56 protein-coding genes, 1 tRNA gene and 1 pseudogene (1 of these 58 only partly in view) are annotated in these 55,763 nt (G+C 64.8%); 5 read left to right on the top strand and 53 right to left on the bottom strand.

Features of this window, described 5'->3' with window-relative positions; all coding sequences use genetic code 11:
- The first annotated feature begins 114 nt into the window (after window positions 1–114).
- Complete coding sequence (locus AC1DEL_RS09450; RefSeq protein WP_092292465.1) at window positions 115–1,377, top strand: acyl-CoA dehydrogenase family protein; 1,263 nt, start codon at window positions 115–117, stop codon at window positions 1,375–1,377.
- A 204-nt stretch (window positions 1,378–1,581) separates the two neighbouring features.
- A complete protein-coding gene (locus AC1DEL_RS09445; protein ID WP_092292463.1) occupies window positions 1,582–2,274 on the top strand; it encodes a glutathione binding-like protein in 693 nt (230 codons plus the stop codon).
- A 22-nt stretch (window positions 2,275–2,296) separates the two neighbouring features.
- On the opposite strand, the gene AC1DEL_RS09440 is transcribed toward AC1DEL_RS09445, so the two are convergent.
- The gene (locus AC1DEL_RS09440) at window positions 2,297–2,950 is read right to left on the bottom strand and encodes a hypothetical protein (RefSeq protein WP_477110250.1); all 654 of its coding nucleotides are present in this window, start codon (window positions 2,948–2,950) and stop codon (window positions 2,297–2,299) included.
- 288 nt (window positions 2,951–3,238) lie between these two features.
- Here AC1DEL_RS09440 and AC1DEL_RS09435 point away from each other — a divergent pair.
- A pseudogene (locus tag AC1DEL_RS09435) lies at window positions 3,239–3,379 on the top strand (helix-turn-helix domain-containing protein); the annotation flags it as partial.
- Between the two features lie 57 nt (window positions 3,380–3,436).
- Window positions 3,437–3,619: a hypothetical protein gene (locus AC1DEL_RS09430; RefSeq protein ID WP_369823399.1), complete on the top strand. Its 183-nt coding sequence runs from the start codon at window positions 3,437–3,439 to the stop codon at window positions 3,617–3,619.
- Between the two features lie 3 nt (window positions 3,620–3,622).
- Here the strand turns inward: AC1DEL_RS09430 and ureG are convergent, their stop codons facing one another.
- The 45 genes from ureG to AC1DEL_RS09205 all read right to left on the bottom strand — a co-directional run bounded on the left by ureG (window position 3,623) and on the right by AC1DEL_RS09205 (window position 47,661).
- Window positions 3,623–4,246 carry an urease accessory protein UreG gene (gene ureG / locus AC1DEL_RS09425; protein WP_092292457.1) on the bottom strand — a complete coding sequence of 208 codons (624 nt, stop codon included), beginning with the start codon at window positions 4,244–4,246 and terminating at the stop codon, window positions 3,623–3,625.
- Between the two features lie 13 nt (window positions 4,247–4,259).
- The gene (locus AC1DEL_RS09420; RefSeq protein WP_477110251.1) at window positions 4,260–4,952 is read right to left on the bottom strand and encodes an urease accessory protein UreF; all 693 of its coding nucleotides are present in this window, start codon (window positions 4,950–4,952) and stop codon (window positions 4,260–4,262) included.
- An 18-nt stretch (window positions 4,953–4,970) separates the two neighbouring features.
- Window positions 4,971–5,591 (bottom strand): urease accessory protein UreE, encoded by a 621-nt coding sequence (gene ureE / locus AC1DEL_RS09415; RefSeq protein ID WP_441591999.1) that lies wholly within the window; start codon window positions 5,589–5,591, stop codon window positions 4,971–4,973.
- Between the two features lie 12 nt (window positions 5,592–5,603).
- Window positions 5,604–7,322 carry an urease subunit alpha gene (gene ureC / locus AC1DEL_RS09410; protein WP_441643841.1) on the bottom strand — a complete coding sequence of 573 codons (1,719 nt, stop codon included), beginning with the start codon at window positions 7,320–7,322 and terminating at the stop codon, window positions 5,604–5,606.
- Window positions 7,322–7,627 (bottom strand): urease subunit beta, encoded by a 306-nt coding sequence (locus AC1DEL_RS09405; RefSeq protein ID WP_441591996.1) that lies wholly within the window; start codon window positions 7,625–7,627, stop codon window positions 7,322–7,324. Before AC1DEL_RS09405 ends, ureC begins: the two co-directional genes overlap by 1 nt.
- A gap of 31 nt (window positions 7,628–7,658) precedes the next feature.
- Window positions 7,659–8,297, bottom strand: a complete 639-nt coding sequence (locus tag AC1DEL_RS09400) for a HupE/UreJ family protein (protein ID WP_477125583.1) — start codon at window positions 8,295–8,297, stop codon at window positions 7,659–7,661.
- 28 nt (window positions 8,298–8,325) lie between these two features.
- Window positions 8,326–8,628, bottom strand: a complete 303-nt coding sequence (locus AC1DEL_RS09395) for an urease subunit gamma (RefSeq protein WP_441643842.1) — start codon at window positions 8,626–8,628, stop codon at window positions 8,326–8,328.
- Between the two features lie 33 nt (window positions 8,629–8,661).
- Complete coding sequence (locus AC1DEL_RS09390) at window positions 8,662–9,531, bottom strand: urease accessory protein UreD (protein WP_441591993.1); 870 nt, start codon at window positions 9,529–9,531, stop codon at window positions 8,662–8,664.
- A gap of 9 nt (window positions 9,532–9,540) precedes the next feature.
- Entirely contained in the window at window positions 9,541–10,233 is a 693-nt protein-coding gene (gene urtE, locus AC1DEL_RS09385; protein WP_092292439.1) for an urea ABC transporter ATP-binding subunit UrtE, read from the bottom strand.
- 2 nt (window positions 10,234–10,235) lie between these two features.
- Window positions 10,236–11,105: an urea ABC transporter ATP-binding protein UrtD gene (gene urtD / locus AC1DEL_RS09380; protein ID WP_092292437.1), complete on the bottom strand. Its 870-nt coding sequence runs from the start codon at window positions 11,103–11,105 to the stop codon at window positions 10,236–10,238.
- Window positions 11,102–12,319 (bottom strand): urea ABC transporter permease subunit UrtC, encoded by a 1,218-nt coding sequence (gene urtC / locus AC1DEL_RS09375; RefSeq protein ID WP_477105054.1) that lies wholly within the window; start codon window positions 12,317–12,319, stop codon window positions 11,102–11,104. Before urtC ends, urtD begins: the two co-directional genes overlap by 4 nt.
- 1 nt (window position 12,320) lies before the next feature.
- Window positions 12,321–13,964: an urea ABC transporter permease subunit UrtB gene (gene urtB / locus AC1DEL_RS09370; protein ID WP_477125584.1), complete on the bottom strand. Its 1,644-nt coding sequence runs from the start codon at window positions 13,962–13,964 to the stop codon at window positions 12,321–12,323.
- 117 nt (window positions 13,965–14,081) lie between these two features.
- Window positions 14,082–15,344: an urea ABC transporter substrate-binding protein gene (gene urtA, locus AC1DEL_RS09365; protein ID WP_092292431.1), complete on the bottom strand. Its 1,263-nt coding sequence runs from the start codon at window positions 15,342–15,344 to the stop codon at window positions 14,082–14,084.
- A 313-nt stretch (window positions 15,345–15,657) separates the two neighbouring features.
- Window positions 15,658–16,005: a cytochrome o ubiquinol oxidase subunit IV gene (gene cyoD, locus AC1DEL_RS09360; protein ID WP_092292429.1), complete on the bottom strand. Its 348-nt coding sequence runs from the start codon at window positions 16,003–16,005 to the stop codon at window positions 15,658–15,660.
- Window positions 16,005–16,655, bottom strand: coding sequence for a cytochrome o ubiquinol oxidase subunit III (cyoC, locus tag AC1DEL_RS09355; protein WP_092292427.1), 651 nt, complete (start codon window positions 16,653–16,655; stop codon window positions 16,005–16,007). The genes cyoD and cyoC overlap by 1 nt, the downstream gene beginning before the upstream one ends.
- 5 nt (window positions 16,656–16,660) lie before the next feature.
- Window positions 16,661–18,634, bottom strand: coding sequence for a cytochrome o ubiquinol oxidase subunit I (gene cyoB / locus AC1DEL_RS09350; protein WP_092293285.1), 1,974 nt, complete (start codon window positions 18,632–18,634; stop codon window positions 16,661–16,663).
- 8 nt (window positions 18,635–18,642) lie between these two features.
- Window positions 18,643–19,611, bottom strand: coding sequence for a ubiquinol oxidase subunit II (gene cyoA, locus AC1DEL_RS09345; protein ID WP_092292425.1), 969 nt, complete (start codon window positions 19,609–19,611; stop codon window positions 18,643–18,645).
- A 615-nt stretch (window positions 19,612–20,226) separates the two neighbouring features.
- Window positions 20,227–20,700 carry a MaoC family dehydratase gene (locus AC1DEL_RS09340; protein WP_092292423.1) on the bottom strand — a complete coding sequence of 158 codons (474 nt, stop codon included), beginning with the start codon at window positions 20,698–20,700 and terminating at the stop codon, window positions 20,227–20,229.
- Between the two features lie 40 nt (window positions 20,701–20,740).
- Window positions 20,741–21,190: a MaoC family dehydratase gene (locus AC1DEL_RS09335; protein WP_092292421.1), complete on the bottom strand. Its 450-nt coding sequence runs from the start codon at window positions 21,188–21,190 to the stop codon at window positions 20,741–20,743.
- A gap of 79 nt (window positions 21,191–21,269) precedes the next feature.
- Entirely contained in the window at window positions 21,270–22,388 is a 1,119-nt protein-coding gene (locus AC1DEL_RS09330) for an acyl-CoA dehydrogenase family protein (protein ID WP_441643845.1), read from the bottom strand.
- Between the two features lie 13 nt (window positions 22,389–22,401).
- Entirely contained in the window at window positions 22,402–23,604 is a 1,203-nt protein-coding gene (locus AC1DEL_RS09325; RefSeq protein WP_092292417.1) for an acyl-CoA dehydrogenase family protein, read from the bottom strand.
- Window positions 23,605–23,700: 96 nt separating this feature from the next.
- On the bottom strand, window positions 23,701–24,171 hold the full coding sequence (locus AC1DEL_RS09320) for a DUF1178 family protein (RefSeq protein ID WP_477106842.1): 471 nt from the start codon (window positions 24,169–24,171) through the stop codon (window positions 23,701–23,703).
- Window positions 24,172–24,376: 205 nt separating this feature from the next.
- Window positions 24,377–25,018, bottom strand: a complete 642-nt coding sequence (locus AC1DEL_RS09315) for an NUDIX domain-containing protein (protein ID WP_477125585.1) — start codon at window positions 25,016–25,018, stop codon at window positions 24,377–24,379.
- A 44-nt stretch (window positions 25,019–25,062) separates the two neighbouring features.
- The gene (locus AC1DEL_RS09310; protein ID WP_092292411.1) at window positions 25,063–25,377 is read right to left on the bottom strand and encodes a DUF2818 family protein; all 315 of its coding nucleotides are present in this window, start codon (window positions 25,375–25,377) and stop codon (window positions 25,063–25,065) included.
- Between the two features lie 28 nt (window positions 25,378–25,405).
- Window positions 25,406–26,881, bottom strand: coding sequence for an NADH-quinone oxidoreductase subunit NuoN (nuoN, locus tag AC1DEL_RS09305; protein ID WP_092292409.1), 1,476 nt, complete (start codon window positions 26,879–26,881; stop codon window positions 25,406–25,408).
- A 21-nt stretch (window positions 26,882–26,902) separates the two neighbouring features.
- A complete protein-coding gene (locus tag AC1DEL_RS09300; protein WP_441591982.1) occupies window positions 26,903–28,369 on the bottom strand; it encodes an NADH-quinone oxidoreductase subunit M in 1,467 nt (488 codons plus the stop codon).
- A 27-nt stretch (window positions 28,370–28,396) separates the two neighbouring features.
- Window positions 28,397–30,484 carry an NADH-quinone oxidoreductase subunit L gene (gene nuoL, locus AC1DEL_RS09295; protein WP_477125586.1) on the bottom strand — a complete coding sequence of 696 codons (2,088 nt, stop codon included), beginning with the start codon at window positions 30,482–30,484 and terminating at the stop codon, window positions 28,397–28,399.
- Window positions 30,485–30,539: 55 nt separating this feature from the next.
- Complete coding sequence (nuoK, locus tag AC1DEL_RS09290; protein ID WP_029050842.1) at window positions 30,540–30,845, bottom strand: NADH-quinone oxidoreductase subunit NuoK; 306 nt, start codon at window positions 30,843–30,845, stop codon at window positions 30,540–30,542.
- Between the two features lie 17 nt (window positions 30,846–30,862).
- The gene (locus AC1DEL_RS09285) at window positions 30,863–31,504 is read right to left on the bottom strand and encodes an NADH-quinone oxidoreductase subunit J (protein ID WP_092292403.1); all 642 of its coding nucleotides are present in this window, start codon (window positions 31,502–31,504) and stop codon (window positions 30,863–30,865) included.
- A gap of 171 nt (window positions 31,505–31,675) precedes the next feature.
- Entirely contained in the window at window positions 31,676–32,164 is a 489-nt protein-coding gene (nuoI, locus tag AC1DEL_RS09280; RefSeq protein WP_177219886.1) for an NADH-quinone oxidoreductase subunit NuoI, read from the bottom strand.
- Between the two features lie 74 nt (window positions 32,165–32,238).
- On the bottom strand, window positions 32,239–33,303 hold the full coding sequence (nuoH, locus tag AC1DEL_RS09275; protein WP_092292399.1) for an NADH-quinone oxidoreductase subunit NuoH: 1,065 nt from the start codon (window positions 33,301–33,303) through the stop codon (window positions 32,239–32,241).
- Window positions 33,304–33,321: 18 nt separating this feature from the next.
- Window positions 33,322–35,694 (bottom strand): NADH-quinone oxidoreductase subunit NuoG, encoded by a 2,373-nt coding sequence (nuoG, locus tag AC1DEL_RS09270; RefSeq protein WP_477125587.1) that lies wholly within the window; start codon window positions 35,692–35,694, stop codon window positions 33,322–33,324.
- Between the two features lie 12 nt (window positions 35,695–35,706).
- Window positions 35,707–37,002, bottom strand: a complete 1,296-nt coding sequence (gene nuoF, locus AC1DEL_RS09265; protein ID WP_092292395.1) for an NADH-quinone oxidoreductase subunit NuoF — start codon at window positions 37,000–37,002, stop codon at window positions 35,707–35,709.
- A gap of 1 nt (window position 37,003) precedes the next feature.
- Window positions 37,004–37,501, bottom strand: a complete 498-nt coding sequence (gene nuoE, locus AC1DEL_RS09260) for an NADH-quinone oxidoreductase subunit NuoE (protein ID WP_092293283.1) — start codon at window positions 37,499–37,501, stop codon at window positions 37,004–37,006.
- A gap of 225 nt (window positions 37,502–37,726) precedes the next feature.
- A complete protein-coding gene (locus AC1DEL_RS09255; protein ID WP_092292393.1) occupies window positions 37,727–38,980 on the bottom strand; it encodes an NADH-quinone oxidoreductase subunit D in 1,254 nt (417 codons plus the stop codon).
- A 10-nt stretch (window positions 38,981–38,990) separates the two neighbouring features.
- Entirely contained in the window at window positions 38,991–39,593 is a 603-nt protein-coding gene (locus AC1DEL_RS09250; protein ID WP_092292391.1) for an NADH-quinone oxidoreductase subunit C, read from the bottom strand.
- Between the two features lies 1 nt (window position 39,594).
- Window positions 39,595–40,077: a NuoB/complex I 20 kDa subunit family protein gene (locus AC1DEL_RS09245; protein WP_008643342.1), complete on the bottom strand. Its 483-nt coding sequence runs from the start codon at window positions 40,075–40,077 to the stop codon at window positions 39,595–39,597.
- A gap of 6 nt (window positions 40,078–40,083) precedes the next feature.
- The gene (locus AC1DEL_RS09240) at window positions 40,084–40,443 is read right to left on the bottom strand and encodes an NADH-quinone oxidoreductase subunit A (RefSeq protein ID WP_092292389.1); all 360 of its coding nucleotides are present in this window, start codon (window positions 40,441–40,443) and stop codon (window positions 40,084–40,086) included.
- 173 nt (window positions 40,444–40,616) lie between these two features.
- Window positions 40,617–40,701, bottom strand: a tRNA-Leu gene (locus tag AC1DEL_RS09235).
- Window positions 40,702–40,890: 189 nt separating this feature from the next.
- Window positions 40,891–41,256: a preprotein translocase subunit SecG gene (gene secG / locus AC1DEL_RS09230; protein WP_477125588.1), complete on the bottom strand. Its 366-nt coding sequence runs from the start codon at window positions 41,254–41,256 to the stop codon at window positions 40,891–40,893.
- Window positions 41,257–41,305: 49 nt separating this feature from the next.
- The gene (tpiA, locus tag AC1DEL_RS09225; protein WP_092292385.1) at window positions 41,306–42,043 is read right to left on the bottom strand and encodes a triose-phosphate isomerase; all 738 of its coding nucleotides are present in this window, start codon (window positions 42,041–42,043) and stop codon (window positions 41,306–41,308) included.
- Between the two features lie 130 nt (window positions 42,044–42,173).
- Window positions 42,174–43,178 carry an NAD(P)H-quinone oxidoreductase gene (locus AC1DEL_RS09220; protein WP_477125589.1) on the bottom strand — a complete coding sequence of 335 codons (1,005 nt, stop codon included), beginning with the start codon at window positions 43,176–43,178 and terminating at the stop codon, window positions 42,174–42,176.
- Window positions 43,179–43,327: 149 nt separating this feature from the next.
- Window positions 43,328–45,490, bottom strand: a complete 2,163-nt coding sequence (pnp, locus tag AC1DEL_RS09215) for a polyribonucleotide nucleotidyltransferase (RefSeq protein WP_092292381.1) — start codon at window positions 45,488–45,490, stop codon at window positions 43,328–43,330.
- A gap of 442 nt (window positions 45,491–45,932) precedes the next feature.
- A complete protein-coding gene (gene rpsO, locus AC1DEL_RS09210; protein ID WP_092292379.1) occupies window positions 45,933–46,196 on the bottom strand; it encodes a 30S ribosomal protein S15 in 264 nt (87 codons plus the stop codon).
- A 172-nt stretch (window positions 46,197–46,368) separates the two neighbouring features.
- Entirely contained in the window at window positions 46,369–47,661 is a 1,293-nt protein-coding gene (locus AC1DEL_RS09205; protein WP_441591969.1) for a branched-chain amino acid ABC transporter substrate-binding protein, read from the bottom strand.
- Window positions 47,662–47,816: 155 nt separating this feature from the next.
- On the opposite strand from AC1DEL_RS09205, the gene AC1DEL_RS09200 reads away from it, so the two are divergent.
- Window positions 47,817–48,353, top strand: a complete 537-nt coding sequence (locus tag AC1DEL_RS09200) for a hypothetical protein (protein ID WP_092292375.1) — start codon at window positions 47,817–47,819, stop codon at window positions 48,351–48,353.
- Window positions 48,354–48,480: 127 nt separating this feature from the next.
- Here the strand turns inward: AC1DEL_RS09200 and AC1DEL_RS09195 are convergent, their stop codons facing one another.
- The 7 genes from AC1DEL_RS09195 to AC1DEL_RS09165 all read right to left on the bottom strand — a co-directional run.
- Entirely contained in the window at window positions 48,481–50,019 is a 1,539-nt protein-coding gene (locus AC1DEL_RS09195) for a 2-isopropylmalate synthase (RefSeq protein WP_092292373.1), read from the bottom strand.
- Between the two features lie 317 nt (window positions 50,020–50,336).
- Window positions 50,337–50,840, bottom strand: a complete 504-nt coding sequence (lysM, locus tag AC1DEL_RS09190; protein WP_092292371.1) for a peptidoglycan-binding protein LysM — start codon at window positions 50,838–50,840, stop codon at window positions 50,337–50,339.
- A gap of 120 nt (window positions 50,841–50,960) precedes the next feature.
- Window positions 50,961–51,866, bottom strand: coding sequence for a CDP-diacylglycerol--serine O-phosphatidyltransferase (gene pssA, locus AC1DEL_RS09185; protein ID WP_144201580.1), 906 nt, complete (start codon window positions 51,864–51,866; stop codon window positions 50,961–50,963).
- A gap of 34 nt (window positions 51,867–51,900) precedes the next feature.
- Window positions 51,901–52,563, bottom strand: coding sequence for a phosphatidylserine decarboxylase (locus AC1DEL_RS09180; protein ID WP_092292367.1), 663 nt, complete (start codon window positions 52,561–52,563; stop codon window positions 51,901–51,903).
- Between the two features lie 263 nt (window positions 52,564–52,826).
- On the bottom strand, window positions 52,827–53,843 hold the full coding sequence (gene ilvC / locus AC1DEL_RS09175; protein WP_092292365.1) for a ketol-acid reductoisomerase: 1,017 nt from the start codon (window positions 53,841–53,843) through the stop codon (window positions 52,827–52,829).
- A gap of 128 nt (window positions 53,844–53,971) precedes the next feature.
- Complete coding sequence (ilvN, locus tag AC1DEL_RS09170) at window positions 53,972–54,463, bottom strand: acetolactate synthase small subunit (RefSeq protein WP_008643328.1); 492 nt, start codon at window positions 54,461–54,463, stop codon at window positions 53,972–53,974.
- Window positions 54,463–55,763, bottom strand: partial view of an acetolactate synthase 3 catalytic subunit gene (locus tag AC1DEL_RS09165; RefSeq protein WP_092292363.1) — the 3' portion only. 463 nt of this gene lie beyond the right edge of the window; 1,301 of the gene's 1,764 nt are visible here — the last part of the coding sequence; its start codon lies beyond the right edge, outside the window — the gene reads right to left on this strand; its stop codon occupies window positions 54,463–54,465. Before AC1DEL_RS09165 ends, ilvN begins: the two co-directional genes overlap by 1 nt.

The following is a 55,763-nucleotide window of genomic DNA, read 5'->3' as shown; positions in this document are numbered from 1 at the left end:
CAATCCAGAAAATTCATTTTTCTTATTACGCGCAGTCCGCTAGAGTAGGCCCCAGTCGGCATCCTTCCCAAGCGATGCCTGCCGTCACACCCCCGAATGTAGCGAGGAGACCCCATGCAATTCGAGTACACGCCCAAGGTCAAGGACATGCAGGCCCGGCTGCTGGCCTTTTTCGACAAGCATATCTATCCGAACGAAAAGCGCTTCTACGCCGAGATCCAGGCCAACCGCGAAGCCGGCAACGCCTGGATTCCCACCAAGGTGGTCGAGGAACTGAAGCCGCTGGCACGCGAAGCCGGGCTGTGGAACCTGTTCCTGCCGCGCTCGAAGCGGGCGCCGGAGGGGCTGTCGAACCTCGAATACGCACCGATGTGCGAGATCATGGGCCGCGCGCCCTGGTCGCCCGAGGTGTTCAACTGCGCTGCGCCGGACACCGGCAACATGGAAACGCTGGAGCGCTACGCCACCGAGGAACTCAAGGACCAGTGGCTGGAACCGCTGCTGCGCGGCGAGATCCGCTCGGCCTTCCTGATGACGGAGCCGGACGTGGCCTCCTCGGACGCCACCAATATCAGCTGCCGCATCGAGCGCGACGGCGACCATTACGTGATCAACGGCACCAAGTGGTGGTCGTCGGGCGCCGGCGACCCCCGCTGCAAGGTCTACATCGTGATGGGCAAGACCAATCCCGATGCCGGCCGCCACGAGCAGCAGTCGATGGTCGTCGTGCCGGCGGACACCCCGGGCATCACGATCAAGCGCTTCCTGCCCGTGTTCGGCTATGACGATGCGCCGCACGGCCATATGGAGATCGAACTCAAGAACGTGCGCGTGCCGGCCGCCAACATCCTGCTGGGTGAAGGGCGCGGCTTCGAGATCGCCCAGGGCCGCCTCGGCCCGGGCCGGATCCACCACTGCATGCGCAGCATCGGCGTGGCCGAGCGCGCGCTGGAACTGATGTGCAAGCGCAGCCTGGACCGCGTGGCCTTCGGCAAGCAGATCGCCCGCCAGGGTGTGACGCAGGAGCGCATCGCCGAAGCCCGTTGTGACATCGAGATGGCCCGCCTGCTGACGCTGAAGGCCGCCTACATGATGGATACCGTAGGCAACAAGGTAGCCAAGGCCGAGATCGCCATGATCAAGGTGGTGGCGCCGAATGTGGCGCTGCGCGTGATCGACTGGGCGATCCAGGTGCATGGCGCCGCGGGTGTCTCGGGCGACTTCCCGCTGGCCAACTGGTGGGCGCACCAGCGCACGCTGCGCCTGGCCGATGGTCCGGACGAGGTGCACCGCAACGCCATCGCCAAGCTGGAACTGGCCAAGCACATGAGCCTGAACCCGGACAGCATCCAGATGCCGGTGACGCGCGGCTCCTGAGCCTCGCTGGTAGTCGTAATTCCCCGAAACGCGCGGCCTGTCGGTCGCGCGTTTTTTCATGGGAGCCGCCGCGATGACCGCACCGCCAGCAGGCTTATTTCTTCTGTGCTCTAATCGCTCGGACCCTGGCGACGCTGGTCGCCGGGCCCCTTCCCCATCGGAATTTTCCGAAAGTTTCCGAAGCAGCCAGGAGAGCGCTCCCTCATGATCGACGTCTACACCTGGGCCACGCCCAACGGTCACAAGGTCCACATCATGCTCGAGGAATGCGGCCTCGAGTACAAGGTTCATCCGATCAACATCGGCGCCGGCGACCAGTTCGGCGAGGCCTTCCTCAAGATCAGCCCGAACAACAAGATCCCGGCCATCGTCGACAGTGACGGGCCGGACGGCCAGCCCATCTCGCTATTCGAATCGGGCGCCATCCTGCTGTACCTGGCCGGCAAGACCGGCAAGTTCCTGCCGGAGGACGTGCGCGGCAAGTACGAGGCCCTGCAGTGGCTGATGTTCCAGATGGGTGGCGTGGGGCCGATGCTGGGCCAGGCGCATCACTTCCGCATCTACGCGCCGGAGAAGATCGAGTACGCGGTGAACCGCTACACCAACGAGGCCAAGCGGCTCTACGGCGTGATCGACAAGCAGTTGTCGCAGCACGCCTGGCTGGCCGGCGACAGCTACAGCGTGGCGGACATCGCCACCTTCCCGTGGCTGCGCAGCTGGCAGAACCAGGGCGTGGAGCTGGACGACTACCCGCACCTGAAGCGCTGGTTCAACGAGATTGCCGAGCGCCCCGCCGTGAAGCGCGGCGTGGAAGTGCTCGCCAAGGAGCGCAAGCCTATGCGGACCGACGCGGAGCGCGAGATCCTGTTCGGCGCCACGCAGTACCAGCGCCGCTGATCGCCTGCATCCCGGTCAGCCTTCAGGCCGCCCGGGGCAGCGCGACCACGGGTTCGGCTTCCAAGATTGGCGAGCGCGCGCAGCACAGCAGACCCGCGCCGGGCACCATGGCGTCGATGCAGTAGTCGTCGTGACGGTCCGGCGCGAAAGCCATGCCCGGCTGCAGGTAGACGGTGCGCACACCGGCCGTGCCGCGCGTGGCGCGCCATTGCAGGCACAACGTGCCGCGATAGCAGGTGGCCCACATCGTGTCATGCGCGTGCAGCCGCTGGGCCCAGTCGGGCTCGCCGGGCTCGATCACGACAAAACTCGGCGTGCCGGGCCGGCTGCCGGCCTGCGGCACGGTGCGCACCAGCACGCTGTCCAGCACGGCCTGGAGCATGACCGGCTGCCCCGGCTGGGGCGTGAAGACATCGCCTCCGGCCAGCGCGGCCAGTTCCTGCCCGGAGGACAGCACGCGCAGGCCGCCGCGCAGGCAGGCCCACCATTCGGACGGGGCGGAAACAATGCCGGATTGCACGTCGCCGGCACGCAGGAACACGTGGTGGCAGGCGTGGCCGAGCCCGGCCGTTGCCGGAATGACACATAACTGTAAACCGACGCTCAGGTCCGGAGAGTCCGGCAGGGGCGGCGTTGCACCGCACAACCCGGCGTCGAAAAACGAAAAAATCTGCATGGCATTCCCCAAAACGGAGCCTGGGACGCAGGGGTCCCACGGAATGCGCAATGGCGGCAGGCCCGATGCGGCGCGGATCTCCCGCCCGACGACCTCCCCCCTCACTGCGCGACTGCCCCGTTTCGGTACGGCTTAGGTGCCGTCCGGTAATACCATCGCTCCGTACCCGTTTTGGGCACATCCCTTATGATGCGGATCTGGTACCGATAGAACGACGAACTATAGGTTGTCGTGACGCTTGGGTCAAACCCTTAGGCTCTGAGCGACTTAAAATCCACAAAGCAGCATATGACAGGCGACCCTCTCAAGCTGTTCGGGCGACATCTGACCTGGTTGCGCAAGCAGCGCGGCTGGTCACAAGAAGCCCTGTCGCTGGAAAGCGGTCTGGCAAGATCGTACCTCAGCGGCATCGAACGCGGCACACGTAATGTGGCTCTTTATAACATATGTACTCTAGCTGACACACTCGGCGTGGCTCCGCCCGAGATGTTGGACTTCTCGCGCCACGAAACCGCCGCCGCGCCCGTGGAGGCGCCGCGCTCGCCGTATCAGGCCGACACCTCGCCGGCCGTGCAGGCAACGATGCGCTACATGGCCGAACTGAGCGATTTCGAGCGCGACGTGGTGGCCGGCGTGGCCCGCGCGCTGGCCCGCAAGCAGCCGCGCTGAGCCTTATACCGTCAGCAGGCCCTGGCGTTCGATGAAGGCGATGATCTGATCGAGCCCCTGCCCGGCCTTGACACTCCCCATCACGAACGGCCGCTCCCCGCGCATCTTGCGGGCATCGGCTTCCATGATCTCGAGTGAGGCCCCCACGTACGGCGCGAGGTCAGTCTTGTTGATCACCAGCAGGTCAGACTTCGTGATCCCCGGCCCGCCCTTGCGCGGGATTTTCTCCCCGCCGGCCACGTCGATCACGTAGATCGTCAGGTCGGACAATTCCGGGCTGAAGGTGGCGGCCAGGTTGTCGCCGCCAGACTCGATGAAGACGATGTCGGCATCGGGAAACTTCGCCAGCATACGGTCCACGGCCTCGAGGTTGATCGAGGCGTCCTCGCGGATCGCCGTGTGCGGGCAGCCGCCCGTCTCCACCCCCATGATCCGCTCCGCCGGCAGCGCGCCGGAGATCGTCAGCAGGCGCTGGTCTTCCTTCGTATAGATGTCATTGGTAATGGCGACCAGGTCGTAGCGGTCGCGCATGGCCTTGCAGAGCATTTCCAGCAGCGTGGTCTTGCCGGAGCCCACGGGGCCGCCCACGCCAACGCGCAGGGGCGGATTTTTCTTGGTTCGGGTCATGTTTGTGGCTGGGTCAGGAACGGAACAGCCGGGAGTACTGCGTCTCGTGGCGTGCGGAGAGCAGGCCCAGCATCGGGGAAAAAGTGGACAGGCGGGGCGGATCGGCGTCGGCGCGCTGCGCCGCTTCGTCGACCACGGCCAGCACGGCCGGGTGCAGCCCGCGCAGGATGTGCTGGCCGGCCACCTGGCCGAGCGGCACCGCCTTGAGCGCGGCGGCGACCTGGTTTTCGGCCCAGTTGAAGGCATAGGCCGCGAGACCGTCGCGCGCATCCACGCCAAGCGCCACGCAGGCGGCCGTGAACGCGGTGGGCAGGCAGATCGGCGCCAGTTCGGACAAGTCCGATGCCATGGCGGCCTCGCCCCACCCCATCTGGCCGATCAGTTTCGACAGCGACCAGCCCATCTGCTCGGTTTCAAGCCGAAGCTCCGCCGTCTCGCGCGTGGCGTGAAACCAGTCGTTCCAACGTCGTACAGCAGCCAGGTCGCGCGCCTGCCAGGCACGATGAAGCAGCAGCCAGACCGGCGCCTCGCAGTGCGCCTGCACATGCGTGAGGTTGTCCCGGATCCACCGCTCGGCGCTGGCCGCATCGCTAACCAGCCCGCAGTCGATGGCCGCCTCAAGCCCCTGCGAATAGCTGAAACCGCCAATCGGCAACGCCGGCGACGCCAGATGCAACAGCGAAATCAGTTGGGGGAGCGCGGTCATGGGACGGTTGGGACGGATTCAGTGCTTGTGGCCGCAGTGCTCGTCATGGACGTGACCATGGTCGTGACTGTGGTCGTGCCCGTGGTCATGGCTGTGGCCGTGGTCATGCCCGTGCGAATGCCCATGGTGATCCTGGAACACCGCCTGCGCCGCTGCGTAGTCTTCGGCGAAGGTCGCGTCGTGGCCGTGTTTGTGGCCGCCGCCGTAGGCGCCGGCTTCGGGTTCGAAGGGCAGTTCGGCGCGGGTGGCCTGCACGCCGAGGCGGGCCAGCATGTCGGCCAGCACGGCATCGAATTCGAGGCGGAGGTAATCGCGGCCGACTTCCACCGGGGTGTGGCGGTTGCCCAGGTGGTAGGCGGCGCGCATCAGGGCCAGCGGGTCGGCCGCCGTCACTTGCAGCACGGACTCGGGGGCCGCCTGCACTTCGACGAAAGTACCGTCCTCGGCTACCAGCAGGTCGCCGCCGCGCAGCACGGTGCCGCGCGGCAGGAACAGCGCTGCTTCCGCCCCGTTGTCGAGCACGGCGCGCAGGCGGCTCTTGCTACGCTCGCCGAACGGCAGCACGAGCTTCGGGGCGCGGCGCACCAGCACCGGCGCGATGCCGTGCGGGGCGGGGAGGTGTTTGTCGATCTTGATCACAATCCGGGGCCGTCAGAACAGGAAATAGCGCTGCGCCATGGGCAGCACGGTGGCGGGTTCGCACATCAGCAGTTGGCCGTCGGCCACCACCTGGTAGGTTTCCGGGTCCACGGTGACGTTCGGTTGCCAGTCATTGTGGACCATATCGCGCTTGCTCACCGTGCGCGTGCCGCGCACCGCCGCCAGCGTCTTGGCCAGCCCGTAGCGCCCGCCCACGTCCGCCGCCAGCGCCGCCTGCGACACGAAGGTCAGCGACGAGCGCGGCAGCGCCCCGCCCGCCGAGGCGAACATCGGCCGATAGTGCACCGGCTGGGGCGTGGGGATCGACGCGTTGGGGTCGCCCATCGCCGCCGCCGCGATCATCCCGCCCTTCAGGATCAGGCTCGGCTTCACGCCGAAGAAGGCCGGCTTCCACAGCACCAGGTCCGCCCATTTGCCGACCTCGATCGAGCCCACCTCGTGCGCGATGCCATGCGTCAGCGCCGGGTTGATCGTGTACTTGGCGATGTAGCGCTTCACGCGGAAGTTGTCGTGGCCGCCGCGCGCGTCGTGCGGATCGCCGGGCAGCTTGCCGCGCTGCGCCGCCATCTTGTGCGCGGTCTGCCAGGTGCGGATGATGACCTCGCCCACGCGCCCCATGGCCTGCGAATCGCTCGAAATCATCGAGAACGCGCCCAGGTCGTGCAGGATGTCCTCGGCCGCGATGGTCTCGCGGCGGATGCGCGACTCCGCGAAGGCGATATCCTCGGCAATCGCCGGATCCAGGTGATGGCAGACCATCAGCATGTCCAGGTGCTCGTCCAGCGTGTTCACGGTGTACGGGCGCGTGGGATTGGTCGACGACGGCAGCACGTTGGCCTCGCCGCAGACCTTGATGATGTCCGGCGCGTGGCCGCCGCCGGCGCCCTCGGTATGGTAGGTGTGGATCGTGCGGCCCTTGAAGGCGGCGATGGTGGCCTCGACGAAGCCGCCCTCGTTGAGCGTGTCCGTGTGGATGGCCACCTGGGTGTCGGTGGCGTCGGCCACGGTCAGGCAGGTGTCGATGGCCTGCGGCGTGGTGCCCCAGTCCTCGTGCAGCTTCAGGCCGATGGCGCCCGCCTCGACCTGCTCGGTCAGCGGCCCGGGCTGGCTGGCGTTGCCCTTGCCCAGGAAGCCGATATTCATCGGGTAGGCATCGGCCGCCTGGAGCATGCGCTCCATGTACCACGGCCCCGGCGTGACGGTGGTGGCGAAGGTGCCCGTGGCCGGGCCGGTGCCGCCGCCGATCATCGTCGTCACGCCGCTCATCAGCGCTTCCTCGATCTGCTGCGGGCAGATGAAGTGGATGTGGCTGTCGATGCCGCCGGCGGTGACGATCATGCCCTCGCCCGCGATGACCTCCGTCCCCGGTCCCACGACGATGGTCACGCCGGGCTGGATGTCCGGGTTGCCGGCCTTGCCGATCGACGCAATGCGGCCGTGCTTGAGGCCGATGTCGGCCTTGACGATGCCCCAGTGGTCCACGATCAGCGCATTGGTGATGACGGTGTCGACGCAGTCCTTGGCCATGCGCTGGCTCTGACCCATGCCGTCGCGGATCACCTTGCCGCCGCCGAACTTCACTTCCTCGCCGTAGATCGTGTAGTCACGTTCGACTTCGATCACCAGCCCGGTGTCGGCCAGCCGCAGGCGGTCGCCGGTGGTGGGGCCGAACATCTCGGCATAGGCCTGCCTGGAAATTTTCACGCTCATTACAGCGCTCCCATGATCTTGCCGTTGAAGCCGTAGACGATGCGGTCGCCGTCGAGCGCCACCAGTTGCACCGTGCGCGACTGGCCGGGCTCGAAGCGCACCGCCGTGCCTGCCGCGATGTCGAGCCGGAAGCCGCGCGCGGCCTCGCGGTCGAAGTCGAGCGCGGCGTTGGTTTCGTAGAAGTGGAAGTGCGAACCCACCTGCACGGGGCGGTCGCCGGTGTTGGCCACCGTGACGCTCACCGTGGCGCGACCCGCGTTCAGTTCGATTTCGCCGTCGAGCGGCATCAGTTCACCGGGAATCATCGCAAGGCTCCTTGATCGTGACGTCCGCCGCTCAGGCGACCAGCAGGCCGGCGCCGTACAGCGCCACGCCAGCCCCGGCCACGCGGGCGAGCCAGCCCGCATGGCGGCGCAGGAACAGGCCCGCACCGATGCCCAGGCCGTGCAGCGCCATCGTCGCCACGGCGAAGCCGGCCACATAGGCCAGCACCGCCGGCATCGCCCCGGCCGTGGCCGGCAGCTCGGCGCCGTGCGCGTAGCCGTGGAACAGCGCGAAGCCGCCGACGATGGCCATCCCGGCCATGGCCGACAGCCGCGCCCGCACGGCCACCAGCAGGCCGATCACCAGCAGCGACACCGCGATCATCGGCTCCACGGCCGGCAGCGTCACGCCGGCAAGGCCCAGCGCCGCGCCCACCAGCATCATGGCGACGAAGGCCAGCGGCAGGCGCAGCAGGTCGGCCTTGGCCGGCGCGCCTTGCCCGAAGGCGCCGCGCGAATTCGTGGCGAGCGCGCTCCACACGCCCACGGCCGCCATCGCCAGCAGGTGGTCGGCGCCGGTGAACGGGTGCAGCACGCCGGCCCAGAGGCTGGCGCCCACGGTGCCGGCGTCATGACCGGGGTGGGCGAAGGCGGAGGCGGAGGCCAGGGTCAGCACGGCGCCGGTGGCGGCGCGATGGAGGAATCGGTGCATGGTTGCTCTCTTGTTGTGGAATTGGGTGTCAGACGATGGGATGGTGCACGGTGACGAGCTTGGTGCCGTCCGGGAAGGTGGCCTCGACCTGGATCTCGGGGATCAGTTCGGCCACGCCGTCCATGACGTCCTCGCGGGTCAGCACGGTGGTGCCCTCGTGCATCAGGTCGGCCACGGTGCGGCCGTCGCGCGCGCCTTCCATGATCGCGGCGGTGATCAGGGCCACCGCCTCGGGGTAGTTGAGCTTGAGCCCGCGTGCGCGGCGGCGCTCGGCCAGCAGGGCGGCGGTGAAGATCAGCAGCTTGTCCTTCTCGCGCGGCGTCAGTTCCATCGTTCTGTTCCTCGTTCTTTGCTTGTCTTGTTGTCAGGTGGCCCAGAGGCGCAGCGGCCGCGCCGCCACGCCATGGATCGGCGCGCGCAGCGTGGACCAGGCGCCGGTCATCACGCGCCGCACGGCTTCCATGTCGCGCCCGAGCACGCGCAGCAGCAGCATGGACTGCCCTGCAGACCCGGCGAGGCAGGTCACGCCGGCGCGCAGGTCCGGGACATAGGGTAATTGTTCAGCCAGGGTTTCGGCCAGCGCCGGCGTGGCGCCCTGCCCCACCGCCCAGAGCGTGCCGAGGATGTGCAGGCCGTCCATGCCCGCCACGGCGGGGCGCAGCGGCGAGGTGGCATCGACCTGCGATTGCTCGATCCACAGCGCGCGGTCGGGGCCGGCCACGCGGGTGTCCAGCCACAGCGCGCCGCTCGACCAGCGTTCGCCCGAGGCCTGCCGGCCCAGTACCACGGCATCCCAGCCGATGGCGCTGCCGGTGGGCGCCACGACGACGTCCGTGGCGATGCGGGCGCGTGCATCGTCGAACACGATGTTCTCTTGCGGCAGCCAGTCCAGCCGGGCGCCGTCGGCCACCTCGATGCGCACCTGCTGGGCGGCCTCGCGGCCGAGCGACTTGTACCATTTGGTGGCGCCCGGCGTGGCCAGCACGGCATGGGCGCCGGCTTCCACGGCGATGTCGATGTCGAGCCGGTCGCCACCAGCCACACCGGCGGGCGGATGCAGCACCACCACGTGGCAGATGCCGCCCTCGGGATACAGCGGCTTCTGCACCAGCAGCGGCCCCTGATGGCGGCGTTCGACCAAGGCCGTGCGGCCCGCGCGCGCGGCAAAGCGCAGGCGCAGGCTGGCATGCCAGGCAGGCATGGCGAGTTGGGAGGGGAAATCGGGGTGACGCATGGGCGAAGATTACACCGCGATCAGCTCCCGCACACCATCCTGTTCCATCGTGGCGCCCTCGCCCCGGGCCACCACCTCGCCCCGGCTCATCACGACGTAGTGATCGGCCAGATGGCGGGCGAATTCGTAGTACTGCTCCACCAGCAGCACCGTCATGCCGAACTCGTCCACCAGCAGGCGCAGCGCGCGGCCGATGTCCTGGATGATGGACGGCTGGATGCCTTCGGTGGGCTCGTCGAGGATCAGCAACTGCGGCTCGCTCATCAGCGCCCGGCCGATGGCCAGTTGCTGCTGCTGGCCGCCGGAGAGATCGCCGCCGCGGCGCGAACGCATGGTGCGCAGCACCGGGAAGAGCTGGTAGATCCGGTCCGGCACGCCGTTCGGGCGCGCGCGGCTGGCGGCGCCGATCAGCAGGTTTTCCTCGACGGTCAGGCGCGGGAAGATCTCGCGGCCCTGCGGCACGTAGGCGAGCCCGGCCGAGACGCGCTCGTACGGGGCCTTCTTCTCGAGGGCCTTGCCCTCCCAGCTGATGTGGCCGCTGCGTGTGGGCACCACGCCCATCAGGCATTTGAGCAGCGTGCTCTTGCCCACGCCGTTGCGGCCGAGCAGCGTGGTCAGCTTGCCCTGCGGCACCTCGAACGAGATGTCGCGCAGGATGTGGCTGCCGCCGTAGAACTGGTTCAGTGCATTGACCTGCAGCATGGTTACCTTCCCAGATAGGACTCGATCACGCGCTCGTCGCGCTTCACGGCGTCTAGCGTGCCTTCGGCCAGCAGGCTGCCTTCGGCCAGCACCGAAACCTTGCCGGACTCGCCGGCCAGCGCCGCCACGAATTCCATGTCGTGCTCCACGACCATCATCGAGCAACTGCCGCGCAGGCTGTTCAGCAGGCCGGCCAGTTGCATCGTCTCTTCGTCCGTCATGCCGGCCACGGGTTCATCGAGCAGCAGCAGTTGCGGTTGCTGCATCAGCAACATGCCGATTTCGAGCCGCTGCTTCTGGCCGTGGGACAGCAGGCCGGCCGGGCGATACGCCTCGTCTTCGAGCCCGGTCAGCGCCAGCGTTTCCTCGATGCGGCGATGGCCCTCGCCGGTCAGCCGCGCGCGCAGCGACGACCACCAGCGCTTGTCCGCCTTCATCGCCAGTTCCAGGTTCTCCCAGACCTCGTGCTGCTCGAAGACCGTGGGCTTCTGGAACTTGCGGCCGATGCCTACCTGCGCGATGCGCGGCTCGGTCATCCGCATCAGATCGATGGACTGCCCGAGGAAGACGCGCCCGCTGACGTTGGCGTTGCGCGGGCCGGTCTTGCCGGTGATGACGTCCATCATCGTGGTCTTGCCGGCGCCGTTCGGGCCGATCACGCAGCGCAGCTCGCCGTGATCGATGGACAGCGATAGCTTGTTCAGGGCGCGGAAGCCGTCGAACTGCACGGTCAGGTCCTCCAGGTAGAGGATGGGGCCGTGCGAGGTGTCGATGACGCCGGGCTCCAGGACGCGGCCCAGGCCGGTGGCGTCGCCGCTCTCCGCCTGATCCGCGCCGTGTTTTGCACCTTGTTGCGAAGTGGCCGCGTTCATGCTTCGCTCCCTTGTTGCGGGGTCACGGCGGCCGGGTTCACCGGCTCGCCCGTGGCCGCCTGGATCTTCTGGGCGGCCGTGCGCTTGCCACGCAGGCGGCGCCACAGGCCCACCACGCCATCGGGCAGATACAGCGTCACGAGCACGAACATCGCGCCGAGCAGGAACAACCAGTATTCGGCGAAGTAGGCCGTGAACATGGTCTTGGCGCCGTTGACCAGGAAGGCGCCGACGATCGGCCCGATCAGCGTACCGCGGCCGCCCACGGCCACCCAGACCGCCATCTCGATGGAGTTGGCTGGCGACATCTCGCCCGGGTTGATGATGCCCACCTGCGGCACGTAAAGCGCGCCGGCAATCCCGCACAGCACGGCCGAGAAGGTCCAGACGAACAGCTTGTAGCCGAGCGGGTTGTAGCCGGAGAACATCACGCGCATCTCGGCATCCCGCACGGCGGTGACCACCCGGCCCAGCTTGGACGTGACGATATAGCGGCACGCCACGAACCCGGCCAGCAGCGCCAGGAAGGTCAGCACGAACAGCGCGGCGCGGGTTTCCGGCGCGGCCACGGCGTAGCCGGCGATGCGCTTGAAGTCCGTGAAGCCGTTGTTGCCGCCGAAGCCGGTCTCGTTGCGGAAGAACAGCAGCATCGCCGCGTAGGTCATGGCCTGCGTGATGATCGACAGGTACACGCCCTTGATGCGCGAGCGGAAGGCGAAGAAGCCGAACAGCCACGCCAGCACGCCCGGCACCAGCACGACCAGCAGCATCGCATACGGCAGGTGCTCGGTACCGTGCCAGAACCAGGGCAGCTCCTTCCAGTCGAGGAACACCATGAAGTCGGGCAGGTCGCTCTTGTACACGCCTTCGCGGCCGATCGACCGCATCAGGTACATGCCCATCGCATAGCCGCCCAGCGCGAAGAACAGGCCGTGGCCGAGGCTCAGGATGCCGCAGTAGCCCCACACCAGGTCCAGCGCAATGGCCGCCAGCGCGAAGCACATGATCTTGCCGATCAGCGTCAGCGCGTAGGCCGACAGGTGCAGCGGGTGGCCCTCCGGAATCACCAGCGCGCAGATCGGCACGCCGACCGCGACCACCAGCGTGAGGATGACCAGCGCCAGCCACACCTTGCGCGAGAAGAGCGGCTGGCGCTCGGGAACCGAGAGGCGGAACGGCGCCCCGTTCGAGGATTTCGATTGAAAGCTACGCATCTCATGCCTCCGCGCTGCGCCCTTTGAGCGCGAACAGGCCCTGCGGGCGTTTCTGGATAAACAGCACGATCAGCACCAGGACGAAGATCTTGGCCAGCACCGCGCCGTAGAACGGCTCGATGAACTTGTTGATGAGGCCGAGCCCGAAGGCGCCGACGATGGTGCCGGCCAGCTGGCCCACGCCGCCGAGCACCACCACCATGAACGAATCGATGATGTAGGCCTGCCCGAGGTCCGGCCCTACGTTGCCGATCTGGGACAGCGCGCAGCCGCCCAGCCCGGCGATGCCGGCACCGAAGGCGAAGGCGTAGCTATCCACCTTCCACGTGCGCACGCCCACACAGGCCGCCATGGTGCGGTTCTGCGTGGTGGCGCGCACGAACAGGCCGAGCCGCGTGCGATTCAGCACCGCCCACGCCACGGCCACCACGGCCAGCGCGAAGGCGATGATGACGATGCGGTTGTACGGAATCACGAGGCCGGCCATCGCCGTGACGCCGCCGCTCATCCAGTTGGGATTGGCCACTTCCACGTTCTGGGCGCCGAAGAGCGTGCGCACGGCCTGCATCAGCAGCAGGCTGATACCGAAGGTGGCCAGCAGCGTCTCGAGCGGGCGGCCGTACAGGTGGCGCAGCACGATCCGCTCGATGGCGAAGCCGACGACACCCGCTGCCAGGAACGACGCCGGCAGCGCCGCCAGCAGGTACCAATCGAACGCATTCGGCGCATAGGCGCGGAACAGCGTCTGCACCACGTAGGTGGCGTAGGCGCCGATCATCAGGAACTCGCCGTGCGCCATGTTGATGACGCCGATCAGCCCGTAGGTGATGGCCAGTCCCAGCGCAGCCAGCAGCAGCACGCTGCCGAGGCTCAGGCCGGCGAACAGGTTGCCGAGCAGCTCGGCGCGGCCTTGCTCGCCACGCATCTTGTCGATGGCCTGCTGGGCGGCGGCGCGCACGTCGGCGTCGGGCTCCTTGAACTTGCCCGCTTCATCGCGCTCCACCAGCGGCGTCAGCTTCTGGCGGATCTGCGGATTGCTGTCCTGGCCGAGGATGCGGATGGCTTCCAGCCGCGCGTCGCGCGTGGCGTCGGTGCCCTGCGCCAGTACGGTGTTGGCCCAGATCACGTCGAGCCGGGCGCGCAGGCCGGCATCGGCCTCGGCCTTGCGGGCCGCTTCCACAACTTCGCGCGAGGCGCTCTCGGGTTGATCGGACAAGGTGTTGATGGCCTGCGTACGCACCGCGATGTCCGGCGACTGCAGCAGGAGGCTGCTCGCAGCGCTATCGACGATGGCCCGCAGGCTGTTGTTCAGCGTGAGGGACTCGAGTTCATCGGCCTTCACGGTCACCGGCTTGCCAGTGATGGCATCGACGGTCTTGTCGCCATCCTGGCGCACCATGCCCACCGATGGCGCAAATTGGAGTGCATCGTCCTGGAGCGCGCGCAGGATCGGGCCGGCCTGCTCGGGCGGCGCCTGGGTCAGCGCGGCGAGCGCGGCGGTCTTCGCGTCGAAGTCGTCTTCGACCAGCGGCTTGAGGTCAGCCTGCGTGAGCGGTGCCGCCCACAGCGGCGCGGCGGCCAGCAACAGCGCAGCCAGCATGGCGCGCAGCCACGGCAAGGCGGACGGGAATGGAGATCGGTGCATAGGGCTGGCTGGCGTCTGATATGGCGCGATGGTTCGCGTCTTTTATGCGTGGAACGACCGAGGGAGGGCTCCCCTCTCCCAAGGGAGAGGGGCAAAACACCATGGGTACGCTGGAGATCAGCGGCCGGCGACAACCTTGTCCGGCTTGCCTTCGTTACCCGCGATGAACGGGCTCCACGGCTGCGCGCGCACCGGCTTCGCCGTCTTCCACACCACGGAGAACTGGCCGTCGCCCTTCACTTCGCCGATCATCACCGGCTTGTACAGGTGGTGGTTCTCGCCCATGGTCAGCGTGAAGCCGTCCGGCGACTTGAAGGTCTGGCCATACATGGCCTGGCGCACCTTGTCCGGATCGGTGGTGCCGGCCTTCTTGACCGCCTGCGCCCACATATGGATGCCGACGTAGGTGGCTTCCATCGGGTCGTTGGTCACGCGCTTGTCGCCGCCGGGCAGGTTGTTGGCCTTGACCCATGCCGCCCATTGCTTCTTGAACGCGTCATTCTCGGGGTTCTTCACCGACATGAAGTAGTTCCAGGCGGCCAGATGGCCGACCAGCGGCTTGGTGTCGATGCCGCGCAGTTCTTCCTCGCCCACGGAGAACGCCACCACCGGCACGTCCTTGGCCTTCAGGCCAGCGTTGCCCAGTTCCTTGTAGAACGGCACGTTGGAGTCGCCATTGATCGTCGAGATCACGGCCGTCTTGCCGCCCTGCGAGAACTTCTTGATGTTGGCGACGATGGTCTGATAGTCGCTATGGCCGAACGGGGTGTAGACCTCCTCGATATCCTTGTCGGCCACGCCCTTGCTCTTCAGGAACGCGCGCAGGATCTTGTTGGTCGTGCGTGGGTACACGTAATCGGTGCCGAGCAGGAAGAAGCGCTTGGCGCCACCGCCTTCCTTGCTCATCAGGTATTCCACAGCCGGGATGGCCTGCTGGTTAGGCGCGGCGCCGGTGTAGAACACGTTCTTCGACATTTCCTCGCCCTCGTACTGCACCGGGTAGAACAGCAGCGAGTTCAGTTCCTCGTAGACCGGGAGCACGGACTTGCGCGATACCGAGGTCCAGCAGCCAAACGTGACGGCGACCTTGTCCTGCGTGACCAGTTGGCGCGCCTTCTCGGCGAACAGCGGCCAGTTGGAGGCGGGGTCCACCACCACCGGCTCGAGCTTGCGGCCCAGCACGCCGCCGCTCTTGTTGATCTCGTCGATGGTCATCAGCGCCACGTCCTTGAGCGAGGTCTCGGAGATGGCCATCGTGCCCGACAGCGAATGCAGGATGCCGACCTTGATCGGATCCTTCGACTGCGCCAGCAGCGGGCTGGTACCGATCATTGCCGCGGCGGCTACCGCCGACAGCTTCAGCATGTCACGTCGTTTCATTGCAGCTCCCAGTTTGTCGTATGTGGTCAGGGACTCTACGCACCCCGGGTGATCCTTCTGCAACTAGCGTGCCATGGACTGCCGGGCCGGGAACGATCAAAGGTGGGAGAAAACGTCACGGCGGGTGATCCCGTCGCACCAATCCGGTGCCAATCGGGTCACCGGGGCCGGCGGGGGCGCGCCAACTCCCGCACCGGCATCGTGCATGGCCGCAAATCAGTGCAGGATCCGGGCCGGCGACAGTGCATCGCGCACCGCCGACAATAAAAAACGGGGCCCGAGGGCCCCGTCTTCGCTGCATGCCTGACGATGCTTACTTCATCATCGGCATCATGTTGGCATTCATGTTGTGCATGATCCAGAGCGAACCGGCCAGCACGATGAACAGGATCAGCAGCGTGAACAGGAACGCCATGACGTTCCAGCGCTGGCCCTTGGAGCCATCCATGTGGAGGAAGTACTTCAGGTGGACCACGATCTGGACCACGGCCATGCCGAGGATGATCCAGAGGATGGTGCCGCGGTCCATCGTGCCGTCCATCACGATCTTGAACGGGATCACCGTCAGGATCACGGCCAGCACGAAGCCGATCACATACGACTTGACGCTGCTGTGGCCGTGCGACTCGCCGTGGGCGGCCGTTGCATGTTGTTGTGCCATTACAGTGCTCCCATCAGGTAGACGACGGTGAAGACGCCGATCCAGACGATGTCCAAGAAGTGCCAGAACAGGCTCAGGCAGTTCAGGCGCTTTTCCATCGTCGGGGTCATGCCCTTCTTGTTCAGCTGCCACATCAGCACGAGCATCCAGACCATGCCGCTGGCCACGTGCAGGCCGTGGGTGCCCACGAGCGTGAAGAATGACGACAGGAACGCGCTGCGGCCCGGGCCGGCGCCTTCGTGGATCAGGTGATGGAACTCATAGATTTCCATCGACATGAACGCGGCGCCCAGCAGGAACGTCACGCCCAGCCAGATCAGCACGCGACCCTTGCTGCGGTTCTGCAGCGAGATCATCGCGAAGCCGTACGTGATCGACGAGAACAGCAGGATGAACGTCTCGACCAGCACGAAGTTGAGCTCGAACAGCTCCTTGCCCGACGGGCCGCCCGCCACTTCGCCGCGCAGCACGGCGTAGGCGGCGAACAGGCACGCGAACAAGATGCAGTCGCTCATCAGGTACAGCCAGAAACCAAAGACGGTGTTCTCGCTGGTGTCGTGATGGGCGTGGTCGTGGTCATGCGCGGCATCGTGCGCGTGGCCGTGGGCGGGGGCTTGCGCCCCAAAACGGTCTAGAACTTCAGTCGACATGATGATCAGCCCTGCGTAGCGATGCGCTGCTGGTGCAGCGTTTCGATCTGCTCGACCTGCTTGGCCGGCACGTAGTAATCGATATGGTCGTCGTTGGCGCGGCGGATAAACGCCACCACCATGCCAACCAGGCCCACGGCGGCAAGCCACCAGATATGCCAGGTCAGCGCGAAGCCCAGCGCGAGGCTGAAGGCACCCATGTAGAAGCCTGCAGCGGTGTTCTTCGGCATGTGGATCTGCTCGTAGCCGTCCGTGCGGATGGTCTCGCCACGGGCCTTCATGTCGGCAAACGCGTCCAGGTCACGCACCACCGGGGTGTGCGCGAAGTTGTAGAACGCGGGCGGCGACGACGTGGCCCACTCCAGCGTACGGCCACCCCAGGGATCGCCCGTGACGTCCGCCAGCGCCTTGCGGTTGCGGATCGACACGACGATCTGCAGCACCTGGAAGCCGATACCCATGGCGATGAACACCACGCCGATCACGGCCGCGTACAGGAACGGGGTCCAGGCCGGGTTGTCGGTATGGTTCAGGCGGCGGGTCATGCCCATCAGGCCCAGCACGTACAGCGGCATGAACGCGAAGTAGAAGCCAACCAGCCAGCACCAGAACGCGCACTTGCCCAGACGCTCGTCCAGCTTGAAGCCGAACGCCTTCGGCCACCAGTAGGTCACGCCGGCCAGGTAGCCGAACAGCACGCCACCGATGATCACGTTGTGGAAGTGGGCAATCAGGAACAGGCTGTTATGCAGCACGAAGTCGGCGGCCGGCACGGCCATCAGCACGCCGGTCATGCCACCGATCACGAAGGTGACCATGAAGCCCAGCGTCCACAGCACCGGCGACGTCAGCTGCACGCGGCCACGGTACATCGTGAACAGCCAGTTGAAGATCTTCACCCCGGTCGGGATGGAGATGATCATCGTGGTGATGCCGAAGAAGGCATTCACGTTGGCGCCGGAGCCCATCGTGAAGAAGTGGTGCAGCCAGACCAGGAACGACAGCACCATGATCGCGGCCGTCGCGTAGACCATGCCCTTGTAGCCGAACAGCTTCTTGCCCGAGAACGTCGAGATGATTTCCGAGAAGATGCCGAACGCCGGCAGGATCAGGATGTACACCTCGGGGTGGCCCCAGATCCAGATCAGGTTCACGTACATCATGGCGTTGCCGCCACCGTCGTTCGTGAAGAAGTGCATGCCGAAGTAGCGGTCCAGGCCCAGCAGCGCCAGCGACACCGTCAGCACCGGGAAGGCGGCCACGATCAGCACGTTGGTACACAGCACGGTCCAGGTGAACACCGGCATGCGCATCAGGGTCATGCCCGGGGCGCGCATCTTGAGGATGGTCACGAGGAAGTTCACGCCGGTCAGCAGCGTGCCCAAGCCTGATATCTGCAAGGACCAGAGGTAGTAATCCACCCCTACGCCAGGGCTGTAGTCGATGCCCGACAGCGGCGGATACGCCAGCCAGCCGGTACGTGCGAATTCACCAACCCCCAGGGACACGTTGACCAGCATCGCGCCGGCCACGAACAGCCAGAAGCTCAGCGTGTTCAGGAACGGGAACGCCACGTCGCGCGCGCCGATCTGCAGCGGCACCACGAGGTTCATCAGGCCCGTCATCAGCGGCATGGCCACGAAGAAGATCATGATCACGCCGTGGGCGGTGAAGATCTGGTCGTAGTGCTCAGGGGGCAGGATGCCGGGGTCGCCGTTGGTGGCCAGCGCCAGCTGGGTACGCATCATGACGGCGTCGGCAAAGCCGCGCAGCAGCATGATCAGCGCCACCAGCGAATACATCACGCCGATCTTCTTGTGGTCGACGGACGTAATCCACTCGCTCCACAGGTAGTTCCACTTCTTGAAGTACGTAATCCCACCGAGCAGCGCCAGCCCGCCCAGGGCCACGCAGCTCAGTGTGATCATGATGATCGGCTCATGAAACGGAATCGCCGACAAACTCAATTTGCCAAACATCATTGCTCCTAGGATTGCGCGCCCAGCGCCGGCTTGGCCGGCGTGGTCATGGACACCCGCTCTTCGCCGAGCGTGTTACGCGACGTGCAGACCGGGCCGCCATCGAAGCCCTCGCGGGCCATGGCGCGGCCGTCGGCGCCCATGTACTGATGCAGGATGCCGGTGTACAGGCCGTCTTCGACCTTGCCGTAGAGGGCAACCGGTTCCGCTTCGCTCGGCTTGGCCAGGACCTTGTAGTCCGCGGCAGCGAGTTGGCGGTCAGAAGCGCGCACCTGGGCCACCCACGCGTCGAAGTCGAAGTTCGACATCGCAATGGCCTTGAATTTCATGCCCGAGAAGCCGCCGCCGCTGTAGTTGGCGGACATGCCGTCATACGTGCCGGCTTCGTTGGCGATGAGGTGCAGCTTGGTCTCCATCCCGGCCATGGCATACACCTGGCTGCCCAGCTGGGGGATGAAGAACGAATTCATGATCGAATCCGAGGTGATCTTGAAGTTCACCGGGGTACCCACCGGGAGCGCCAGCTGGTTGACCGTGGCGATCTTCAGTTCCGGATAGATGAACAGCCATTTCCAGTTCAGCGCGACCGCTTCCACCGTGATCGGCTTGACGTTCGATTCCAGCGGCTTGTAGGGGTCCAGGTCGTGCGACGACTTCCAGGTGATGTAGCCCAGCACCGCGATGATGATGCAGGGGATCAGCCAGACCACCACTTCGATCTTGGTCGAGTGCGACCAGTCCGGCTCGTACCGGGCAGCCGTGTTCGTGGCGCGGTACTTCCAGGCGAAGACCAGCGTCAGGACGATCACCGGCACCACCACCAGCAGCATGAGCCAGGTGGCGATCAGGATGATGCCCTTGATGTCGACACCGACCTGACCCTTCGGGTCGAGCAGCGTCATGTTGCAGCCGGCCAGCAACAGCAAGCCAAGGCTAGGCAGGAACCGCGTCCAGCGCGGCATTATGGGTTTTTTCATGTCACGACGGTCTGGTTGGGCCGCTCCCGACATGCAGGCGCGGCACCGCCATCCGCTGCACGGGGCAACTGGCTGGCTGGGCTGGGAAAAACCGGAGGACGTGTCCAAAGCTGGCGTTGCGGGACTGGCGATGCAAGCGCCTGCGGACCATGCGGCCGGGCAACGCCATGAACGCGGCTGGACAGCAACTGACGACTGCGTGCGCGGGATGCCGGAGGGGGCGGTGCGTGCGCTGAGGTAACCGACTGCCTGAACTGCGATCGATCCCGGCTCGAGACTGCCGCCGGGACGAGCGTTGTGTCACGACGCTCACGCGATTTCCACCGGTTTCGACCACCCCGCCAGCGCAGCGGGCACGGTCTTCGAGCGGATATCGCATAACATAAAGCATCGTGGGCGCGACTGTACCGCAACGCAACATTAGGGGTAAACCCACGGGGTGCGGAAACACTGTTCGGAAAATCGGACAATGACATCGGCCGCCCGAAAGTGTCGCGCGCAGGAAACAGTCATGTCGTGATGGATCGTTTTTCGACGATTCCGCTGGACAAACGACGAGGGCCGCGTTCTAGCGGCCCTCGTCGTTTTCCGATTCAGATCGGAACTGGCTGGCGCTCAGGAGTAGCGTCGGCTAATCGATTCTGCCACGCAGACCGGGCGATCGCTGCCCTCCCGCTCGACCGTCACCTCCCAGGTGGACTGGGCGCCGATCAGGCCGTTGGGCGTCGGGTCGAGCCGCTCGACCTTGAGCAGCTTCACGCGGGCGCGCAGGCGGCTGCCCACCGGCACCGGCGAAGTGAATCGCACCCGGTTCAGGCCGTAGTTGACGCCCATCTTGACGCCTTCCATATGGATGGCGTTCTGCATGAACTGCGGCAGCAGCGACAGCGTCAGGAAGCCATGGGCAACCGGGGCGCCGAACGGGGACTCGCGCTTGGCGCGCTCCACGTCGACGTGGATCCACTGATGGTCGCCAGTGGCTTCGGCAAACAGGTTGACCTGCTGCTGCGTAATCTCGGTCCAGTCGCTGACGGCCACTTCCTGGCCTTGCAGGCCCTCCAGCTCTTCCAGCGATGCGATGGTGCGCATGGTGTCTCCTCTCTTGCGTCGTCTCGATTCGGGGTTCGTATTATGCCGGCCGCCGGCCGTACATGCCCATGCCCTTGACCGTGCAAACCAGCTCGCCATGCTGGTTGGTGGCCTGCCACTGGGTCAGCACCACGCCGCGGTCCGGCTTGGACGAGGACGGCCGCGTCTCCAGCACCTTCAGCACGACCGTCAGCGTATCGCCAGCATAGACGGGCTTGATCCAGCGGATCTCGTCCACGCCCGGCGAGCCCATGCTGCTGCTCCGGTCGCCCATGGACTTCACCAGCAGCTTCATCATGATCGCGCAGGTCATCCAACCGCTCGAGATCAGCCCGCCGTAGATGCTCTTGGCGGCCGCGTCCTTGTCGATATGGAACGGCTGGGGGTCGTACTGGCTGGCAAATGCCACGATCTCCGCCTCGGTGACCGTGTAGCTGCCCAGCGGGTGCTCGCCGCCGACCTGGTAATCCTCGAAATACATCTTTGACATGTTCGCTCCGTAGATGGCGTAACCAGAAGCAAAAAACCGCGCCGGGGACAACGGGCGCGGTTTCTGTACTGCGGGGGCCTCAGGCGGCTGCCTGGAAACCCGGCTGGCTGGCGAAGCGACCCAGGTGATGGTCCACATCGCCAAACGTGGTGTTGATCAGCGTCAGGCGCTTGAACATGTGCGCGGCCGGCAATTCGTCCGTCACGCCCATGCCACCGTGGATCTGCACCGCTTCCTGGCCAACCGTGCGAGCGGCCTGCCCCACGCGCGCCTTGGCGGCGGACACGTAGCGGCGGCGCGCCTCGGGATTCGACTCCTCGAAGCGGGCCGCAGCCAGCAGCGTGATCGAACGGGCCTGCTCGGCATGGATGAACATCTCGACCATGCGGTGCTGGAGCGCCTGGAAGCGGGCGATCGGCATGCCGAACTGCTGGCGCGTCTTGGCGTACTCGAGCGTGGCGGCGTTCAGCGTGTCGATCACGCCCACGGCTTCGGCGCAGAGCAGCACCGCGCCGTAGTCGGCGGTAGATTCGAGCACGTCCCAGCCCTGCCCTTCGGCACCCAGCAGCGTGGCCGGGGCGTCCTGGAAGGTCACGTCGGCAGCGCGCAGGTTGTCGATGGTGCGGTAGTCGGTCACGGTCACGCCGGCGCCCTTCGTATCGACCAGGAACAGCGAGATGCCGTTCGTGTCGGCATCGGCGCCGCTGGTGCGGGCGGACACCACGAGCTTGTCGGCCTGCGCACCGTGGATCACCACCACCTTGCGGCCGTTGAGCTTGCCGCCCTTGGCCGTCACGCGCACATCATTCAGCGTGTAGCGCGACTGCGGCTCGTTGAACGCCGTGGCCAGCTTGACCTCGCCACCGGCTACCTGCTCAAGCAGGGCGTCCTGGCCGCCAGCCAGCTTCAGCGCATGCGCAGCCACCACGGTGGCGAAGTACGGCTCCACCACCAGGCCGCGGCCCAGTTCCTGCTGCACCACCATCATGTCGACGGCCGTGCCCGAGAAGCCGCCCTGCGCTTCCGGCACCGGCAGCGCGGTCAGGCCCAGTTCGACCAGCGCGCCCCAGGTGCCCTCGCCGTAACCAGCCTCGGCCTTGATGTTTTTCTTGCGCGACTCGAAGTCGTAGCTCTTGTCGATGAAGCGGCGGACGGCGTCGGCCAGTTGCTTCTGTTCGTCGCTGAGATTGAAGTTCATGTTGCGTGTCTCCTCACAGCCCCAGAATCATCTGGCTGATGATGTTCTTCTGAATTTCGTTGGACCCGCCGTAGATGGAGGTCTTGCGATAGTTGAAGTAGTACGCGGCCAGCGGCGCGGCGTCGTCGAAACCGGTCACCGCGTGCGGCTGCTCGCACTCGAGGTAGGCCGTATCGAACGGCTGTGCGTACGGGCCGACGGCTTCCACCATCAGTTCGGTCAGCATCTGCTGGATCTCGGTGCCCTTGATCTTGAGCATCGATGCCTCAGGGCCGGGACCCTTCCCTGCCGCCTCGCTGGACACCACGCGCAGCACGGTCAACTCCAGCGCCATCAGTTCGATTTCGAGCGCAGCTACCTTGGCGCCGAACACCGGATCTTCCAGCAGCGGCTTGCCATTCTTTTGCTGCTGGCGCGCCACCCGCTTCAGGAAGCCCAGTTCGCGCTTGGAGTTGCCCACGCGGGCAATGCCGGTGCGCTCATGGCCGAGCAGGTACTTGGCGTAGGTCCAGCCGCGGTTTTCCTCGCCCACGCGGTTCTCGACAGGTACCTTTACGTTGTCGAAGAAGACCTCGTTCACCTCATGCTCTTCGTCGAGCATGATGATCGGGCGCACGGTGATGCCGGGCGTCTTCATGTCGATCAGCAGGAAGGAGATGCCCTCCTGCTTCTTGGCTTCGGGATCCGTGCGGACCAGGCAGAAGATCATGTCGGCGTGCTGGCCGAGCGTGGTCCAGGTCTTCTGGCCGTTGACGATGTAGTGCTTGCCGTCCGAGGTCAGTTCGGCGCGCGTCTTCAGCGATGCGAGGTCCGAACCTGAACCTGGCTCGGAGTAGCCTTGGCACCACCAGTCGGTGCAATCGAGAATACGCGGCAGGTAGTAGGACTTCTGCTCGGCATTGCCGTACTTGATGATCACGGGCGCGACCATCGCCACGCCGAACGGCAGCACGCCGGGCGCGCCGACGCGGGCATTTTCCTCGTCCCAGATATGGCGCTGCGTAGCATTCCAGCCCGTGCCGCCGAACTCTACCGGCCAGTGGGGGGCCGACCAGCCCTTGCCGGCCAGCAGCTTGTGCCACGTCTTGAAGTCATCGCGATTGGGGCGGCGATGATTGAGAACCTTCTCGCTGATTTGCGCCGGCAGGTTGGCTTCGAGCCAGCTACGCACTTCCTGTCGGAAGTCGTTGTCGGCCGCCGAGTAGTTGAGATCCATGCCCGTCTCCAGTGGTGCCGGCTCCCTAGTTGAGCGCGCGGCGAGTTGTTATTCCTGCGCATCACTGCGCGGGAAAACCGGGCACAGGATGCTTGTTCAGTGGGCCGTCTGCTTCAATGCGTCCGGCACGATGAGCGGAAAGGTCTCGATGCCCTCCTCGGCCAGCGCCTGCACATCCTCCGCCGAAGCCGAACCGCGAATGCCGCGTTCCGGTGCTTCGTCGTAGTGCATGCGCCGCGCCTCCTCGGCAAAGCGGTCGCCCACGTCCTCGGTCTGTGCCAGCACCTGCCGTACCGCCGACAGGTAGCGCGCCTGCACTGCCTGCAACGCTTGCTGGACTTCGGCAGTCACCGCGCCCGGCGCATTGGCCGGCTTGGGTGTCTCCTGCCTGGCGGTGGCGCCCGAGAGATTCAGGCGCGGCGCGCTCGGCAGGCGACTGACCGCGTGGTCGCCACAGACCGGGCATTGGACGAGGTCGCGCGAGAACTGCGATTGCGCATCTTCCTCCGAGGCGAACCAGCCCTCGAAACGATGGTCTTGCGCACAGCGCAGGTCGAGCACCTTCATGATCTTTCCAGCCCGTCGGGCAAATATTAGCCGTGAATCCAAATTTTGTGAACGGTCGTGCTAATTTTTTCTCTGACCGTTTCGCCTAGCAGGATGCGTTGGAAACACAAACGGCCAAGGCGGGCCCGCCAGACCAGGAAAACCAAGGGAAAACCCCGGGATGTCCGGCTCGCAGCCGCCGCAAGCTTAACAGTAATGTGCAGATTCAGCCGACGCGGCTCACGGGGAACGGCGGCTCGGATTGTTCGCCCGGCTGCCAAGTTCCTGAGAGGATCTTTTCGAGCCAGAACGCGCCGATGATGGTCTTGACGTCGGTGATCCGGCCCTGCCGAACCCAGTCGATGACCTGGCCCGCCGGCGTGATGAAGGTCTCGAGAAATTCGCCGTCATCGAGCTTGGATTCGCCGGCCGTCAGGTCGCGCGCCAGGAACAGGTCGATGAATTCGGTAGAGTAGGAAATGACCGGGTGAATCCGCGTCAGATAGTCCCAGCGCTGGGCGGTATAGCCGGTCTCCTCCAGCAACTCGCGCTGGCCGCAGCGCAGCGCGCCCTCCTCCGGGTCCAGCTTGCCGGCCGGAAACTCGAGCATGACCTCGCCCACCGGGTAGCGGAACTGGCGTTCCATCAGCACGGTGCCGTCGTCGAACAGCGGGATCATCATGACCGCGCCCGGATGCAGCACGTACTCGCGGCCGGCTTGCTTGCCGTCCGGCAGCCTGACGATGTCTTGCTTGAGGGTGAGGAATTTACCGCGATGGAGGGTGGCGGACGCCACGCAGGTTTCGCTGAGATGCTCGTCGGCACCGCTTGCGGGCGCCGGGGGGGCCTTGTGGGTCTTGTCCGTCATGAACGCTCCGGTGAGGAAAGCACGGCCGGGGCGCGGGCAAGCCTTCAGGCCGTGCGATGTTTGACCAGGTATTGCCAAGTGAAGCCGGGGAAGGCGAACACCAGCATCATGCAAGCTGTAATGGCGTAGAACTGCCAGCCCTGCGGGAAGGCGTTGCCGAGGCCAGCCTCCACCGCGAAACCGGCGGCACCTGCCACCGCGTACCACACGATCAGTTCCGCCACCCGCACCCACAGCGGCTTGCGGGCATCCTTCCAGCGGAGGCCCACCGCCGCGAACAGGCGCTGGTTGACGAACGGCAGGTTGGCACACACCAGTGCCAACAAGATGACAAACCAGCCGCCCGCCGAGGAACTCATGATCCGGTGCCTATTCTATGGGTGACGATCAGGACGCCAGCGTGGCGCGGATCGCCTGGTAGCACAGGTTCATCAGCGCCGCCGGGAACAGGCCCAGCAGGATGATGGCCAGGCCATTCAGGCTCAGCACCGAGCGCAGGCCAATCGACGCTTCCAGCGGCTCTTCACCCACCGGCGCATCGAAGTACATCAGCTTGATCACGCGCAGGTAGTAGAACGCGCCGATCAACGAGAACAGCACCGCGACGATCGCCAGCCAGCTCATGCCAGCCGAAACCACCGCTTCAAGCACGGCCAGCTTGGCGTAGAAGCCAACGGTCGGCGGGATGCCGCTCATCGAGAACATCATCACCAGCATCAGCAGCGCGAACCACGGGTGGCGGCGCGACATGCCCTTCAGGTCATCAAGCGTCTCGGCTTCGAAGCCCTTGCGGGTGCGGATCAGGATCAGGCCGAACGTGCCGAGCGTGGTCAGCATGTACGTCACCGAGTAGAACATCGATGCGCTATACGCATCGGCGGCACCATCCGTCTTGTTCGCCACCACGCCGGACAGCAGGCCCAGCAGGATGAAGCCCATGTGCGAGATGGTCGAGTACGCCAGCATCCGCTTCAGGTTGGTCTGGACAATGGCGGTCAGGTTACCGATCGCCAGCGACAGCACCGACAGCACGACCAGCATCATCTGCCAGTCATTGGCCAGCGGCAGCAGGCCTTCCACCAGCACGCGCATGAACAGCGCGAAGGCGGCGACCTTCGGGCCGGCCGCGATCAGCAGCGTCACGGCAGTCGGCGAACCCTGGTAGATGTCCGGAATCCACATATGGAACGGCGCGGCGCCGAGCTTGAACGACAGGCCGGCGACGATGAACACCACGCCGAAGGCCAGCATCGTCGTATTGATACGGCCCGATTCCACGGCACGGAACACTTCGCCCAGATTCAGCGAACCGGTGGCGCCGTACATCATCGACACGCCGTAGAGCAGGAAGCCCGAAGCCAGCGCGCCCAGCACGAAGTACTTCATTGCCGATTCCGACGTCACGCGCGACTCGCGGCGCAGGGCCACCAGCGCATAGGACGACAGCGACAGCAGTTCCAGGCCCAGGTACAGGGTCAGGAAGTTGTTGCCGGTGATCATGACGATCTGCCCGCCCAGCGTGAACAGCGCGAGCATGTAGAACTCGCCCGCGAACATGTCACGCTCGCCGAGGTAGCTGCGCGTATAGACCAGCGTCAGGAACATGCCGGCCGAGCAGAACGCCGACAGCACATTGGCCATCGGGTCGATCACGACGAGGTTGGCGAAGGCGTAGTGCGTTTCGCCGGCGGCGGCGTCCATGCCGAACCAGACGGTAAGCACCAGAGTGGTCAGCAGCGACAGCGGGTACGCCACGCTCTTGCTGCCCTTGCCACGGGCAAGGTCGATCCAGTTGATCGCCGCGACGGCAATCGCCAGGAAGATGATTGGCGCCACCGGAGCCAGGCTAGAAGACGGTTGCATGTTGATTTCTCTCCCCCGCTGTTACAGCTTGGACTGCGCCACGTGGGACAGCAGGTTCGCGACCGACGCGTGCATCACATCGGTAAAGGGTTTCGGGTACAGGCCCATGTACAGCGTCATGATGGCCAGCAGGCCCAGCATGAAAAACTCGCGCTTGTTCAGGTCGATCAGCTCGCGCACGTGCTGGTGCACGATGTCGCCAAAGATCACGCGCTTGACCATCCACAGCGAGTACGCCGCGCCGAGGATCAGGGCCGTGGCAGCCAGCAGGCCGATCCAGAAGTTGTACTTCACGGCGCCCAGGATGACCATGAACTCGCCCACGAAGCCCGAGGTGGCCGGCAGGCCGCAGTTGGCCATGGCGAAGAACACCGACAGCGCTGCGAACTTCGGCATCGTGTTCACCACACCGCCGTAGTCGGCGATCTGGCGCGAGTGCACGCGATCATAGAGCACGCCGATGCACAGGAACATGGCGCCCGAGATAAAGCCGTGCGAGATCATCTGGATGATGCCGCCTTCCACGCCGATGTCGTTGAAGATGAAGAAGCCCAGCGTCACGAAACCCATGTGGGCGATCGACGAGTAGGCCACCAGCTTCTTCATGTCGGCCTGGACCAGCGCCACGAGGCCGATGTAGATCACCGCGATCAGCGAGATCGTGATGATGAACGGGGCGAGCGTGTGGCTGGCATCCGGGGCGATCGGCAGCGAGAACCGCAGGAAGCCGTAAGCACCCAGCTTCAGCATGATCGCGGCCAGCACCACGGAACCGCCGGTCGGCGCTTCCACGTGGGCGTCCGGCAGCCAGGTGTGGACCGGCCACATCGGCACCTTGACCGCGAAGGCCATGAAGAACGCCAGGAACAGCGCGATCTGCTCGTTCATCGACAGCTTGGCCTGGTGCCACGACAGGATGTCGAAGGTACCGGTCTTGCTGTAGAGATACAGCAGCGCAACCAGCGTCAGCAGCGAGCCGAGCAGCGTGTAGAGGAAGAACTTGAAGGCCGCGTAGACGCGGTTCGGGCCGCCCCAGACACCGATGATGATGTACATCGGGATCAGCGTGGCCTCGAAGAACACGTAGAACAGCATGCCGTCGAGCGCGCAGAACACGCCGACCATCAGCCCGGACAGGATCAGGAACGCGGCCATGTACTCGGCCACGCGCTCGGTAATCACTTCCCAGGCCGAGATCACGACGATCACGGTGATGAACGAGGTCAGCACGACGAACCACATCGAGATCCCGTCCACCCCGAGGTGGTAGTTGATCTTGAAGCGGTCGATCCAGTTCACGTTCTCGACGAACTGCATGGCCGCCGAGGCGGTCTCGAAGTGAAACACGAGCGGCAGCGTAACGACGAAGCTGGCCAGCGCGCCGAACAGCGACATCCAGCGCACGTAGCACTTGCTGCGATCAGAGCCCGAGGCGAGGACCAGCAAGCCGAAGAAGATAGGCAGCCAGATTGCGAAAGACAGAACCATTTCTTTGTTTTCCTTACTTGGTGCCTATCACTTGGTGCCTATCACGCCAGTGATCGTCAGCGTCAGGAGCACCAGCATGCCGAGGATCATCGCGAATGCGTAATGGTAGATGTAGCCGGACTGCAGGTAGCGGCTGGCGGCAGCGAAAGACGCCACCACACGGGCCGAACCGTTGACGAACAGGCCATCGATCAGGCCCTGGTCGCCGCCCTTCCACAGGCCGGTACCCAGCAGGCGCGCACCACGTGCGAACACCGCCTGGTTGAACGCGTCCATGTAGTACTTGTTGTCGAGCAGCTTGTAGAGGCCCGAGAAGCGTTGCTGGATCGCGGCCGGAATGTCCGGGCGCTTCATGTAGAAGAACCACGACAGCACCACGCCAGCGATGGCCAGCCACAGCACCGGGGTCGTCAGCGAGTGGATCGCCATCGGCACCCAGCCGTGGAACGCTTCGCGCAGCTCTTCCATCGCATGGTGGTTCTCGCCCACGAAGATCACGTCCTTGAACGCGACGCCGTGCTTGAAGAACTCGCCGAACAGCATCGGCTCGATGGCGATGGCGCCGATGATGACCGACGGAATGGCCAGCAGCACCAGCGGCAGCGTCACCACCCACGGCGACTCGTGCGGCTTCTCGCCCGGTGCCAGACCATGGTGATGGTCGTCACCGTGCGATTCTTCTTCCTCGTGATGATCGTGGTGATCGTGCGCGTGGGCCTTGCCGAAGCGCTCTTCACCGTGGAACACCAGGAAGTACATGCGGAACGAGTAGAAGGCGGTCACGAACACACCGGCCAGCACCGCGAAGTACGCAAAGCCCGAACCGGCGATATGCGACTCGGCGACGGCCTCGATGATCGAGTCCTTCGAATAGAAGCCCGCGAAGAACGGCGTGCCGATCAGGGCCAGCGAGCCCACCAGCGACGTGATCCAGGTGATCGGCATGTACTTGCGCAGGCCGCCCATGTTGCGGATGTCCTGGTCGTGGTGCATGCCGATGATGACCGAGCCGGCGCCAAGGAACAGCAGTGCCTTGAAGAACGCGTGCGTCATCAGGTGGAACACCGCCACCGAGTAGGCCGAAGCGCCCAGTGCCACGGTCATGTAGCCCAGCTGCGACAGCGTGGAGTACGCCACCACGCGCTTGATGTCGTTCTGGATGATGCCCAGGAAGCCCATGAACAGCGCGGTGATCGCGCCGATCACCAGCACGAAGGACAGCGCGGTATCCGACAGTTCGAACAGCGGCGACATGCGCGCCACCATGAAGATGCCGGCGGTCACCATGGTTGCCGCGTGAATCAGTGCCGAGATCGGGGTCGGGCCTTCCATCGAGTCAGGCAGCCACACGTGCAGCGGGAACTGCGCCGACTTGCCCATCGCGCCGATGAACAGGCAGATGCAGGCCACGGTCAGCATCATCCAGTCGGTGCCCGGGAAGGTCACGGCGGCCAGGGCCTCGCGCTTGGCGAACACGGCGCTGTAATCCATGCTGCCGCTGTAGGCCAGCAGCAGACCGATGCCGAGGATGAAACCGAAGTCGCCCACGCGGTTGACCAGGAACGCCTTCATATTGGCGAAGATGGCCGTCGGGCGCGTGTACCAGAAGCCGATCAGCAGGTACGAGACGAGGCCCACCGCTTCCCAGCCGAAGAACAGCTGCAGGAAGTTGTTGCTCATCACCAGCATCAGCATCGAGAAGGTGAACAGCGAGATGTAGGCGAAGAATCGGTTGTAGCCGTCGTCGCCCTGCATGTAGCCGACGGTGTAGATGTGCACCATCAGCGACACGAAGGTCACGACGACCATCATCATCGCGGTCAGCGAATCCACCAGGAAGCCGACTTCCATCTTCAGGCTGCCGATGGCCATCCACTCGTAGACAGTGCCGTTGTAGCCGGCGCCGTCCATCACGTCGCGCAGCACCAGCAGCGAGAGGATGAAGGCGATGGCCACACCGAGGATCGTGGCAGTGTGGGCCACGATGCGGCCGCCGCGCGTGTCCGAGGAGAACGTGCCGAAGAACTTGGTGCCGAACAGGCCGGCTATCGCGGCGCCGGCGAGCGGCGCCAGCGGAATCGCCAGCAGCAGGTTGGGGTTGAGCGTGGTTGCCATAGGACGCTTATTGGTGTGCGGTCGGGGAGCAGTCTTGGGTCATGGAGGTCATGGATCAGCCCTTGAGCGTATCCATGTCATCCACGTTGATCGTGTCCAGGTTACGGAACAGCACGACCAGGATTGCCAGACCGATTGCCGACTCGGCAGCGGCCACCGTAAGGATGAAGAAAACGAAAACCTGTCCGGCCAGGTCGCCCATATAGTGCGAGAAGGCGACGAAGTTCATATTGACCGCAAGCAGCATCAACTCGAGCGCCATCAGCAGCACGATTACGTTCTTGCGGTTCAGGAAGATGCCAACGATGCTGATTGCGAACAGGATCGCACCGAGCACGAGGAAGTGGGCGAGAGAGAGCACAGCGTTATTCTCCGGGCTTAGTTCTTATTGGCGGCTGCGTTCGCATCCGCTCCGGCCCGGCCCTCGGCCGGCATGTTCACCAGGCGCACGCGGTCGTCGCGGCGGGTACGCAGCTGGTTCGACACATCCTGTGCCTTGACGTCCTTGCGGCGGCGCAGCGTCAGCGCCACGGCGGCGACGATGGCCACGAGCAGGATGATGCCGGCCACTTCGAATGCGAAGATGTAGTCGGTGTAGATCAGCTTGCCGAGCGCGCCGGTGTTCGAGTAGTTCGGGTCCTGCGAGCCGGGCGGCAGCGCGGCGGCCGTGGTGCCGATGAAGTTGCGCACCAGCACGATCGCCATTTCGGCGATGATCAGCGCGCCCACCACCGAGGCCAGCGGCACGTAGGTCCAGAAGTCGCGGCGCAGGTGCTCGATATCGATATCGATCATCATCACCACGAACAGGAACAGCACCATCACGGCGCCCACGTAGACGAGCACAAGCAGGATGGCGAGGAACTCCGCCTTCAGGATCATCCAGATCGCCGCGGCGGTGAAGAACGCCAGGACGAGGAACAGTGCGGAATGCACCGGGTTCTTTGCCGTGATGACTTTCAGTGCAGAGAGCACCAGCACCAGCGCAAAGACGTAGAAGATGGCGGTCGTGAGTTCCATGGTCCCTATCGGATCCTCTTTGGGCCGCGCGGCACGAACCACCCCCGGGGTGGCCCGCGCCGTGCGCGGCATCCTTCTGGTGGCCCCTGTTCAGGGCCGATTCAAATTCAAATTCACTTCAGGTCCGGGTGCCGCTTCCGGCACCCGCCCTGTTCAGCGAGGCTGACCTGCTTAGCGGTACTTGGCGTCCGCAGCCTTGCTCGCGGCAATCTGCGGCTCGTAGCGGTCGCCCACGGCCAGCAGCATGTCCTTCGTGAAGTACAGGTCGCCGCGCTTCTCGCCGTGATACTCGAGAATGTGCGTCTCGACGATCGCGTCGACCGGGCAGGCTTCCTCGCAGAAGCCGCAGAAAATGCACTTGGTCAGGTCGATGTCGTAACGCGTGGTGCGGCGCGTGCCGTCCGTACGCTGGTCCGACTCGATCGAGATGGCCACGGCCGGGCACACCGCTTCGCACAGCTTGCAGGCGATGCAACGCTCTTCCCCGTTCGGGTAGCGACGCAGCGCGTGCAGACCGCGGAAACGCGGCGACATCGGCGTTTTCTCTTCCGGGAACTGGACGGTGATCTTGCGCGCGAAGAGATAGCGGCCGGTCAGCGCCATGCCCTTGAAGAGTTCCTTCAGGAGCAGGCTGTTGAAGAAGTCCTTGATGGCGAGCAGCATGACGATTGCTTCCTAATTATTTCCGCGCGGCGCGCCCTGCCACTTGCAGCAGCGCGCCGTCGCCGGGCACATCAGTGCCAGATGTTCCACGGCGACTTGATCCAGATCGCCACGATGATCAGCCAGCCTACGGTCAGCGGAATGAAGATCTTCCAACCCAGGCGCATGATCTGGTCATAGCGGTAGCGCGGGAACGATGCACGGATCCAGATGAATACCGACAGCAGCAGGAAAACCTTGATCAGCAGCCAGAAGAAGCCCGGAATCCAGTTGGTCAGCGCGCTCGAGAACGGGGGCGCCCAGCCGCCAAGGAACATCAGCGCGGTCATCGTCGAGATGACGATCATGTTGATGTATTCGGCCAGGAAGAACAGCGCGAAGCCCATGCCCGAGTATTCGATCATGTGGCCGGCGACGATTTCCGATTCGCCTTCCACCACGTCGAACGGGTGACGGTTTGTTTCCGCCACGCCCGAGATGAAGTAGACGCCGAACATCGGCAGCAGCGGCAACCAGTTCCACGAGAGCACGTTGATGCCCATGTTGGCGAAGTAGCCGGTGTTCTGGCTGTTCACGATGGCCGACAGGTTCAGGCTGCCCGACACCATCAGCACCGTCACGAGCGCGAAGCCCATGGCGATTTCATACGACACCATCTGCGCAGCGGCGCGCATCCCGCCGATGAACGCATACTTCGAGTTCGAGGCCCAACCGGCCAGGATCACGCCATAGACGCCCACCGAGCTGATCGCCATCACATAGAGCAGGCCGGCGTTCACGTCGGCCATCACCACCTCGGCCTGGAACGGGATCACCGCCCAGATCGCCACGGCCGGCATCAGCACCATCAGCGGGGCCACCAGGTACATGCCCCGGCTGACCTGCGACGGCATCATGACTTCCTTGAGCAGCAGCTTCAGCACGTCGGCAATGGGCTGCAGCAGGCCGAGCGGGCCCACGCGGTTCGGACCGATCCGCACGTGCATCCAGCCAATCAGCTTGCGCTCCCAGAGAATCAGGTAGGCCACGCACAGCAGCAGCGGGACCACGATGACCACCGCGCGGATGAGAATCCACAGCGGCGTCCACGCGCCACCGAACACGGCCTGGCCTTGCGAGGTAATCCAATCGATCATGTTGCGTTCTCGCTCTTCTTATGCGGTGGCCGCCGGCGTTGCCGTGGCCTGCTGGCCCGGCAGCTCGATGGCTTTCTCGACGGTGACGTTACCGTACAGCGCACCCAGCGTCGCGGCGGCCACGGTAGCGGCCGGCACGCGCACGGTGTTGGCCGGCAGCGTGATTTCCAGTGCAGCCGGCAGCACCACGCTACCCTCGCCCTGCGTCACGCGCACCGGGTCGCCCACCTGCACGCCCAGCTTGTCGAACAGGTCCGACGACAGCGCCACCTGCATTGCACGGCGCGCAGCCGCGGTCAGCTGCAGCGAGTCGGCACGGCGCACGATCGGGTCGGCGTGGTAGATCGGTACATCGGCAATGCGCTCGATACCGTTGGCGGCAGCTGCCGTCACGCGGATCGGGGCATCGGTGGTGTTATTCAGTTGCGGCGCCACCGGCTTGGCCAGCACTTCCTCGCGCACGGCTTCCGCCGTGTCGAAGTCGAAGCCCGGCACGTCCAGCAGGTTGCCCAGCACGCGCAGCACCTTCCAGCCCGGACGCGATTCGCCCAGTGCGCGCACCACGCCGTTGAAGCTCTGCGGCGTGCCTTCGGCATTGACGAAGGTACCGGCGGTTTCCGTGAACGGCGTCACCGGCAGGATCACGTCGGCGTACTGCATGGCCGCTTCCGAGCGGAACGGCGACAGCACCACGACCGTACCGGCCTGGTTTAGCGCAGCCAGCGCCTTGCGGGCGTCGGCGGTGTCGAACTCGGGCTCGGCGTTCAGTACGATATAGGCCTTGCGCGGCGTGTCGAGCATCGCCTGCGCATTGGCACCGCCTTGCTGCGGCAGCGCGCCGGCGATGTAGCCGCCGACGGTGTTGGCCGCTTCGGTCAGGAAGCCCAGCGTCGCGCCCGTTTCCGTGGCGATCCACTGTGCCAGCGCGTGCAGCGCCGAGAATTGCGGGTGGCGCACGGCCTCGTTGCCGAGGAACACCGCGCGGCGTTCGCCGGACAGCAGCGCTTCGGCCAGCTTGGCCGCGGCGTCGCCGCCATCGAAACCATCGGTACCGGCGGGAGCCGCCACGCCCTTCGCAGACGCCACGGCACGGGCCACACCGGCCAGGGCGGCGGTCCAGGCGGACGGGGCCACGTCGATGCGCGTTGCAGGCATCAGCAGGTCTTCACCGCCAGCGCCCAGCACCGTCACGCGAGCGCCCTTCTTGCCAGCCTGACGCAGACGCGAGGCCAGCAGCGGGTGATCCTTGCGCAACGACGAACCAATCACGAGCACGCGTTGCAGCGTGGTCACGTCGGCCACCGGCATGCCGAGCCACGGCGTGCCCTTCAGGGCTGCCGAGAAATCGGTCTGGCGCAGGCGGAAGTCGATGTTGTCGCTGCCGAGGCCGCGCACCAGCTTGCCGAGCAGGTACAGCTCTTCGAGCGTGCTGTGCGGGCTGGCCAGCGCGGCGATCTGGTCGGCGCCATGGTCGCGCTTGATGCTCGCGAGGCCGTTGGCCACGTATTCCAGCGCGGTCTGCCAGTCGGTTTCCATCCATTCGCCACCCTGCTTCAGCAGCGGACGCACCAGGCGGTCCGGGCTGTTCAGGCCTTCATAGGCGAAGCGGTCCTTGTCCGACAGCCAGCACTCGTTGATCTCTTCGTTTTCCAGCGGCAGCACGCGCATGACGCGCTGGTTCTTGGTCTGGATCACGAGGTTCGCGCCCAGGCCATCGTGCGGCGACACCGACTTGCGGCGCGCCAGTTCCCACGTACGGGCCGAGTAGCGGAACGGCTTGCTCGTCAGCGCGCCAACCGGGCACAGGTCGATCATGTTGCCGGACAGTTCCGAATCCACGGTCTGGCCGACGAAGGTCGTGATTTCCGAGTGCTCGCCACGGTTCAGCATGCCCAGTTCCATCACGCCGGCCACTTCCTGGCCGAAGCGCACGCAACGGGTGCAGTGGATGCAGCGGGTCATCTCCTCCATGGAGATCAGCGGGCCCACATTCTTGTGGAACACCACGCGCTTCTCTTCCTTGTAGCGCGACTCCGACGCACCGTAGCCCACCGCCAGATCCTGGAGCTGGCATTCGCCGCCCTGATCGCAGATCGGGCAGTCGAGCGGGTGGTTGATCAGCAGGAATTCCATCACGGACTTCTGGGCCTTGACGGCCTTTTCAGAGTTCGTGAAGACCTTCATGCCGGGCGTCACCGGCGTGGCGCAGGCGGGCAGCGCCTTGGGCGCCTTCTCCACTTCCACCAGGCACATGCGGCAGTTCGCCGCGATGGAGAGTTTGCGGTGGTAGCAGAAATGCGGGATGTAAGTGCCCAGCTTGCGGGCGGCTTCCATCACGAGGCTGCCTTCCGCAACCTCTACCTTCTTGCCGTCGATCTCGAGTTCAACCATGTTCTGCCACGCTTAAGAATGGGCCGGGACCATGCACTGCTTGTGTTCGACGTGATACTCGAACTCTTTCCAGTAGTGCTTGAGCATGCCGCGTACCGGCATCGCCGCTGCATCGCCGAGCGCGCAGATCGTGCGCCCCATGATGTTTTCCGCGACGTTGTTGAGCAGGTCCAGGTCTTCCTGGCGCCCTTCTCCGTGTTCAATGCGATTGACCATGCGATAGAGCCAGCCGGTGCCTTCGCGGCACGGCGTGCACTGGCCGCACGATTCTTCAAAGTAGAAATACGACAGGCGCAGCAGCGAGCGCACCATGCAGCGCGTTTCGTCCATGACGATCACGGCGCCCGAGCCCAGCATCGAGCCGGCCTTGGCGATCGAGTCGTAGTCCATGTCCGACGCCATCATCAGGTCGCCCGGCACCACCGGAGCGGACGAGCCGCCCGGAATCACTGCCTTGATGCGCTTGCCACCGCGCATGCCGCCAGCCAGCTCGAGCAGCGTCGAGAACGGCGTGCCCAGCGGGATCTCGTAGTTGCCCGGACGCTCGATGTCACCCGAGATCGAGAAGATCTTGGTGCCGCCGTTGTTCGGCTTGCCCAGCTTGAGATAGTTTTCCGGGCCCACTTCCAGCAGGAAGGGCACCGCGGCAAACGTCTCGGTGTTGTTGATCGTGGTCGGCTTGCCGTACAGACCGAAGCTCGCCGGGAAAGGCGGCTTGAAGCGCGGCTGGCCCTTCTTGCCTTCGAGCGACTCCAGCAGCGCCGTTTCCTCGCCGCAGATGTAGGCGCCGTAGCCATGGTGCGCATGGAGCTGGAAGTCGAAGTCCGAGCCCATGATCTTGTCGCCGAGGAACCCGGCCGCACGCGCTTCCTCGAGGGCTTCCTCGAAGATCTTGTACTCGTTCCAGATCTCGCCGTGGATGTAGTTGTAACCCACGGTGATGCCCATCGCATACGCGCCGATGGCCATGCCCTCGATCAGCGAATGCGGGTTGTAGCGGATGATGTCGCGGTCCTTGAACGTGCCAGGCTCACCCTCGTCCGTATTGCAGACCAGGTACTTCTGGCCCGGGAACGCACGCGGCATGAAGCTCCACTTCAGGCCCGTGGGGAAGCCAGCGCCGCCACGGCCGCGCAGGCCAGACGCCTTGACGTCCGCAATCACCTGCTCGGGCGGAATCTTCTCGGTCAGGATCCGGCGCAGCTGCTTGTAGCCGCCGCGCTTGACGTAGTCTTCGAGGTGCCAGTTCTTGCCGTCCAGGCCGGCCAGGATCAGCGGCTTGATGTGACGGTCGTGCAGAGAGGTCATGTTACTTGGCTCCCTTGGCAGCTTCGGTCTTCAGCTCGTCGACCAGCGCGTCGAGCTTGTCATTGCTCATGAAGCTGCACATACGGGTGTTGTTCACGATCATCACCGGTGCATCGCCGCAGGCGCCCATGCATTCACCCTCTTTCAGGGTGAAGCAGCCGTCGGCGGTGGTCTCGTTATAGTCGATGCCGAGCTTGCGCTTCAGGTAGTCGCCCGCGCGGTCGCCGCCGGACAGTGCGCACGGCAGGTTGGTGCAGACGGTGAGCTTGTACTTGCCCACCGGCTTGGTGTCATACATGTTGTAGAACGTGGCCACCTCTTCCACCCACACGGGCGGCATGTCGAGGTAGCTGGCGACGAACTGCATGACTTCGGGGGAAACCCAGCCCACCTCGCCCTGTGCCACGGCGAGTGCCGCCATCACGGCCGACTGTTTCTGGTCGGTCGGATACTTCGCGATCGCGCGATCGATTTCCTTGAGAGCTTCTGCTGATAGCATGGTCATTGCAGTAATACGGCGGACGCCGGCTCGCGGCCTCCGCTGGTTTGCAGCCGTCGCTGCCATGTTCCGCCGGCCAGGTCGCTCTGCGCCTCGCCGGTCCGTCGCAGGCATCGCCTGCCGCCCCCGTCACTCGCGGGGCCGGCCGCATGAACCCGAATCGTCGTCCGGGTGACGGCCTTTACGCCTGGGTGGAGACTCCCCGTCTCCGGATTCTCGATCGACTTAGCGGTCGATCTCGCCGAACACGATGTCCTGCGTCCCGATGATCGTCACAGCATCGGCGATCATGTGTCCCCTGGCCATTTCGTCCAGCGCGGCCAGGTGGGCAAAGCCAGGTGCACGGATCTTCAGACGGTACGGCTTGTTCGCGCCGTCCGAGATCGCATAGATACCGAACTCGCCCTTCGGGTGCTCCACCGCCGCGTAAGCCTCGCCAGCCGGCACGTGAATGCCTTCGGTGAACAGCTTGAAGTGGTGGATCAGCTCTTCCATGTTGGACTTCATGTCCACGCGCGAGGGCGGTGCCACCTTGTGGTTCTCGGTGATCACCGGGCCCGGGTTGCGGCGCAGCCAGTCCACGCACTGCTTGATGATCCGGTTCGACTGGCGCATCTCTTCCACGCGCACCAGGTAGCGCGCGTAGCAGTCGCCGCCGGTGCCAATGGGGATGTCGAAGTCGAGCTGGTCGTACACCTCGTAGGGCTGCTTCTTGCGCAGATCCCACTCGATGCCCGAGCCGCGCAGCATCGGGCCGGTAAAGCCCATCTGCAGTGCCCGCTCCGGGCTGACCACGCCGATATCCACCAGACGCTGCTTCCAGATACGGTTATCGGTCAGAAGCGTCTCATATTCATCCACGTACGTCGGAAAACGATTCGTGAAGTCCTCGATGAAGTCCAGCAGCGAGCCCGAACGGGCTTCGTTCATCACCTTGATGGCACGCTCGTTGTGGATCTTCGACGCCCGGTATTGCGGCATCGTGTCAGGCAGGTCGCGGTAGACGCCGCCCGGACGGTAGTAGGCCGCGTGCATCCGCGCGCCCGACACCGCCTCGTACATGTCGAACATGTCCTCGCGCTCACGGAACGCGTAGAGGAACACCGCCATCGCGCCCACGTCGAGCGCGTGCGAGCCGATCCACATCAGGTGGTTCAGCAGGCGGGTGATTTCGTCGAACATCACGCGGATGTACTGCGCACGCACCGGCACCTCGAGGCCCAGCAGGCGCTCGATGGCCATCACGTAGGCGTGTTCGTTGACCATCATCGACACGTAGTCGAGACGGTCCATGTACGGCACGCTCTGGATCCAGGTCTTCTGTTCGGCCAGCTTCTCGGTGGCACGGTGCAGCAGGCCGATGTGGGGGTCGGCACGCTGGATGACTTCGCCGTCCAGCTCGAGCACCAGGCGCAGCACGCCGTGCGCTGCCGGGTGTTGCGGGCCGAAGTTCAGGGTGTAGTTCTTGATATCTGCCATGACGTCGATCTCAGTGCTGCACGCCGCCGTAGTTTTCCTCGCGAATCACGCGAGGCGTGACTTCGCGCGGCTCGATCGTCACCGGCTGGTAGATCACCCGCTTCTGTTCCGGGTCGTAGCGCATTTCTACGAAACCAGAAACCGGGAAATCCTTGCGGAACGGGTGGCCGACGAAACCATAGTCGGTCAGGATGCGGCGCAGGTCCGGATGGCCTTCGAACACGATGCCGTAGAAATCGAAGGCTTCGCGCTCGAACCAGTTGGCCGAGTTCCACACGTCGATCAGCGACGGCACCACGGGCAGGTCGTCATCCGGCGCGAACACGCGCAGGCGCAGGCGCCAGTTGTGCGTGATCGAGATCAGGTGCGACACGGCCGCGAAGCGCAGGCCGTCCCAGGCGCCATCGGCGTAATCGGAATAGTCGACGCCGCAGATATCCAGCAGCTGCTCGAAGCGCAGCGACGGTTCGTCGCGCAGCAGGCGGGCCACGTCGAGGTAGTCGTCGGCCTTGACGATCAGCGTCAGTTCGCCAACCGCTTCGACCAGGCTCTGCACGCGCTTGCCGAGAACCTTTTCGAGCGCGGCCTTGAGGGTGTCCAGGTTATTCGCCATGTCAGCCCTTGCGCGCAATGGTGTTGGTACGCTTGATCTTGTTCTGGAGCTGGATCACGCCGTAGATCAGCGCTTCCGCCGTCGGCGGGCAGCCCGGAACATAGATGTCGACCGGCACGATGCGGTCGCAGCCACGCACCACCGAATACGAGTAGTGGTAGTAGCCGCCGCCATTGGCGCACGAGCCCATCGAGATCACCCAACGCGGCTCGGCCATCTGGTCGTAGACCTTGCGGAGCGCGGGGGCCATCTTGTTGCACAGCGTGCCGGCCACGATCATCACGTCCGACTGACGCGGCGACGGGCGGAAAATCACGCCGAACCGGTCCATGTCGTAGCGCGCGGCGCCGGCATGCATCATTTCCACGGCACAGCAGGCCAGGCCGAACGTCATCGGCCAGAGCGAGCCCGTGCGGGTCCAGTTGATCAGCTTGTCAGCGGTAGTCGTGACAAAACCTTCGTTGAGAACGCCTTCGATTGCCATTTCACATCACTCCCAATCGAGCGCGCCCTTTTTCCAGATGTAGACGAAGCCCACGATGAATTCCAGCAGAAACACGCCCATGGCGATGAATCCCGGCCAACCGATTTCCTTGAGGGCGACACCCCACGGAAACAGGAAGGCAGTTTCGAGATCGAACAGGATAAAGAGGATGGCGATGAGGTAGTAGCGCACGTCGAACTTCATGCGCGCGTCCTCGAACGCTTCGAAGCCGCACTCGTAGGGCGACAGCTTCGCGGTATCAGGATTGTTGGGACCGAGTATCCGACCAATGGACATCAGTGCCACACCGAGCACGACGCCAAAGAGGATGAAGATGAGGACGGGGAAGTAGGCTTCGAGAGTCAAGATACGGCCAGCCTTATCTGGAATGTTGTCAACAGCACCAGCTGAAGCGGCGTCCTGTTGCCCACCCCAAGCGCCATCCCGTCTTAGCTACGGCGCCGCCTTGCGGACTGCCGGCGCCGCAATCCAAAGCATGGCCCGAGGGCCGGCTCCGGACGGACGCCGATCAAGTTGTTTGGTGCCGACGGCGAGACTCGAACTCGCACAGCTTTCGCCACTACCCCCTCAAGATAGCGTGTCTACCAATTTCACCACGTCGGCTGGGGGAGAAACAATATTGCCTTGCGCCGGGTTTTTACACCCTCCGGAGCCTGCGTGGAAGAAGCTTTCTTCCGCTTTGGGCCCCGTCGCTGGGGAATCGTTTCAAGCCTTGCATTCTAACCCAAGATCCCTGAATTGTTCAACGCACAACTTTAAAAAAACTCAGGAATCAGCCAGAACACAGGCGGATTATTTCGGTACAGCAGGACCTGCCGGAGCCGAGGCCGCAGCGGCCGAGGGCGCCGATGCACCAGCCGGCGCGGAGGCCGGCGTGGGCTGTTGCGCGGCGCCCATCACGCCCAGCGAAGCGCTGGGCTTGTAGTTGCCCAGCAGCGTCAAGCCCAGCGTGCAGACAAAGAACAACGATGCGAGCACGGCCGTGGTACGCGACAGGAAGTTCGCGGAGCCCGAGGCGCCGAACAGGCTGCCCGACGCACCGGAGCCGAACGCCGCACCGACATCGGCGCCCTTGCCGTGCTGCAGCAGGACCAGTGCGATCACGCCCAGCGCGGACAGGACCTGCACGATTACCAACAAAGTCTTGAAGATTGCCATTTGGTTGAATTCGTTTCGAACTTGCCTGATCAGACGATCGGAACCGGCATCAGGCGTTGCCGATCGCGAGGAAATCATCCGCCTTCAGCGAGGCGCCACCAATCAGGCCCCCGTCGATGTCGGACATGGAAAACAGTTCGGCCGCATTGTCCGGCTTCACGCTACCGCCGTACAGGATGGCCATGCGCGATGCCACGCCAGCGTCCTTGCCTGCCACCTGCCCACGCAGGACGGCATGCACGGCTTGCGCCTGGGCGCTGGTGGCGGTCTTGCCGGTGCCGATCGCCCAGACGGGCTCATAGGCCAGAACAATCCGACCCAGCTGCTCGATAGACAGCGTATCCAACACGGCTTGCAACTGACGACCGACCACGGCCTCGGTCTGCCCGGCCTCGCGCTCGGCCAGCGTCTCACCGACGCAGACCACGGGCACGATGCCAAATTCGAGCGCCCGTAGCGCCTTGGCCGCCACGGTGGTGTCGGTTTCGCCGTGATAGGTGCGACGCTCGGAATGGCCGACCAGCGCGTAGCTCACCCCGAACTCGGCCAGCATCGATGCCGCGACCTCGCCCGTGAAGGCGCCACGTGCTTCAGCCGACACATCCTGGGCACCCCAGGCCACTTGCGAGCCCGACAACAGCGTCTGGCACTGGGCAAGATAGGGGAACGGTGCGCAAACAGCCAGCGTCGCGCGGGCCGAAGCCGCCTTGATACCGTCGAGCAGCGCCGCATTGGCAGCCAGACTGCCGTGCATCTTCCAGTTGCCGATGACCAGCTTTTGTCTCACAAGCGCCCCCTCTGAAATAAACCCGCTATTGTAGCGTGGCCGGAAGGGGTCCGCCACAACGGGCGGACAATTGCATACACGCCGCCGATCCGGCGCAACAGGACGCCCCGTCGCGCCGATCGGCCGTCCGTTACCAGGTCAGCACGATCTTGCCGATATGCTCGCTCGACTCCATCAGGCGATGGGCGTCGGCAGCCTGCGCGGCCGGGAAGACCTGGTGGATCACCGGCTTGATCTTGCCGGCCGCCAGCAGCGGCCACACCTGCTGGTGCAGCGCCTCGGCGATCTTGCCCTTGAACGACGACGGGCGGGGCCGCAGCGTCGAGCCCGTCACGGTGATCCGGCGGCGCAGGATGTCGCCCAGCGGAATCTCGGCCTTGCCGCCGCCCAGCAGGGCGATGATGACGATGCGGCCGTCATCGGCGATGCACGACAACTCGCGCGCCAAGTACGAGCCGGCCACCATGTCGAGGATCACGTCCACGCCCTTGCCTTCCGTTAGCGCCTTGACCTCGGCCACGAAGTCCTGGGTCTTGTAGTTGATCGCGCGATCGGCGCCCAAGTCCTCGCAGGCCTTGCACTTCTCGTCGCTGCCAGCCGTCACGAAGACCTTGAAGCCGAGCGCCTTGGCGATCTGGATGGCGGTCGTGCCGATACCGCTCGAGCCGCCCTGGATCAGCAGCGCCTCGTCCTTGCCGCGCGGGCCCTGGCCCAGCAGGCCACGGTCGAACACATTGCTCCAGACCGTGAAGAAGGTCTCGGGCAGCGCGGCGGCCTCGATATCGGACAGGCCCGCCGGCACCGGCAGGCATTGCGCCACCGGGGCCGTGCACAGCTCGGCGTAGCCGCCGCCCTGCACCAGCGCGCAGACGCGGTCGCCCACCTTCAGGCCGAAGCGATTGTCGGCGTGCGACAGGTCGCCGCCCACCACCACGCCCGCCACTTCCAGGCCGGGCAGGTCAGAAGCACCCGGCGGCACCGGATAGTTGCCGGTGCGCTGGAACACATCGGGACGATTGATGCCGGCCGCCGCCACGCGGATCAGGACCTCGCCCGCCTTCGGCTCCGGATCGGGGCGCTCGGCCAGTTGCAGGACTTCGGGCGCGCCGTATTCACGGATCTCGATGGCTTTCATGATCGTTCCTCATCAGTGTGTCGTGCGTGGCATGCGGCCTGGGCAAACCCCATCCGCATGGAATGACCGGCAGTGTAAACAAAAAAGCGGCTGGACATCGCCAGCCGCTTTTTTGGTACTACGAGGACTACGGATACTGCCGAACCGGCTTACTGCTGGTCGGGCGAGGCCGGCGCCGCCGGGGCGTCGCTCTGGACGATCGGGCTGATGCTGCCGCCCTCTTCCGCCAGCGCTGCCTTCAGCGACAGGCGCAGACGACCCTTCTCGTCGGCCTGGATCAGCTTCACGCGCACCTGCTGGCCTTCCTTCAGCCAGTCCTTGATGTCCTTCACGCGCTCATTGACGATCTCGCTGATGTGCAGCAGACCGTCCTTGCCCGGCAGGATGTTCACGATGGCGCCGAAGTCCAGCAGCTTCAGCACGGTACCGGCGTAGATCTTGCCCACTTCGGCTTCCGCGGTGATGCCCTCGATGCGGCGCTTGGCTTCCGCCATGCCTTCGGTCGAGGTCGACGCGATCGTGATCGTGCCGTCTTCGCCGATGTCGATGGTCGTACCGGTTTCCTTGGTCAGGGCCTGGATGGTCGAGCCGCCCTTGCCGATGACTTCGCGGATCTTGTCCGGATGGATCTTCATCGTGATCATGCGCGGTGCGTGTGCCGACAGTTCGGTACGCGCATGGCCCATCGCGCCCTGCATGTTCTGCAGGATGTGGATGCGGCCTTCGCGGGCTTGCGCCAGCGCCACCTGCATGATTTCCTTCGTGATGCCCTGGACCTTGATGTCCATCTGCAGCGCGGTAATGCCCGCGTCGGTGCCGGCCACCTTGAAGTCCATGTCGCCCAGGTGATCTTCATCACCGAGGATGTCGGTCAGCACGGCAAACTTGTTGCCTTCGAGGATCAGGCCCATGGCCACGCCGGCCACGTGTGCCTTGACCGGAACGCCGGCGTCCATCAGTGCCAGGCAGCCGCCGCAGACCGAAGCCATCGACGACGAACCGTTCGATTCGGTGATTTCCGACACCAGGCGGATCGTGTACGCGAACTCGTCGTCCTTCGGCAGGACCGGAATCAGCGCGCGCTTGGCCAGACGGCCGTGACCGATTTCACGACGCTTCGGGCTACCCACGCGGCCCGTCTCGCCAGTGGCGAACGGGGGCATGTTGTAGTGGAGCATGAAGCGGTCGCGGTATTCGCCAGCCAGCGCGTCGATGATCTGCTCGTCGCTCTTGGTACCCAGCGTGGCCACCACCAGCGCCTGGGTTTCCCCACGCGTGAACAGGGCCGAGCCGTGCGCGCGCGGCAGCACCGACGAGCGGATCTCGATCGGGCGCACGGTGCGCGTGTCGCGGCCGTCGATGCGCGGCTCGCCGGCCAGGATCTGGCCACGGACGATCTTCGCTTCGAGGTCGAACAGGATGTTGCCGACTTCCACCTTCTCGGCTTCCACGCCAGCTTCGGCCAGACCAGCCGTCACCGAGGCGTAGACTTCCTTCAGCTTCTGGCTGCGGGCCGACTTCTGGCGCAGCTGGTAGGCTTCCTGCAGCAGCGGCAGGCCGATCTCGCCAACCTTGGCGATCAGCGGCTCGTTCTTGGCTGCCGGGGCCCAGTCCCACTCGGGCTTGCCGCCGTCGCGCACCAGGTCGTGGATCGCGTTGATGGCGATCTGCATCTGCTCATGGCCGTACACCACGGCGCCCAGCATCACTTCTTCCGACAGCTGTTGCGCTTCCGATTCCACCATCAGCACGGCACGCTCGGTACCGGCCACCACCAGGTCCAGGTCGGACGCGGCGATCTGCGAGCGGGTCGGGTTCAGCAGGTACTGGCCATCCTTGTAGCCCACGCGGGCGGCGCCCACCGGACCATTGAAGGGGATGCCCGACACGGCCAGCGCGGCGGACGCGCCGATCAGCGCGGGGATGTCGGCCGGCACTTCCGGGTTGATCGACAGCACGTGGATCACCACCTGCACTTCGTTGTAGAAGCCTTCCGGGAACAGCGGGCGCAGCGGACGGTCGATCAGGCGCGAGGTCAGCGTCTCGTTTTCCGACGGACGGCCTTCACGCTTGAAGAAGCCACCGGGGATCTTGCCGGCAGCGTAGGTCTTTTCGATGTAGTCGACGGTCAGCGGGAAGAAGTCCTGGCCCGCCTTCGGGCTCTTGGCGGCCACCACGGTGGCCAGCACCACGGTGTCTTCCACGTCGACGATCACGGCGCCGCCAGCCTGGCGGGCGACTTCGCCGGTTTCCATGCGGACCGTATGCTGGCCCCATTGGAATTCCTTGACGATCTTGTTGAACATGGTCATGAGCGTTTCCTTGATACATGCATGCGGGGCGCACACACGCGCGTCCCGCGACGCCTGCGCTCACAGCGGCAGGCGAACTGCCGGATTCATGCCGGTCGCAGTCTCAGGGAAGTGCTATGCCATTCCATCGCGGCACCACCAGGCTGGCGATGCGGCGATGGAATGACACAAAACCCCGGTTCCTTGGCCGACTCCGGTCACAGAGCAATATAAAGAGCGAGGTAACTTACTCCGTTACACGTCTTGGCGCAACGGGCGTCCGGGCCGCTTGGCCAGGACAATTTAGTGAAGCAAACATCACAATCAACGCCGACCCAGCGGGTGTGCCGCCGGGCCAGAAAAGCAAAATGCCTGCCTCAGCAGAGCTGACGCAGGCATCGCGGCCTCACGTGAAATCGTGCAGGAACAACTTGTGCAGGATTCGTGCTGCCATCCGCAGACCTTACTTACGCAGGCCCAGCTTTTCGATCAGGGTGCGGTAACGGTCGGCGTCGTTGGCCTTGAGGTAGTCCAGCAGGCGGCGACGACGGCTCACCATGCGCAGCAGACCGCGGCGGCTGTGGTGATCCTTCATGTTGGCCTTGAAGTGGGGGGTCAGTTCGTTGATGCGGGTGGTCAACAGAGCGACCTGAACTTCGGGGCTACCCGTGTCGTTGGTGCCGCGGGCGAACTGCTTGATAACTTCGGACTTGTTGGCGATTGCCATGATGGTTTCCTTTCACTTGCGAACGCTGCAGCGCGGAATGCGCCACCTGCGTCGTGCCTTGAAGCCTGGTATGGACTGAGGCATGTGCCGTGCGCAGGGGTCCTTGCACGACAGCCGCGGATTATAGCCGAATTTGCCGGCGCGGCGAAATTCATCCGCGCGGCCTGCCTGATCAGCCCGCCGGGCGCTCCATACGGCACGTGGTGGGCAGCGTGGTCTGGGCCGTCTTGAGCTTCTTTACCGTGCGGAAGCCGTAGCCAGAACCTTCGTTGTCGAAGCGCACGTCCCCGCCCTGCTTCGCCATGACCGAGACATAGAGCGGCTGCAGCACCTGGTGGTCGTCCGCGCGCACGGTGGCGTCGTGGAAATCGTTGGTGAAGCGCATGTTCTCGAGCGCCAGCGCCACCTTGACCGCCTCCGTGGTACCAGCCTGGGTGATGGCCCGCGCCAGCATTTCCACCATCATCTGCATGCGCAGGTGCACGTAGTCGTCGCGCGGCTCGGGGTAGCGGGTGCGGAACGCCTGGTAGAAGGCGTCGGACGCCGCGCCGCCCACGTTCGGATGCCATTCGGCCACCGCCAGCACACGGCCCACGCCGGCATCGCCCATCGCCGCCGGCGCGCCCAGGCCGTTGCCATAGAAGGTATAGAAGCGGGCGCCCAGCCCACCCTCGCGCGCGGCCTTGACCATCAGCGTCAGGTCATTGCCCCAGTTGCCGGTGATCACCGCGTCGGCGCCACTGGCCTTGATCTTGGCGATGTACGGCGCGAAATCCTTGATCTTGCCGATCGGGTGGAATTCGTCGCCCACGATCTGGATGTCCGGCCGCTTGGCCGCCAGCATCTCACGTGCCGATTTCGCCACTTGATGGCCAAAGCTGTAGTCCTGGTCGATCAGATAGACCTTCCGCACCGCGTGTTCGCCGCGAATCGCCTCGGTCAGCGCCTGCATGCGCATGTCCGAACTCGCGTCGAAGCGGAAATGCCAGAAACTGCAATTCTCGTTGGTCAGCGCGGGATCGACGGCCGAGTAGTTGAGGAACAGCACGCGTGCGTCCGGCTGGCGCATGTTGTGGCGGTTGATCGCCGCCACGAGCGCCCCGGCCACGGCCGAGCTGTTGCCCTGCAGTACAAACGGGATGCGCTTGTCCACCAGCGAGCGGAACTGGATCAGGCTCTCATCGACATTGCCCTTGCTGTCGAACGTGACCAATTCCAGCGGCCGGGCGCCCTCGGCGGTCTTCACCCCGCCCCGCGCGTTCACGCGGTCGATGGCGATGCGCAGGTTGCGCGCCACGGCGTCCCCTGCGTTGGCGAACGGGCCGGACAGCCCCTCGATCATGCCAAGCCGGATCGGCGCGCCAGCCTCGCCCTGGGCATGCCCGCTCCCCGCCAGGCACAGCAGCGTCGCCGCCAGCCATGCACGCCACGGGCCGCGCCGCCGCCCTTTTTCCGCTCCGGACATCCTCACTCCTGTTCTACATCGCACAACAAAGGCGTGGATGGTACGGCAGTGGGGCCGATGGCGGCAATCCCACCAAAAAAGCAGCGTGTGATGCACACCAGCGCCCGAGCGGACTACACTTCCAGCATTCGTACGATTGCCAGTCGAGAAATCCCATGACCTCCCCCCTCCGCTTCGCCGGCCGCCGGCTGGCCCAGACCGTGGCCCTGGGCCTGGGTGCCGCCCTGCTCGCCGCCTGTTCCGCCCTCGCCCCGGTCGATACCGGCCTGAAACTGGTCGGCCAGCCCGAGAGCGCCGTGATGGCCACCTTCGGCAAGCCCACCGACATCTTTAAGCTCGACGACGGCACCGTGCGCTGGTTCTATTCGAAACAGCCGCTGGGCCAGGAATCGTACGCCGCTGACTTCGACAAGAATGGCAATCTGACGAATTTCCGCCAGATGCTCCGAACGCCGGAACTGTACAAGGCGCAGGTCAATGTCTGGACCAAGAAAGACGTGCTCGAGCACTTCGGTGCCCCGCGCGAGCCAAACCAGTACTTTCCGCTGATGAAACGCGAGGTGTGGAGCTACCGGTTCCGTCACGAGGACCAGTGGTACTCGCTGTTCAACTTCTATTTCGATGACGCCGGCGTGCTGCGCCAGACCCAGATCACGCCCGATCCGCTGTACGACCGCTCCGATCGTCGCTGACCCGCATCGCTTGCGATACATCGCAATCCAACGAAAAACCGCCCGTCGTCGCGGGATAGTCGACTGACGGGCGGTTGATGGTCGCGGAGGCCTTGTGAGCCCCCGGCGCCGGCACGCGGATCGGGGATCAGATCTGCGGGTTGATCTTCTGTACGGCCTTGTCGTGCAGCTTGTTCAAGGCGGCCAGGTAGGCCTTGGCCGACGCCGCGACGATGTCCGGATCGGTGCCCACGCCGTTGACGATGCGGCCGGCCTTCGACAGGCGCACGGTCACTTCGCCCTGCGCCTGGGTGCCGGTGGTGATCGCGTTCACCGAGTACAGCACCAGTTCCGCGCCGCTGTTGACCTTGCCTTCGATGGCGTGCATGGTGGCGTCCACCGGGCCATTGCCCTCGGCTTCGCCGGTCTGCTCGCTGCCATCCATATTGAATACCACGCGCGCATGCGGGCGCTCGCCGGTCTCGGAGCGCTGCGACAGCGACACGAAGCGGTAGTGCTCGTTCACGTCGTGCGCCTCATCCGAAACGATGGCCATGATGTCTTCGTCGAAGATCTCGGCCTTCTGGTCGGCCAGTTCCTTGAAGCGGCCGAAGGCGGCGTTGACTTCGCTCTCGCTCTCGAGTTCGATGCCCAGCTCCTGCAGGCGCTGCTTGAACGCATTGCGGCCCGAGAGCTTGCCCAGCACGATCTTGTTGGCGCTCCAGCCCACGTCCTCCGCGCGCATGATCTCGTAGGTGTCACGCGCCTTGAGCACGCCATCCTGGTGGATGCCGGAGGCATGCGCGAAGGCGTTGGCGCCCACCACGGCCTTGTTCGGCTGCACCACGAAACCGGTGATCTGCGATACCAACTTGGATGCCGGCACGATCTGCGTGGTGTCGATGTTCACGTCCATATCGAAGTAGTCGCGGCGCGTCTTCACGGCCATTACCACCTCTTCCAGGCTCGTGTTGCCGGCCCGCTCGCCGAGGCCGTTGATCGTGCACTCGATCTGGCGCGCGCCACCCAGTTTCACGGCGGCCAGCGAGTTGGCCACGGCCATGCCCAGGTCGTTATGGCAGTGCACCGACCAGACAGCCTTGTCCGAGTTGGGGATGCGCTCGCGCACCGAGCGGATCAGGTCCGCGTAGCCTTCCGGCACCGCGTAGCCCACCGTATCGGGCAGGTTGATCGTGGTCGCGCCTTCGGCAATCACGCCCTCGAGCACGCGGCAGAGGAAGTCCATGTCCGAACGGCTGCCGTCTTCTGGCGAAAATTCGATGTCGTCGGTGAACTGGCGCGCGAAGCGCACGGCCAGGCGCGCCTGCTCGTACACCTGGTCCGGCGTCATGCGCAGCTTCTTCTCCATGTGCAGCGCCGAGGTGGCGATGAACGTGTGGATCCGGAACGAGTTGGCGGGCTTGAGGGCCTCCGCGGCACGGGCGATGTCCTTGTCGTTGGCGCGGGCCAGCGAGCAGATCGTCGAATCCTTGATCACCTGGGCGATCGAGCGGATGGCTTCGAAGTCACCATTGGAACTGGCCGCAAAGCCGGCCTCGATCACATCGACCCTCAGGCGTTCCAGCTGGCGCGCGATGCGAATCTTCTCTTCGCGGGTCATCGAGGCGCCGGGCGACTGCTCGCCGTCACGCAAGGTGGTATCGAAAATGATGAGTTTGTCAGACATTTTGTGGAGCTCCTGGGCTGTACCTTGTTGTGTGCCGTGCCGTCCCGTCCTTCTTGCCGTCGGGCGTCGCAGTCCTCGAAATCGAAATGCAAAACGCCCCGGCGTGCATGGTTGCAGGCCGGGGCGTTTGAAAACTAGGAAAATTCCTGGTGATTCCGCGCTAGGGCGATAGCGTCCCTTAGCGCGCGCGCGTCCCGACCCGATGGCCTAGTAGGCCACCTAGGGTGGTGCGGGCGAGTAGGGACTGGCGCGAAATCATGTCGGGGACTATATCCGGTTTGGCGCGCGCGTGCAAGGCGGGCTGACCCGGGCCGGTTTCAGCCCTTCGGCGGAATCCGCAGTTTCTGACCCGGGTAGATCTTGTCCGGGTGCGAAAGCATCGGCTTGTTCGCTTCGAAGATCTTGTTGTAGTCCGCACCGTTGCCGTAGGCGGCCTGGGCAATGGCCCAGAGCGTGTCTCCCTTGACCACGGTATGCCACTGCGATTCGGTGGACTCCACGTTGACGGACATCTTGTCCTCCACCGACTCCACGCCCTCCACGTTGCCGGCGCACAGGATGATTTTCTCCCGGGTGGCCTGGTCCGGCGCCACGCCGAACACCGTCGCCTTGCCCTGCGAGCCATCCACCTGGACCATCAGCCCGGTGGCGTCGAGCCCCATCTGCTTGATGTAATTTTCGATGGCATCGCCGGCGGCGCGGTTGGCGGCCTCCAGCTTCTCTGCCGAGGCATCCGCCTTGGCCGCATCCTGCGCAGCCTTGGCCTCGCCCTTGCCGAACAGCTTTTCGCCCGCTTCCTTGATGAAGTCAAACATACCCATGACATTCTCCTGACGGTGAGTGGAACGTAATGCGTAACGCGTGATGCGTGATGCGTGATGCGGATTGGGATACCGCTGGAACGACACAGGGCGCCCGAAGACGCCCTGTTGCCATACTTGCTAGTTACCGCCGCCGAGACCGTCGGGTCCGCCGGCGCGTGCCTTGCGTACCCCGCCCGGCTCGCCGTGCAGCGCGCGCCAGGCCCACAGCAGGTAGCCCGACACGGCATAGGCCACGAACAGCCCGAACAGCGCTACCGGCGGATCGGTGGAAACCACCACGAACAGCACCAGCACGAGCACCATCATGCCGAAGGGCACGCGGTAGCGCACGTCCAGCGCCTTGCCGCTGTAGAACGGGGCGTTGGAGACCATCGACAGGCCCGCATAGAGCGTGATCGCAAAGGCGACCCACGGCATCCACAGCTCCCTGACCGGCAGCTTGTTATCGATGACCAGCCAGACAAAGCCGGCCACCAGGGCCGCCGCGGCCGGGCTCGGCAGGCCCTGGAAGAAGCGCTTGTCCACCACGCCGATATTGGCGTTGAAGCGCGCCAGGCGCAGCGCCGCGCAGGTGCAGTAGACGAACGCGGCGATCCAGCCCCACTTGCCGAGGTCGCGCAGGATCCAGGTGTACATGACCAGCGCCGGCGCCACGCCGAACGAGGTCATGTCCGAGAGCGAGTCGTACTGCTCGCCGAATGCGCTCTGCGTGTTGGTGATGCGCGCCACGCGGCCATCCATGCCGTCCAGCACCATGGCCGCGAAGATGGCGATGGCGGCCGAGTCGAAATGGCCGTTCATCGCCGCCACGATGGCGTAGAAGCCGGCGAACAGCGCGGCCGTGGTGAACGCATTGGGCAGCAGGTAGATGCCGCGCCGGCGCGGGCGCACGTACTCGATGTCCGGCCCTTCCTCGGCCTCGTCGTAGCCAGGGTCGTTGCGCAACTGGTTGCGGCGGAACGGTCGCAGATGCGTCACGTTGCCGATGCTGACGCGCTTGTTCCGTCGATTGAAGGCACCCATGCCAGCCTCTCCTATCAGTGTGGATGGCGGCGGCTTACTGCTGCGCGCCCTGCACGTCCAGTTCGGCCAGCACGGTCGACGAGGCGGACACCTTCTCGCCAATCGTCACGCGCGGCCGGGCATCCACGGGCAGGTACACGTCCACGCGCGAGCCGAAGCGGATGAAGCCGTAGCGCTGGCCACGCGAGATCGCGTCGCCCACCTTGGTGTAGCACAGGATCCGGCGCGCCACCAGCCCGGCCACCTGGACCAGCGTGACCACCTGGCCGTCCTGCGCGCGGCGGATCACGATGGCGTTGCGCTCGTTCTCCACCGACGCCTTGTCCAGATCGGCATTGACGAACTTGCCCGGGAAGTACTCGAGCTTCTCGACCTTGCCATCCACCGACGCGCGGTTCGAATGCACGTTGAACACGTTCATGAACACGCTGATCTTCAGCGCCTCGCGCCCGGCGTACGGGTCCTGGGTCTTCTCGACCACGACGATGCGGCCGTCGGCGGGTGCCAGCACGGCGTTGGGCGTCGACGGAATCGGCCGGGGCGGATCGCGGAAGAACTGGAGCACGAAGATCGTGAGAATCCACAGCGGCAGCGCCCACCAGAAACCTGCGCTGACATGCACCAGCAGCGAGATGACGAATGCGCCGGCCAGGAATGGCCAGCCTTCACGGGCGATCAGCGGATGAGGATAGTTCATGCAAGACTTGGTCTGAAGTTCAGGTAGAAACGATACGCCATGCCGCGCCGGCGCCAGGGGCTGGCCGCCGTGGGCAATTCAGGGGTATCGCCGCGAATAATAAGAAAGATTCGAGCCAACGCCCGAAAAAAGTCCGACAAGGATAACAAAAAGCCGTCCAGCCTCCGCCAAAATGCCTCACGCAACACTGCGCGGGGCCGGCGGCGGGCTGGACGGCCGAGGGCGGCGGGCCCGGGGGCCCCGCCCTGCCAGCTGTCGTCAGCTTAGTTCTTCGACTGGTCGACCAGCTTGTTCTTGGCAATCCACGGCATCATCGCGCGCAGCTTGGCACCCACTTCCTCGATCTGGTGCTCGGACGTCAGGCGACGGCGCGAGATCAGGGTCGGGGCGCCGGCCTTGTTCTCAAGCAGGAAGCTCTTGGCGTATTCGCCGGTCTGGATGTCGGTCAGGCATTGCTTCATGGCCTTCTTGGTCTCTTCCGTCACGACGCGCGGGCCGGTGACGTATTCGCCATATTCGGCGTTGTTCGAGATCGAGTAGTTCATGTTGGCGATGCCGCCTTCGTAGATCAGGTCGACGATCAGCTTCAGCTCGTGCAGGCACTCAAAGTAGGCCATTTCCGGCGCGTAGCCGGCTTCCACCAGCGTTTCGAAGCCAGCCTTGATCAGCTCGACGGTACCGCCGCACAGCACGGCCTGCTCGCCGAACAGGTCGGTTTCGGTTTCTTCGCGGAAGTTGGTCTCGATGATGCCGGCACGGCCGCCGCCGTTGGCGGTAGCGTACGACAGCGCGATGTCACGGGCGGCGCCGGACTTGTTCTGATGCACGGCGATCAGGTGCGGCACGCCGCCACCTTGCGAGTACGTCGAGCGCACCGTGTGGCCCGGGGCCTTCGGGGCGATCATGATCACGTCCAGGTCGGCACGCGGGATCACGGCGCCGTAGTGCACGTTGAAGCCGTGCGCGAAGGCCAGGGCGGCGCCTTCCTTGATGTTGCCGTGCACTTCGTTCTTGTACACGTCGGCGATCTGCTCGTCCGGCAGCAGGATCATGACCACGTCGGCGTTCTTGACGGCCTCGCCCACTTCCTTGACCTGCAGGCCGGCGTTGACGGCCTTGTTCCACGACGCGCCGCTCTTGCGCAGACCGACCGTCACGTTCACGCCCGAATCCTTCAGGTTCAGTGCGTGGGCGTGGCCTTGCGAGCCGTAGCCGATGATGGTGACGTTCTTGCCCTTGATCAGGGAGAGGTCGGCGTCCTTGTCGTAAAACACTTTCATGATGATTCCTTCGATTTTCTAAGTCTGCGTATAAGGGGTGGCGGCGTGGCGCGGGCGTTGGTTCCGATTCACGCGTCGCGCCGCCGGGGATACTGCGATTGGCTTGTGGCCGCTGCCGGGTGCGCCGGTCAGACCTTCAGGATGCGTTCGCCGCGGCCGATGCCGGAACCGCCCGTACGGACGGTTTCCAGGATCGCGGTGCGGTCGATGGCATCGAGGAACGCATCCAGCTTGCCGCCGTTGCCGGTCAGCTCGATGGTGTACGTCTTCTCGGTCACGTCGATGATGCGGCCCCGAAAGATGTCGGCGGTGCGCTTCATTTCCTCGCGCTCCTTGCCCACCGCGCGCACCTTCACGAGCATCAGCTCGCGCTCGATGTGCGCGCCTTCCGTCAGGTCCACCACCTTGACCACTTCCACCAGGCGGTTCAGGTGCTTGGTGATCTGTTCGATCACGTCGTCCGAACCGGTGGTGACAATGGTCATCCGCGACAGCGACGCATCCTCGGTGGGGGCCACCGTGAGCGTCTCGATGTTGTAGCCGCGCGCCGAAAACAGCCCCACCACGCGCGACAGCGCGCCGGGTTCGTTTTCCAGCAGGACCGAAATAATGTGTCGCATTACAGGTCCTCCGCGCCGAGCAGCATTTCGGAGATGCCCTTGCCCGCCTGGACCATCGGCCACACGTTCTCCGTGGGGTCGGTCTGGAAGTCCAGGAACACGGTGCGGTCCTTGAGGCGGAACGCCTCGCGCAGCGCCGGCTCCACATCGGCCGTCTTTTCCACGCGGATACCCACGTGGCCGAAGGCCTCGGCCAGCTTGACGAAGTCAGGCAGCGCGGTCATGTAGGAGTGCGAGTAGCGGTTGTCGTACTCGATCTCCTGCCACTGGCGCACCATGCCCAGATAGCCGTTGTTCAGCGAGCAGATCTTGACCGGGGTGTCGTACTGGAGGCAGGTGGACAGTTCCTGGATGCACATCTGGATCGAGCCTTCGCCCGTGATGGTCACCACTTCCTTGTCCGGGAACGCCTTCTTGATGCCCATGGCGTACGGCAGGCCCACGCCCATCGTGCCCAGGCCGCCGGAGTTGATCCAGCGGCGCGGCTCGTTGAACTTGTAGAACTGCGCGGCCCACATCTGATGCTGGCCCACGTCGGAGCAGATGAAGGCGTCGCCCTTGGTCAGTTCCCAGATCTTTTCCACCACGTACTGCGGCTTGATGATCTCGCTCTTGCGGTCGTACTTGAGGCAGTCCACCGAGCGCCATTGCTCGATCTGGTCCCACCACTTGGCCAGGGCCTCGCGCTTGGGCTTGACGTCGCTGGCCTGCAGCTGGGCGATCAGTTCCTGGAGCACGTCCTTGACGTTGCCGACGATGGGAATGTCGACCTTCACGCGCTTCGAGATCGACGAGGGGTCGATATCGATATGGATGATCTTGCGCGCCTGCGCAGTGAAGTGCGCCGGGTTGCCGATCACGCGGTCGTCGAAGCGGGCGCCGATGGCGATCAGCACGTCGCAGTTCTGCATGGCCATATTGGCTTCATACGTCCCGTGCATGCCGAGCATGCCGAGGAACTGCTTGTGCGTGCCCGGGAACGCGCCCAGGCCCATCAGCGTGTTGGTGACCGGATGGCCCGTGATGGCGGCCAACTGGCGCAGCTCGTCGCTGGCATTGGCCAGCACCACGCCGCCGCCCGTATAGATATACGGACGCTCGGCGCCCTGCAGCAGCGCGACAGCCTTGCGGATCTGGCCCGAGTGCCCCTTGTTCACGGGGTTGTACGAGCGCATGTCGATCGTCTTCGGGTACTCGTACTTACACGAGTTCCGCGACACGTCCTTCGGAATGTCGACCACCACGGGGCCGGGGCGGCCGGTGGCGGCGATGAAGAACGCCTTCTTGATCGTCGCGGCGA

Source organism: Cupriavidus sp. 10L43_2, assembly GCF_056395265.1.
This window is presented reverse-complemented; position numbering and strand designations above follow the sequence as displayed.

Excerpts from the sequence above, each read along its gene's own strand:
- AC1DEL_RS09330 (WP_441643845.1), bottom strand. The coding sequence starts at position 22,388 with ATGAACTTCAATCTCAGCGACGAACAGAAGCAACTGGCCGACGCCGTC.
- cyoA (WP_092292425.1), bottom strand. The coding sequence starts at position 19,611 with ATGAAAAAACCCATAATGCCGCGCTGGACGCGGTTCCTGCCTAGCCTT.
- cyoD (WP_092292429.1), bottom strand. The coding sequence starts at position 16,005 with ATGGCACAACAACATGCAACGGCCGCCCACGGCGAGTCGCACGGCCAC.
- AC1DEL_RS09390 (WP_441591993.1), bottom strand. The coding sequence starts at position 9,531 with ATGCGTCACCCCGATTTCCCCTCCCAACTCGCCATGCCTGCCTGGCAT.
- secG (WP_477125588.1), bottom strand. The coding sequence starts at position 41,256 with ATGGCAATCTTCAAGACTTTGTTGGTAATCGTGCAGGTCCTGTCCGCG.
- urtC (WP_477105054.1), bottom strand. The coding sequence starts at position 12,319 with ATGCGTAGCTTTCAATCGAAATCCTCGAACGGGGCGCCGTTCCGCCTC.
- AC1DEL_RS09320 (WP_477106842.1), bottom strand. The coding sequence starts at position 24,171 with ATGAAGGTGCTCGACCTGCGCTGTGCGCAAGACCATCGTTTCGAGGGC.
- lysM (WP_092292371.1), bottom strand. The coding sequence starts at position 50,840 with ATGGGTATGTTTGACTTCATCAAGGAAGCGGGCGAAAAGCTGTTCGGC.
- AC1DEL_RS09200 (WP_092292375.1), top strand. The coding sequence starts at position 47,817 with ATGACCTCCCCCCTCCGCTTCGCCGGCCGCCGGCTGGCCCAGACCGTG.
- pssA (WP_144201580.1), bottom strand. The coding sequence starts at position 51,866 with ATGGGTGCCTTCAATCGACGGAACAAGCGCGTCAGCATCGGCAACGTG.
- AC1DEL_RS09405 (WP_441591996.1), bottom strand. The coding sequence starts at position 7,627 with ATGATTCCCGGTGAACTGATGCCGCTCGACGGCGAAATCGAACTGAAC.
- urtE (WP_092292439.1), bottom strand. The coding sequence starts at position 10,233 with ATGCTGCAGGTCAATGCACTGAACCAGTTCTACGGCGGCAGCCACATC.
- AC1DEL_RS09205 (WP_441591969.1), bottom strand. The coding sequence starts at position 47,661 with ATGTCCGGAGCGGAAAAAGGGCGGCGGCGCGGCCCGTGGCGTGCATGG.
- AC1DEL_RS09300 (WP_441591982.1), bottom strand. The coding sequence starts at position 28,369 with ATGGTTCTGTCTTTCGCAATCTGGCTGCCTATCTTCTTCGGCTTGCTG.
- AC1DEL_RS09440 (WP_477110250.1), bottom strand. The coding sequence starts at position 2,950 with ATGCAGATTTTTTCGTTTTTCGACGCCGGGTTGTGCGGTGCAACGCCG.
- ilvN (WP_008643328.1), bottom strand. The coding sequence starts at position 54,463 with ATGCGACACATTATTTCGGTCCTGCTGGAAAACGAACCCGGCGCGCTG.
- AC1DEL_RS09445 (WP_092292463.1), top strand. The coding sequence starts at position 1,582 with ATGATCGACGTCTACACCTGGGCCACGCCCAACGGTCACAAGGTCCAC.
- AC1DEL_RS09250 (WP_092292391.1), bottom strand. The coding sequence starts at position 39,593 with ATGGCGAATAACCTGGACACCCTCAAGGCCGCGCTCGAAAAGGTTCTC.
- AC1DEL_RS09310 (WP_092292411.1), bottom strand. The coding sequence starts at position 25,377 with ATGAGTTCCTCGGCGGGCGGCTGGTTTGTCATCTTGTTGGCACTGGTG.
- AC1DEL_RS09430 (WP_369823399.1), top strand. The coding sequence starts at position 3,437 with ATGTTGGACTTCTCGCGCCACGAAACCGCCGCCGCGCCCGTGGAGGCG.
- AC1DEL_RS09340 (WP_092292423.1), bottom strand. The coding sequence starts at position 20,700 with ATGCGCACCATCGCATCGCTGGAAGAGCTGGAGGGCCTGCAAGGCCAG.
- AC1DEL_RS09335 (WP_092292421.1), bottom strand. The coding sequence starts at position 21,190 with ATGTCAAAGATGTATTTCGAGGATTACCAGGTCGGCGGCGAGCACCCG.
- AC1DEL_RS09420 (WP_477110251.1), bottom strand. The coding sequence starts at position 4,952 with ATGACCGCGCTCCCCCAACTGATTTCGCTGTTGCATCTGGCGTCGCCG.
- AC1DEL_RS09195 (WP_092292373.1), bottom strand. The coding sequence starts at position 50,019 with ATGTCTGACAAACTCATCATTTTCGATACCACCTTGCGTGACGGCGAG.
- cyoC (WP_092292427.1), bottom strand. The coding sequence starts at position 16,655 with ATGTCGACTGAAGTTCTAGACCGTTTTGGGGCGCAAGCCCCCGCCCAC.
- AC1DEL_RS09220 (WP_477125589.1), bottom strand. The coding sequence starts at position 43,178 with ATGAAAGCCATCGAGATCCGTGAATACGGCGCGCCCGAAGTCCTGCAA.
- nuoL (WP_477125586.1), bottom strand. The coding sequence starts at position 30,484 with ATGGCAACCACGCTCAACCCCAACCTGCTGCTGGCGATTCCGCTGGCG.
- nuoE (WP_092293283.1), bottom strand. The coding sequence starts at position 37,501 with ATGCTATCAGCAGAAGCTCTCAAGGAAATCGATCGCGCGATCGCGAAG.
- nuoG (WP_477125587.1), bottom strand. The coding sequence starts at position 35,694 with ATGGTTGAACTCGAGATCGACGGCAAGAAGGTAGAGGTTGCGGAAGGC.
- AC1DEL_RS09255 (WP_092292393.1), bottom strand. The coding sequence starts at position 38,980 with ATGGCAGATATCAAGAACTACACCCTGAACTTCGGCCCGCAACACCCG.
- AC1DEL_RS09180 (WP_092292367.1), bottom strand. The coding sequence starts at position 52,563 with ATGAACTATCCTCATCCGCTGATCGCCCGTGAAGGCTGGCCATTCCTG.
- urtA (WP_092292431.1), bottom strand. The coding sequence starts at position 15,344 with ATGAAACGACGTGACATGCTGAAGCTGTCGGCGGTAGCCGCCGCGGCA.
- rpsO (WP_092292379.1), bottom strand. The coding sequence starts at position 46,196 with ATGGCAATCGCCAACAAGTCCGAAGTTATCAAGCAGTTCGCCCGCGGC.
- pnp (WP_092292381.1), bottom strand. The coding sequence starts at position 45,490 with ATGACCATGTTCAACAAGATCGTCAAGGAATTCCAATGGGGCCAGCAT.
- nuoH (WP_092292399.1), bottom strand. The coding sequence starts at position 33,303 with ATGATCGATTGGATTACCTCGCAAGGCCAGGCCGTGTTCGGTGGCGCG.
- urtB (WP_477125584.1), bottom strand. The coding sequence starts at position 13,964 with ATGCACCGATCTCCATTCCCGTCCGCCTTGCCGTGGCTGCGCGCCATG.
- nuoN (WP_092292409.1), bottom strand. The coding sequence starts at position 26,881 with ATGCAACCGTCTTCTAGCCTGGCTCCGGTGGCGCCAATCATCTTCCTG.
- AC1DEL_RS09245 (WP_008643342.1), bottom strand. The coding sequence starts at position 40,077 with ATGGCAATCGAAGGCGTTCTCAACGAAGGTTTTGTCACGACTACCGCT.
- AC1DEL_RS09400 (WP_477125583.1), bottom strand. The coding sequence starts at position 8,297 with ATGCACCGATTCCTCCATCGCGCCGCCACCGGCGCCGTGCTGACCCTG.
- AC1DEL_RS09325 (WP_092292417.1), bottom strand. The coding sequence starts at position 23,604 with ATGGATCTCAACTACTCGGCGGCCGACAACGACTTCCGACAGGAAGTG.
- AC1DEL_RS09285 (WP_092292403.1), bottom strand. The coding sequence starts at position 31,504 with ATGGAACTCACGACCGCCATCTTCTACGTCTTTGCGCTGGTGCTGGTG.
- ilvC (WP_092292365.1), bottom strand. The coding sequence starts at position 53,843 with ATGAAAGTGTTTTACGACAAGGACGCCGACCTCTCCCTGATCAAGGGC.
- AC1DEL_RS09315 (WP_477125585.1), bottom strand. The coding sequence starts at position 25,018 with ATGACGGACAAGACCCACAAGGCCCCCCCGGCGCCCGCAAGCGGTGCC.
- nuoF (WP_092292395.1), bottom strand. The coding sequence starts at position 37,002 with ATGACCTCTCTGCACGACCGTCACATCAAGCCGCTGATCCTGGCCGGC.
- ureG (WP_092292457.1), bottom strand. The coding sequence starts at position 4,246 with ATGACCCGAACCAAGAAAAATCCGCCCCTGCGCGTTGGCGTGGGCGGC.
- AC1DEL_RS09395 (WP_441643842.1), bottom strand. The coding sequence starts at position 8,628 with ATGGAACTGACGCCGCGCGAGAAGGACAAGCTGCTGATCTTCACCGCC.
- urtD (WP_092292437.1), bottom strand. The coding sequence starts at position 11,105 with ATGAACGCGGCCACTTCGCAACAAGGTGCAAAACACGGCGCGGATCAG.
- ureC (WP_441643841.1), bottom strand. The coding sequence starts at position 7,322 with ATGAGCGTGAAAATTTCCAGGCAGGCCTATGCCGAGATGTTCGGCCCC.
- cyoB (WP_092293285.1), bottom strand. The coding sequence starts at position 18,634 with ATGTTTGGCAAATTGAGTTTGTCGGCGATTCCGTTTCATGAGCCGATC.
- AC1DEL_RS09450 (WP_092292465.1), top strand. The coding sequence starts at position 115 with ATGCAATTCGAGTACACGCCCAAGGTCAAGGACATGCAGGCCCGGCTG.